The following is a 56,009-nucleotide window of genomic DNA, read 5'->3' on the forward strand; positions in this document are numbered from 1 at the left end:
GGCGGATGGCCATCATCGACGTCGTCCGGGGCGACATCACCCGGGAGCGCGTGGACGCGATCGTCACCGCGGCCAACGAGTCGCTGCTCGGCGGCGGTGGTGTGGACGGCGCCATCCACCGGGCGGCCGGCCCCCGGCTGGCCGAGGCGGGCGGGGCGATCGGCCCCTGTCCACCCGGCGAGGCGGTGGCGACCCCGGCGTTCGACCTCGACCCGCCGGTCCGGCACGTCATCCACACCGTCGGCCCGGTCTGGGAGGGCGGCGGGTACGGCGAGGCCGAGGTGCTGGCCTCCTGTTACCGCCGCTGTCTGGCGGTCGCCGACGAGGTGGGCGCGCGCAGCGTCGCGTTTCCGGCCATCGCCACCGGGGTCTACGGGTTTCCGGCCGACCGGGCGGCGCGGATAGCGGTCGACACGCTCCGGTCCACGCCGTCGGCGGTCGAGTCGATCCGGCTGGTCGCCTTCGACGAGCAGACCGGCACGCTGCTGCGGGCGGCCCTCGACGAGCCCAACCCGGCCACACCGACAACCGACTGACGGTCCCGCTCCGGACGTCGCGAGAACCGGAAACCGATCGTCGTCAACGGGTTCCAACGGCCCGTCGGTGCCGCCGGTCCGTTCCTCCGCGCGCCGGTCATCCGCGCCGTCCGGCCCCGCCGGCAGGCAACGATCGCCGCAGCCCTCGCCGGTGTACCGTCCGAAGTGGCGCCCCGGGGTAGGGCCTGGGGCGCCACCACCCCAGCCCCACCTGGGAGTTGATCGACATGGCCGACAGCATCGGCGCGCGCATTCGGTACTGGCGTCTCCGGCGCCACGGCATGACACAGTCCGTACTCGCCGGCCTGGCAGGAGTCTCGCAGTCGTACATCTCGCAGGTGGAAGCCGGTCACAAGGGCATCGACCGGAGGTCGACCCTGGTCGGGATCGCCGCCGCACTCCAAGTCACCGTCGCCGACCTGCTCGACCAGCCAGGCGACCCGACCGACCCAGCAAAGGCCGGCGCCGCCGACGCGGTCCCCGCGATCTGGACCGCGCTGATCGAGATCGAAGAAGGCGAGCGACGCACACCGACCCGCCCCGCCGACCAGCTCGCCGCCGCGATCGACCGCAGCGCCGCCATGCGCCTCAGAGCCGACTACGCCACCATGGCGCCGCTCCTACCGGGCCTGCTATTCGACGCCGCAGCGTACGGCGGCAGGAGCCTGGCGCAGGTCGGCTACCAGGCGTCGACCTGCCTCCGACACCTCGGCTACCGGCATCTGGCCCTCACCGCGGCAAAGGTGGCGTTGGCGGCGGCGGAGGATGCGGGCGACCCGGCCTGGATCGGCGCATCCCGGTTCGCGTGCACCCAGTCGATGCCGATCGAGGCGGCCGATATCACCGCCCGTGTCGCTGCCCGCGCTCTCGCTGACCTTCAGGCGGCGGCCGTCGCGCCGGACGCACGGCAGACTCTCGGACAGTTGCATCTCGCGGCGGCGTTCACCTGCGCGGTAGGCGGCCGCTTTGACGACAGCCAGGCGCACCTCGCCGAGGCGAGCCGGGAGGCGGACAGCCTCGGCGACCCCGAGGACGGGGCTGGCTTCAACGCCGGGTGCTTCGGCCCGACCAACGTGATGCTGTGGCGAATGTCGATCGCGGCAGAGTCGGGCGAGTACGGCCGGGTAATCGAGCTGGCCCGCACCGTGCGGCCGGAGCCGCTGGCAATGGCGAACCGGCACCAGTCGTACTGGATGGACCTCGGCCGGGCGTTGGCCCACTCTCGACGCGACCGGGAGGCCGAAGTGGCGTTCACCCGCGCGGAGCTGGCCGCGCCCGTGCCGTTCAGCCTGAATCCGCTGGCCAGGGACGCAGTGGTGACCATGGTGCACCGCAGTCGACGGAACGCCGTGTCCCCCAGCTTGCGAACCCTGGCCCGTAGATTCCGAATCGAGCACCTATAACCGCCGGTAATACCCGCATCAACCACTCCCCGTAGCGTCCCGATCACGGGCGCCTGCGATGCGCTGTACGGCGCATCACCCGTGCGGGCGTCCCGGTCGGTCGGGTCGGACCTCCCTGTGCTCGGCCCGACGCGGCGCGGCTCAGGTTGAGAGTGGCACTCCGTGATCGGTGATCCGGGGCGCCATGACCGGACGGGAGGGGGCGCGACGGTGACAGGCGCGGACACCCTGGCCCAGTGGTGGGTCGACATCCAGATCGAACGCCAGCACCGGGGCGGCGGCCGGTGCATCGAGTGCGCACCCCGGGGTGGATGCATGCGGCTGCTCGGCGCCGTGCGCCGCCGCGTCGACCGGATGGAGAGCACCGGTGGGATCCGGCACGGCCTCGGGCGGCTGATGTGATCCGGATGGTGCGGCGCTGGCTGACCGTCGAGTGGCCGGTGCCGGTCGAGTGCGCCTTCGCCCGCCTGGTCCTCGGCGTGCACGCGCTGCGGGAGTGCGGCCGATGCGGGCCGGACGGCTGCCCGCTCTGGGGCTGGGCGGTCGAGATCCATCGCCGGGAGCACGCCGTGCGGGTACTGCTCGGCGGGGCGCTGCCGGCGGCGGTCACGGCCGGCGACGTCCGTGCGGCGCTGGAGCGGGTCCGGTGAGCATGGTGCCGGAGAGCGCGCCCGGCCTGGCGGTGGACTGGGCGTGGGCGACGATCACCGCGCACGCCGAGGGGCGGCACTGCGGTGGCTGTCGGGGCACCTGGTGCCCGACCGCCGAGTGGGCGCTGTGGGTCGTGATCACCGACCGGATCGTGCCGGCGGACCGGCGGAAGCTCGTCACGGTGGTGGCGCGGCAGGTGATGACGGCGCACTGGCCGCGCGGGATCGATGGCTGTCGGCCGTGCGCTTTGCCGGACTGCGGCCGGATCCAGCTTGCCGGGACGTGGCTGGAGGTCGTCGGTGACGAGGCAGTGCCGGACTCGGTGAAGATCCTGCGGTCCACGCCGACGGCGGATGACCTACGCCGGATCACCGGCATGGGCGGGCCGCCTACCGAGCCCGGGGCATGATCGGGCGCCTGTCCGCCGGGGTAACGACACGGGCTGCGTGACCACCAGATGACGGACCGGCAGCCGCCGGTCCGTTCTTGATGTTGTTACGAAACGGCCACGAAATGTTCTGTCATGCAGAACCAAGAGAGGGGAGCGTTGCTACGAGCGGAATCGAATTGTAGCGTCCGGCTAAGCCTCGGGCCGGGGTTCCCGGCCGACGGGCGGATCCCGGACGGGTCGGGCGAGCACGTGACGACCCCATAGGGCAAGGGAGTCCAGGATGCTCAGCCGGCCTCGTCGATCGTCCGAAGGAACACCGCGATGCTCCGGGTGATCGGTGCCCGGCTGCTCCAGATGCTGGTCGTCGTCCTCTGCGTGACCGCGCTCGGCTTCGGCCTGGTCAACATCCTGCAGGGCAACGTCGTCTACGCGATCCTCGGCGACTTCTACACCCCGGAGGCCGCCGCCGAACTCACCGCGCAACTCCGGTTGGACGATCCGCTCTACGTGCGCTACCTGGACTGGCTCGCCGCCGCGGTGCAGGGCGACTTCGGTACCTCGGTCATCACCCACCAGCGGGTCGGCGAGGCAATCTGGCTGGCCCTGCCGCCGACCGTCGAGCTGCTGATCGGCGCGCAGCTCGTCGGGATCACGCTGGCCCTGCTCACCACGCTGCTCTCGCTGCGGTTCCGCTGGGCCGACCGGTTCGTGACCGTACTCGGGCTGATCGGCAACTCGGTGCCGGCCTTCGTGGTGGCCCTGATGCTGATCGTGGTCTTCGCGACCAGCCTGCGGATGGTCTCCTCGATCGGCTGGGTCGACCCGGCCACCGGCGGCTGGGGCGCCAACCTCAAGGCGATGATCATCCCGTCCGTCGCGCTGGGCGTGTCGGTCTTCCCCGAGTACATGCGGGTGCTGCGCAGCGAGATCTACGAACAATTGGAGAGCGAGGAGTACGTCACCCTCGCCCGGATGAAGGGCCTGTCCAACACCCGGGTCCTGGTGCTGCACGTGGCCCGCAACTCGGTCGGCGGGCTGATCACGCTGATCGCGCTCACCACCGGGTTCCTGCTCTCCGGCGTGGTCATCGTCGAGGAGGTCTTCTCGATCCCCGGCATCGGCCGGCTGGTGCTCGGTGCCATCAACAACCGCGACGCCACCCTGCTCCAGGGCGCGATCGTGCTGATCGCGGTGGGTGTGGTGGTGGCGAACCTGATCGGCGAACTGGTCCAGATGCGACTCGACCCCCGGGTACGCCCCGGTGCGCGCCGCCGTGCCCGGGCCGGCTGAGGCGATGGCCGGAGCAGCGGTGTACGGCGACAGCGCGCGGGCAGGCCGCGCGGAACAGGTGGCGACGAGGGCGAGGGAGAGGCGAATCCGATGACCGTTGACGTACCCCAGCGGCCCGTACCCGGGCCGGCGCCGGACGCGGCGGTCGCGCTCGCCGCCGACGACGAGGCGTGGATCGCGGCGCCGCGCCGGGACCGGCACCTCGCCCGGCTGGCGCAGCTCGGCCGGGCGCTCCGGGCCCCGGCGGTGGGCATCCCGGCGGCGGTCTTCCTGCTGGTGGTGCTGGCCTGCTTCGCCGGGCCGGCGCTGCTGGGCCTGCCGTCGCCGGTCACCGGCGACCTGGCCGACGCGATGGCCCCGATGGGCTCGCCCGGACACCTGCTCGGCACCAACGAACTCGGCAACGACGTGCTGTCCCGGCTGCTGCACGGCGGCCGGGTGTCGATCGTCGTCGGTCTCGGCGCCACCGCGATCAGCCTGGTCGCGGGCGCCCTGCTCGGGGTGACGGCCGGCTTCTTCGGCGGCTTCTACGAGACGTTCGTGATGCGGCTCTTCGACACCCTGCTCGCCTTTCCGGGGCTGATCCTGGCGCTGGTGATCGCCGACTACCTCGGCCCGAGCCTCACCAACACCACGCTGGCGATCAGCCTCTTCGGGGTCTCCCGGTTCGGCCGGCTGGCCTGGTCGCAGACCCTGACCGTGCGGCACCGGGACTTCGTCACCGCCCCGCGCAGCGACGGCGCCGCCGCGTACCGGGTGATCTTCGGACACATCCTGCCGAACGTCCTGCCCCCGCTGCTGGGCTTCGCCCTCTTCACCATCGGCACCGCGATGATGATCGAGGCCGGGCTGAGCTACCTCGGACTCGGCGTACCGGAGCCGGAGCCCACCTGGGGCAACCTGATCGCCTCCGGCGACGCGTACCTGAGCAGCGATCCCCGGCTGGTCGTGCTGCCCAGCATGGCGCTGTTCGTCACCGTCCTGTCCCTGAACCTGGTCGCGGACGGGCTCCGCGGTCGGCTGACCGAGGAGCGCTGATGACGGAGAACGGCGCCGTCCGAGCCCCGGCGGCCACCCCGGTGGTCGAGGTCGAGGACCTCACCGTACGGGTGCGGCGCGGCTCGACCCTGCTGACCCTGGTCGACGGGCTCTCCTACCGGGTGGCTCCGGCCCGGTCACTGGCGATCGTCGGCGAGTCCGGTGCGGGCAAGTCGATCGGCATCCGGGCGGTGCTCGGGCTGCTGGACCCGCGCCGCTTCGAGGTCACCGGCACCGTACGCCTGGACGGCGTCGACCTGGCCACCGTGCCCAAGGCGCGGCGGCGGAGCTTCGTCACCGGCGTCGCGTCCCTGGTGTTCCAGGACCCGACCCGGTCGCTGAACCCGACGATGCGGGTCGGACCGCAGATCGCCGAGGCGATGCTCGCCGGGTCGGGCCGACCGGACGAGGCGGCCGGTGAGCCGCCGCTGGGTCGGGCGGAGGCGCGCCGCCGCAGTGTCGAGCTGATGCGCGACGTCGGGATCGCCGCACCGGAGGAGCGGTACTTCGGCTATCCGCACGAACTCTCCGGCGGCATGCGGCAGCGCATCGTGATCGCGATCGCGCTGGCCTGCCGGCCGAAGGTGATCTTCTGTGACGAGCCCACCTCGTCGCTGGACGTCACCACCCAGGCGGCCATCATGGACCTGCTGGACGGGCTGCGCGAGTCCCGGTCGATCGGCACCGTCGTGGTCACCCACGATCTCGCGCTGGCCGCCTCCCGGGCCGAACAGGTGCTGGTGATGTACGGCGGGCAGGCGGTCGAGACCCTGCCCGCCCGGGGCATCGCCCGGGCGTCCCGGATGCCGTACACCCAGGCGCTGGTCCGGGCGGTGCCGGACGTCGGTACCCCGGGCCGCCCGCCCCGGCCCATCGAGGGCCTGCCGCCGGATCCGCGTACGCCGCTGCCGGGCTGCGCCTTCGCGCCCCGCTGCGACCAGGCACGGGACGACTGTGCGCAGGAGCGCCCGCCACTGGTCGAGCTGTCGGCCGGGCATTCCGTCCGCTGCTGGCACCCCGGAGCGGCAATCGAGCAGGGGCCGGCAGCCGCAGCGGCCACCCCGCGACCGGAGGTGACCCGATGACCACTGAGCCGACCGAGCCGACGGTGCTGGACTGCGTCGACGTGGTGCAGGAGTTCAAGGTGAAGGGGCGCCGGCCGTTCCGCCGGGCCACCGTCTCGGCGGTCGCCGGGGTGAGCTTCACGATCGCCCGGGGCGAGACGTTCGCCCTGGTCGGCGAGACCGGCTCCGGCAAGTCCACGCTGGCCCGTACGGTGATCGGCGCACCCGGCCCGGTCAGCGGCCGGGTCACCGTCAGCGGCCGTACGGTGGGCCGGCGGCGCCGGCCGGAGCGGGACGGCCGGCGTACCGGCGGCGTGCAGATGGTGTTCCAGGATCCGTTCTCGGCGCTCGATCCACGCTGGACGGTGGAGCGGAGCGTGACCGAGCCGCTGGTCACCGCCGGGGTCCGCTCAGTGCCGGAACGCCGTCGCCGGGTCGCCGAGATCCTGCACCTGGTCGGGTTGGGCGCCAGTCGGTTCGCCGGCCGGCGGCCCCGGGAACTCTCCGGCGGCCAGGCTCAGCGGGTGGCGATCGCCCGGGCCCTGGTCTCCCGGCCGGACCTGGTGATCCTGGACGAGCCGGTGACCGCGCTCGACGTGTCGGTGCAGGCCCAGGTGCTCAACCTGCTCTTCGAGCTGAAGCGGCGGCTGTCGCTGACCTGCCTGCTGATCGCCCACGACCTGGCCGTGGTGCGTACCCTCGCGGACCGGACCGGGATCATGTATCTCGGCCGGCTCTGTGAGACCGCACCGACCGACGAGCTGTTCGCCAACCCGGCGCATCCGTACACCGCCGCGCTGCTCTCGGCGATCCCACCGGCGCTGGACGCCGAGACGGTCCGGGAGCGGATCCCGGTGGTCGGCGAGCAGCCCTCGCCGCTGAGTCCACCGTCCGGCTGCCGGTACCGCACCCGCTGCGTCTACGCCCAGCCGACCTGTGCCGAGTCGGTGCCGGAGCTACGCGAGATCGCCCCGGGGCACCGGGTCGCCTGTCACTTCCCCCTCACCGGCGCCCCGTCGGCCGGCGCCCCGTCAGCCGCCGCCCCGGCCGGCTCCGCGTCGCCGGCCGGCTCCGCACCGGCGGTCCCCGCCGGTCAGGGCTCCGTACCCACTCACCGAACCGTTGCCGGAGAACAAGGGTGATCTCTGTGGAATCCGTGAAGATATATTTCGACCCCCGGTGTCCGTGGTGCTATCTCACCAGCAAGTGGGCCTGGCGACTGGCCGAGCTGGGCGAGATCGAACTGGACTGGGGCCTGTGCTGCCTGGAGATCCTGAATCTCCCGGAGGGCGCCGACCCGCTCGAACTGGAGGCGATCTCCGGTCCGGCGCTGCGCTGCGCGGTGGCGATCCGGGAGAAGGCCGGCTCGAAGGCGATCGGTCCGTTCTACAAAGCGCTGGCCCGGCGTACCTGGGAATCCCGGCCGCCCGCACCGGACCTGGTGGTGGCGGTCCGGGAGTCGGTGGTCGAGGCCGGCTTCGAGGCCGAACTCTTCGACGCCGCGCTGGCCGACCCGCAGACCTGGGCGGCGGTGGTCGCCGAACACCGGGCGCTGATCGACCGGGCCCGCAGCATCGGGGTACCCACCATCGCACTGGACGGCGGCGACGGCCCGATGATCTTCGGCCCGGTACTCAACCGGATGCCGAGCGACGCCGAAGCGGTCGAACTGTGGCGGCACGTCTCCTGGCTGGTGCGCTACGACAACTTCTCCGAACTCAAGCGCGGCCGGCTCGGCCCGCCCACGCTGCCGGCGGTCTTCTTCGACGACGGCGTCCGGACCCCGTGGTGGCCGTGGGGCCAGCGCCCCTGGGCCGCCCCCGAACCCGACCCTGACCCGGCGAAGCAGCCACAGCCGGAAACAACGACGACGGAGACGGCGGGGACCGGAGAGAACGGAGCGGGAAGATGAGACGGCGGAACGTACTCCTCCGACTGGCCCTGGTCGGATGCGTCGGCCTGGCCACGGCGGCCTGCGGCGGCTCCGGTGACGACGGTGCCACCGGTGCCGGCGGGGCGAACGGCCGGATCACGGTCGGCGGCTACAACTACAAGACCCTGGACCCGGGCGGCACCGGTTACATCAGCAAGTCGGTGCCGATCTCGCTGGACATCTACGGCTCGCTCTTCGACCCGCCGACGTCCCCCGACGGCGACTTCGTGCCGGACCTGGCCACCGGCTACAAGTACAGCGACGACCTGAAGACGCTCACCATCGAGCTGCGCCAGGGGGTGACCTTCGCCGACGGTACGCCGTTCGACGCCGAGGCGGTGGTCTACAACTTCGAGCGGTACAAGCAGGCGGAATCGCCGAACGCGCAGTACTTCAGGCAGATGTCCTCGGTCACCGCGACCGGCGCGCACCAGGTGACGATGACCTTCACCGAGCCGACCGCGACGATGATCGCCTTCCTGACCTACACCCCGGCGACGCTGATCGGCTCGCCGACCGCGCACCGGAAGGCGGGCCAGCAGCAGTTCGGGCTGAAGCCGGTCGGGGCCGGGCCGTTCGAGGTCGTCAGCCACAAGCCCGGCGAGGAGCTGGTGCTCAAGCCGTTCGAGAAGTACTGGGACCGGGCCAACGTGCACCTGGCCGAGGTCAAGTTCATCAACACCAGCCCGGAGGCGCAGGTCTCCTACCAGCACGTCGCCTCCGGCTCGATCGACAGCGTGCAGGTCAGCGGGGTCTCCACCCCACCGAACGTGCTGGACGACGCCAAGGCGAACCAGAAGATCGCCACCATCGCGGGCGAGAACACGCTCTACGCCTTCCTGCCGATCAACACCTACAAGCCGCCGTTCAACCGGCCCGAGGCGCGGCAGGCGATCAACTACTGCACCGACCGGGACTCGATCGCCAAGAACGTGCAGCGCGGCTGGGTCACCCCGGCGTACGTGCTGGCCGGCGCGGACAGCCTCTACTACCCGGATGGCGGGGTGGACGGCGCGAAGGCGCAGTTCCCGTACCCGTACGACCCGGTCAAGGGCAAGTCGCTGGTCGACCAGCTCGGCGGGCTGGAGTTCACCCTGCTCAACATCGGCGGCCACTCGCAGGTGATCTCGAACGCGCTGGCCCAGCAGTGGCAGCAGTGCGGGATCAGGGCGCAGGTCAAGGCGGTGCAGGGCCCACAGCTCAGCGAGGCGTACTCGGACGGCACCTACCAGATGGCGTACGCGTTCAGCGGCGGCATCAACGACCCGCAGTTCTACACCTCGTTCCAGTCGCCGAACACCCCGCAGGGCAAGCACGGCTTCGCCCGGGAGCACCCGGAGGTCCCCGAGCTGATCCAGTCGGCGAACCGGACCGTCGACCTCCAGGTCCGCAAGACCACCTGGCGCAAGGTCTGGACCTCGATGAACGACCTGGCCGTGGACATCCCGATCATCAGCGGGCCGAACTACACCTTCCAGAACAAGTGCCTGGCCGACGTGGACTTCGCGGCGGTCGGCGCGCAGTTCAAGAGCGCCCGACTGACCTGTTAGGAGACTGCGTGATGGAACTGCGCGACGAGCTGGACAAGGCTCTGGAGACGTTCGGCAAGCGGCTGGCGGCGGTCGGCCCGGACCAGTGGACGGCGGGCACCCCGTGCACCGAGTGGGACGTGTCGGCACTGGTCCGGCACGTCGTCGAGGGGAACGCGCACTGCGGCCAGCTACTGCGCGGCGAGGAGGTGGACCGGAGCCCGGTCACCGGCGACCTGACCGAAGCCTGGTCGGCCAGCGTCGAGGTGATCCGGTCCGCGTTCCGCGAGCCGGGCGCGATGACCGCCGAGGTACGGCTGCCGAAGCGCACGGTCAGCGGCGAGGAGTTCCTGATCATGCGGATCAGCGGGCTGGTCGTACACAGTTGGGACCTGGCCCGGGCGATCGGGGCCGCCGAGGAGATGGACGAGGGCCTGGTCCGGCTCGCGTACGGGTTCTTCGCCCCGGCGGCGGCCGAGGGGAGCCTGCCGGCGGACCGGTTCGGGGCGCCGCTGCCGGCGGCCGAGCCCGAGGCCGACCTGCTGACCCGGCTGCTGCTGGCCTGCGGGCGCAACCCGTGACACCACCGGCCCAGATGTGTTAGGAATTCTCGTGGACGAAACGTGGATGGGTCTCGTTTCTGCTCTCCAAAACTCGGGCCGGAGTGATCGGGGCCGATGCCCCGGTCGCGCCCGGAATGTGCGGTGATCGATGTCTGACACCCTCACCCGGTCACCGGGCTGGCCACCCCGGACGCCACCGCGCCCGGGCCGGTTGCCGGGCCTGCTCAACCGGCCGGCGCGGCTGCTCGGCCGCTCGCCCGCGGTACGCGTCGCGATCAAGCGGGTACTCCAGGCCATCCCGGTGGTCTGGGGCGCCACCTTCATCACGTTCTGCCTGATGAACCTGCTGCCGGGCAACGCCGCCGTCGCGCTGCTCGGCGACGACGCCACCCCGGAGCAGGTGGCGGCGCTGTCGGCACGGCTCAACCTGGACGAGCCGTTCCTGATCCGCTACCTCCAGTGGCTGGGCAACGCGCTCACCGGCGACCTCGGCAACTCCTTGCAGAACAACGAGCCGGTCACCACGATCCTGGGCCGGGCCCTGCCGGTCTCGCTGGAACTGGTGGTGCTGGCCTTCGCGCTGGCGCTGCTGGTCGCGGTGCCGACCGCGGTGGTCGCGGCGAAGCGCCCGGGCGGGTTCGCCGACCGGATCGGGATGCAGATCAGCATGTTCGGGCTCTCGGTGCCGAACTTCGTCTTCGCCCTGGTACTGGTGCTGATCTTCGCGGTCGGCCTGCGGGTACTGCCCGCCGTCGGGTACGTCCCCCTCGGGCAGGGCCTCGGCCCGAACCTGCGGGCGATGGTGCTGCCGGCCACCGCGATCGCGTTCGCGCTGTTCTGCGAGTACACCCGGGTACTCCGGGCCGACATCGTCGACCAGATGCTCCGGGAGGACTACATCACCACCGCCCGGGCCAAGGGGGTCGGGAGCTGGCAGGTGCTGATCCGGCACGCGCTGCGCAACTCGGTGTTCAGCCTGCTGACCATCGTCGGGCTCCAGTTCGGGGCGCTGATCGGCAGCACCGTGATCATCGAGCAGATGTTCGGCCTGCCCGGCATGGGGCAGGGGCTGCTCCAGGCGATCAACAACCGGGACGTCCCGGTCGTCCAGGCGTACGTGGTGGTGATGGCCTGCTTCGTGGTCGGCGCCAACCTCGTCACCGACCTGCTCTACGCCGTCCTCGACCCAAGGATCCGCCATGGCCGTCCAGCCGCCTGACCTCGCCACCGTCCGCCCCGGTGCCGATCCGGCCGCCGACCCGCTCGGCGCCGCCGCGACGGGCCCCGCCCGGGCGAGCCGGCGCCGGCGTACCGCCAAGGGCCTCTGGATTCCCGGCACCATCCTCGGGCTGATCGTGCTGGCCTGCTTCGTCTGGCCGCTGGTCTACCGCGACCTGCCGTCCCCGACGGCCGGCTCGCTGCTGGCGGCCAACCTGCCGCCGTTCTCGCCCGGACACCTGCTCGGCACCGACCCGCTCGGCAACGACATCGTCTCCCGGCTGCTGCACGGCGGGCGGGTGTCGCTGGAGGTGGGAGTCACCTCCAACGCCATCGGACTGCTGCTCGGCGGCTCGGTCGGGATGTTCGCCGCGTTCCGGGGCGGCTGGCTGGAGACGGTCACCATGCGGCTGCTGGACATGCTGATCGCGTTCCCCTCCCTGGTGCTGGTGCTGGTCGTCTCGACATACCTGACGCCGAGCAAGCTGAACGTGATCTGGGCGATCTCGTTCTTCTCCATCCCGACCTTCGCCCGGCTGGCCCGGGCCGCCACGCTCCGGCTGCGCGAGCAGGTGTACGTCGTCGCCGCCCGGCTCGCCGGGCAGCGGGACAGCGCCATCCTGTTCCGGCACATCGCCCCGAACGTGCTGCCGCAACTGCTGACCTACAGCCTGCTCTGGGTCGCCGCCGCGATCGCCATCGAGGCGTCGCTGAGCTTCCTCGGCTTCGGCGTACCGGCCTCGGAGCCGAGCTGGGGGATGATGATCTCGCGCGGTCAGGCGTACATCTCCAGCAATCCGGAACTGGTGCTGATCCCGAGCGCCTGCCTCTTCCTCACCATCGTCTGCCTCAACACCCTCGGCGACGCCCTGCGAGCCCGGACCGGTACGCCATGACGATCCAGAGCCAGCCGGACACCGCGACCCGGACCGCCGACCCGGACGAGCCGCTGCTGACCATCGAGAACCTGGAGGTCACCTTCCGGACCCGGGACGCGGCGGTGCACGCCGTGCGCGGGGTCGATCTCACCGTGCACGCCGGCCAGACGCTGGCGGTGATCGGCGAGTCCGGCTCCGGCAAGACCGTCACCTCCCGGGCGGTGCTGGGGCTGCTGCCCCGGACCGCCACGGTGCGCGGCTCGATCCGGCTCGGCGAGCGGCAGATGGTCGGGCTCGGCGAGAAGGAATTGCGGCGCTGCCTGGGCCGGGAGGTCGGGATGATCTTCCAGGACCCGGCCCGGTCGCTGAACCCGACCATGCGGATCGGCAACCAGCTCACCGAGGCGATCCGGGTGCACCTGCCGATGAGTCGCCGCCAGGCCCGGGAGCGCGCGGTCGAGCTGCTGGCGATGGTACGGCTGCCCGCGCCGGCCCGGCGGTTCCACGAGTACCCGCACCAGCTCTCCGGCGGGATGCGCCAACGGGTGATGATCGCGATCGCCCTGGCCTGCCAGCCGAGGCTGCTGATCGCCGACGAGGCGACCACCGCGCTGGACGTCACCACCCAGGCGCAGATCATGGACCTGCTGCTCGACCTGCAACAGCGGTTCGCGATGGGGCTCGTCCTGATCAGCCACGACATGGGGCTGGCCGCCTCCTACGCCGACCAGATCGCGGTGATGTACGCCGGCCGGGTGGTCGAACGTGCCCCGACCCGCCAGATGATCGCGCACGTCCGGATGCCGTACACCCGGGCCCTGCTGGACGCGACCCCGAGGCTGGAACGCCCGCCGCACGCCACGCTGCCGGTGATCTCCGGCCGCCCGCCGGACCTGCGGGTCGTCGACCCCGGCTGCGCGTTCGCCCCGCGCTGCTCCCGGTCCCAGGACCGGTGCCGGCAGGAGCGGCCGGTACTGGCCGAGCGGGAACCCCGGCACGAGTGGGCCTGCTTCTTCCCCTGCGGGGACGAGCTGCCCGGTGAGGACGAGAGATGACGGCGGGAAACGGGACCGGTCGGCCACTGCTGGAGGTCCGCAACCTGGTACAGGAGTTCGTCGTACGCGGCCACGGCGGGGTACGCGGCGGCGTGGTGCACGCCGTCTCCGACGTCTCCTTCGAGGTACGCCCGGGGGAGACCCTGGGGGTGGTCGGCGAGACCGGCTCCGGCAAGTCGACGATGGTCCGCTCGGTCCTCCAGGCGCCGCCGCCGAAGTCCGGCGAGGTGTGGTTCCAGGGCGTCGACCTGGCCAGGGCGCGCAAGCGGCGGGACCTGGTCGCGGCCCGCCGGCAGATGCAGGCGGTCTTCCAGGACCCGTACGGCTCGCTGGATCCGAAGTGGACGGTCTTCTCGATCGTGGAGGAGCCGCTGGCCGCGTACCGGACGGGGGACCGGCGGCAGCGGCGGACCCGGGTCGAGGAGGTGCTCGACCTGGTCGGGCTGGACCCGGCGGTCTTCGGTGACCGGAAGCCGGGGCAGCTCTCCGGCGGCCAGTGCCAGCGGGTGGCGATCGCCCGGGCGCTGACCCTGGCCCCGGCACTGATCGTCTGCGACGAGGCGGTCTCCTCGCTGGACGTGCTGAGCCAGGCCCAGGTGCTCAACCTCTTCGAGCGGCTGCGCGCCGAACTCGGGCTCTCCTATCTCTTCATCGCGCACGACCTGGCCCTGGTCAAGCAGGTCAGCGACCGGGTCGCGGTGATGTACCTGGGTACGCTCTGCGAGGTCGGCCCGGCCGAGGAGATGTACCGCAACCCGCTGCACCCGTACACCAGGGCGCTGCTCGACTCGATCCCCAGCCCGGACCCGGAGCGGCCCCGGCCGAGGGTGCCGGACGAACTCGCCGGTGAACCGCCGTCCCCGCTCGACCCGCCGAGCGGCTGCCGGTTCCGCACCCGCTGCCCCCGGGCGGCCGAGATCTGCGCCGTCGAGGCGCCGCCGGTCCGGGCGGCCCGGCCGGACCACACCGTGGCCTGTCACTTCCCGCTCTCCCCGGCGGCCCCGCCCCCTTCGCCCGTTGCCGTGACGGGTGACCGGGGCGTCGGCGGCGCGGCCCACTAGAGACGAGGTACCCGGATGGAAAAGATCACCTTCCTCTTCGACCCGCGCAGCCCGTGGTGCTACCAGACCTCCCGCTGGGCCCGCCGGCTGGAGGCGCTCGGGGAGATCGAACTCGACTGGGGGCTGCTCTCCCTGGAGGTGGTCAACCTGGCCGCCGACGAGGACCCGGCCGCGCTCGACGCCGAGTACGGCGCCGCGCTGCGTACCGCGATCCTGCTCCGGGACCGGCACGGCCGGGCGGAGATGGGGCGGTTCTACTCGGCGCTCGGCGCGCTGATGTGGGAGCAGGCGCCGCCGGCCGCCGGCCCGGACGGGCCGGCCCCGGCACCGTCGGTCGCGGAGAGTTCCCGGGCGGCGCTGACCGCGCTCGGCCACGACCCGGGCCTGGTGGACGCGGCCACCGCCGACCCGGCCATCTGGACCGCCGTACTCGCCGAGCACCGGGACTGGATCGACCGGGTACGCGCGTTCGGCGTGCCGACCCTGGTCTTCGACGGCGGTGCCGGGCCGGCGGTCTTCGGGCCGGTCATCCGGGAGTTGCCGGACGACGAGACCTGTGTCGAGCTGTGGCGACACTTCTCCGGACTGGCCCGTTACGACTATCTCTTCGAGGTGAAGCGCCGCAAGGAGCTGACCCTGCGGGCCGAGTTGCCGGCCGCGGTGTGGCGGGCCGACCTGCGGGTCCAGGCGATGCGCGCCGCCCGGGAGGCGCAGCGCCCGGGCGGCCCGTACGAGGGAGCGAGCCTGGAGTGGGCGATGGCCGGCCTCCGCCGCGCCGGCACCTCCTGACTCAGTACGCCTCCAGTTCCGCCGGGGTGACCAGCTCGGCGTCCGGGGAGTCGACCAGGGCCAGGCTGCTGTCGTAGCGGGGGCGGTGCCGGGGTGCCGGGCCCGGGCGGCCGGAGACACGGGTACCGAGCTGCCGGGCGACCTCGGCCAGCACGATCGCCGCCACCAGCCGGTAGCGGTACGGCACGTCCGCGGCCGGCACCTCCAGCCGGGCGAACTCCACCCGTGGGCCGAGCCGGCGCCAGTCCTCGGCCGGCCCGGTCGCCTCCTCGTCCGGGATCACCAGCAGGGTCTCCGGGCCGCCGGTCAGGTCAACCCGGTGCAGCGGCGGACCGGTGACCCGCAGGCCGGCGACCACCACCCGCCGGGCCGGCATCGGCCGCTCCGCCGGCACGGGTACCACCCGGAGCGGATTGCGGGAGCTGCGTGCGGCGGCCCGGGCCTCGGTACGTACCGGCCGGGGCGTGCCCCACCACACCTTCGCCCGGTCGTCCAGCCCCACCGTCTGCCAGCCGAAGGCGGCGGCCGAGCGCAGCGTGCTGCCCGCCTCGACGTGGTCACCGGGCCCGAGCAGCAGTACGGCCGGTCGTCGCGACCCGGGACGGGCGCCCCGGACGGTACGCCGGCCGGACGCCGCCACCAGGTAGTGCAGGGCCACCGCGGCGGCCGAGGCGACGTTCAGGGTGTTCACCCCGCGTCCCGCCATCGGGATCTGTACGCACCGCGCGGCCGACCGCAGCACGTCCGGCCGTACGCCGAGACGTTCGTTGCCGACCACCACGGACGGCCGTCCAGGCGGGAGGGCGGTACCGAACACGGATGTCGCGCCGGGTGCGTTCTCGACCGCGACGATCGGGGTCGACGGGTCCAGCAGCTCCGGGCTGCCGATCATGTCCAGCGGCCCGCCGGCCCGTTCGGCGGACCAGTGCCCGGCCAGCCCCCGGCCGTCCCGGAACAGGCACGGCACCCCGAACATGGCGGCGGCGTCCCGCAGCGCGTACGCGTTCGCCGGGTTCTCCAGGCCGTCGCCGACCAGCCGGGCGCGGCTAGCCACGAGCCGCCGCCGTACCGGTCGGATTCCGAGCCGCCCCGGAAGCGGTGGCGACTGCCCAGCGCCGCCGGCAGCGGGCCGCGAACTCGTCCGCGCACCGCTCGTGGTCGGCGGTCCGGCGTACCCGGACGGTCCGCTTGCCGGTGCCGTGCTGCACCAGGTGGTGGCCGATCTCGTGCAGCAGGCCGTCGAAGAGCACGAAGTCGCGCAGTGTCGTACCGGGCCAGTCGATCCTGGTCAGCGTCGCGGCGGACTCGACCCGGGCACCGGCCCGGACCAGCCGGGCCCGGGACCGCGGCAGCAGCCGGCCGGGAACGGTCCACGGCGGTCGCGGCTGCTCGTGCAGGATCACCACCCCCGGCACCAGCAGCGTCGCGAGGAGCGGCCCGGGCCGGTCGGCGCCGACGGCGTGCCGCAGTTCGACGGCCCGCAGCCCGTACCGCAGCTCGGGGCCGAAGAAGTCCAGCAGCCGGGCGATGTCGCGGGCGGTTGCCGGATGCAGGAACCCCGGCCGGGCCGGAGACTCCCGGATCGGGAGCCGGGGCGGGGAGTACGGGATCGGGAGCCCGGTCTCCGGCTCGGGCCCCGGCCGGCGGGCGCGGCGGCGCCGCACCCTCGGCTCGGCCGCGCGCCGGCCCCGCGGCGCGTCGAGTCGGCGGGCGGCACGGATCGGGTACGGGTCGGTGTGCAGGCTACGACTCACGCGGTACGGGATCTCGGTGTCGGCACCCGCTCTTGGTACCAGGGTCCGGGTGGGCGGTTCCACCGGATTTCGCGCCGCTCCGGCGACATTGACCAGCCTCGCTACCCTTCGGTCATGTCACTCGGCGTGGTCCGGGCCGCCGCCATGGCGCTCGGCATCGTTGCCTTCCTGAGCCGGTTCGTGGTGGCCCGGTGGGTGGAACCGGTGACCGACCGGATCGAACCCTCCGGCCTGGGCCTGCTGGTCCAGTTGCTGGCGCTGGTCGTCGCCGTGGGGATGCCGCTCGTCGTCTTCACCCGGGTCGTCGCGCCGCTGCGGCTGCGTCCCGCCACCTTCCAGGTCGACACTGCGGCCCGCCGGTTCGTCGTCGGGGCGTTCCCCCGCTTTCAGGGGATCCTGACGATCATGACGCTCTGGGGAGCAGCAGGGTTCGTCGTGGTCGAGCGCGGACCGGAGCGGGTAGGGCTCGGCTTCAACGAATGGCCGTCCCAGACGTACCACCTGGTCCTGTTCGCCGTCGTCGTCGGATGTGCGCTGGCCATGCCGTTCGTCCAGCGGGCGGGTCTCGTGCTGGACCCGACCGGGATCTCCGTGCGCGGGGCCCGGGGCGACACCACCATCGACTGGGACGAGCTGGCGCCCGGCGGACCACCGCGACCGGCGCCGGTCAGCCCCCACATCACGCTCTACCGCCGGGGCTGGCATCCGTGGTCGGGCCGCCCACCGCGTACCGAGGAACTGCCGGTCGGGCAGTTGAACGTGCAACCCGACTTCCTCGCCTCGGTGATCCGGGAGTACGTCGCACATCCGTCGTTCCGCGCCGGGATCGGCACCGCGACCGAACTGGCCCGGCTGCACGCCGACCTTCCCACCCGACCCGCCGACCTTCCCACCCGACCCGACGGCCGGTCCGGAGCCAGCGACACCCCGCCCGGTCGGCTCAACTGATGCCGAGGCCGGCCAGGCTCACGGCGGTGGCGGCGGCGATGTCGGCGATCCGGCGGTAGTCGAGGGTATCGGGGGTGTCGCTGGGCTGGTGGTAGTACGGGTTGCGGAAGTCGGCGGTGTCGGTGATCTGGATCGCCGGTACGCCGATGTCCCAGAACGGCTGGTGGTCGCTGCGCGCGAAGTGCTCGGTGCTCGGCAGGTACCGGCGCAGCAGCGGGCCGGCGAGGCGCAGGTCGAGCGCGTCCCGGGCCAGTAGCGCCGTACCGGGTCCGGCCAGCTGGGTCAGGCACTCGGCGAAGAGCCGGGCCAGCCGCCCCGCCGACTGCCGGTACGCCACCAGCGTCCAGTCGCCGCGCCAGCCGCGCTGCCGGATCCGGCGGCGCTGTCCCGGGTAGACCAGCCCGGCACCGGACGGCAGCACCTGGCTGCCGGGCAGGGCCGAGTAGAACCCGATGCACTCGAAGACCACGACCGCGGCGGGGCGGCCGAGCGTACCCAACTCGCCGGCAAGCGCCCGCGAGCCGTGCAGCCCGGTCTCCTCCTCGTCGAAGACGGCCAGCCGGACGTGCCGGGCCAGCCCGAGTTCCGGCAGTATCCGGGCGAGTTCCAGCAGGCAGGCCACCCCGGAGGCGTTGTCGTCGGCACCGGGACTGCCCGGCACGGTGTCCAGGTGCGCGCCGATCAGCACCGTCGGCCGGCGCGGGTGTGTGCCCTCCTCGGTCGGTGGCTCGGCGAGCAGGTTGACCCCGGCGAGCGAGTCGCCCGGCACGGTGAACTCCCGCCGGTCGACCCGCCAGCCGGCCCGCTCCAGCTCCCCGGCCACGTACGACTCGGCCCTGGTCATCGCCGGTGCCGCGTGGTAGCGACCGCGTGGCGCGTCCAGCCGCTCCACGTGCCGGCGCAGCCGCGCCTCGTCGACGCCGGTTCGTACCGTGGCCAGCCGCTCGGCCGTCGCGGGTGGCAGCGGGCGCAGTCGTGGCTGGGCGGTGAGGAGCATCCATGCCTCCGTAGGCAACGTCGCCGGTACCGTCCCCTGCGATCATGGCTGCCCGCCGCAACCCGCGATCGATGCCGGCACGGCACCGCAGCTCGGCGGCGCGGAACGGATGACCGGTCGGTGTCGGTGGCCCCTGTTAGGTTGCCGGCGTCGGTCGTCGCCTGGTCGGCGGGGCGCGGCGGGTCGCGCCACGGCGACCGGGGAGACGGAGGGGCCGGCATGGGGATCGTCGCGCTGCGGCCGGTGCGGGACGCGGACCTCGACGCGCTCTTCGCGCAGTCACGTGACCCGGTGTCGGTCCGGATGGCGGCCTTCACCAGTGAGGACCCCGACGACCGGGCGGCCTTCGACGCGCGGCTGGCCCGGCTGCGCGGCTCCGCCGACGTGGTGCTGTTGGCGGTCACCTGGAACGACGCGCTGGTCGGCAGCGTCGGCAGCTTCGTCGTCGACGGCGACACCGAGATCACCTACTGGATCGACCGGAGGGTCTGGGGGCGCGGCATCGCGAGCGCGGCGCTGGCGCTCCTCCTCGACCTGGTCACCGTCCGGCCGCTGCACGCCCGGGTCGCCAGCGACAACGCCGGCTCCCTTCGGGTACTCCGCAAGGCCGGCTTCGAGGTCGTCGGAGTCGAGACCTCCTTCGCCAACGCACGGCAGGCCGAGATCGAGGAGACCCTGCTGCGCCTGGACCAGTGCCCCGTCTTTGACGGTTGACCCGACCTCGCCGATCGGTCGATCCGAACGGCACCTCGTGCGCCGTCTCGGCAACCCCGGCTTTCCGTGCCCCGCCTGTGCACCCAGCTCGACAGTCCACGCACCGACCGCCTACTCCCCGGTCGGCCGTCGGGTCGGTCATCCCCATTGGCCGGCCGCACCGGCCGGGAGTCGGCGGATCTCGTCCTTTCTGGCATTGAATTGCATCGGTCGGAGGGCTTGGTTTGTCGTCCGTGTCTCAGTGACGGCGACACGGACTGCGGTGAATAGCTGAGGGTTAACTGCCCGGCGTCGCATAGTGACCGAACGATCCGGTGCTGCGGACGGGATGCTGTGGCAATCTCTCGGGCGTGCTCGTTCCGGTCACGCCAGATTCAGTACGGAGACAGTGATGACCTCTCCCGATCACCCCGGCCAACAGTCGCATTCTCAGCCAACCGATCCATACGCCTCGTACGCATCCGGTCCTCCGACCACGCCATTCGGGTCGGCGTCGCCGCAGCCCGGCCCTCCGCAACCGCCGTTCGGATATCCAGGGCCCCCGCAACGGAGATCCAGCGGCAGACGTTGGCTGATTCCGAGCCTGATCGGCGGCGGTATCGCGCTCGTGCTGTGCTGCGGTGGTGCAATGATCGCGGCGGGCTCGGATCCGCAGCAGACCAGTGAGGTGGGCAAGGCATCCGGCTCCGACCCAACGCCAACCGGCTCCGCTGGGTCGACCGCCGAGCCGACGCCGGCTGCGCCCACGTCGCGGGCGGCCGCAGCCGAGCCGGAGCCCGAGGCGACGGTGAAGGTCTACCGGACTGGCCAGCGAGTGCGTGGTGGGGACTTCGAGTTCATCGTGCACAGCGTCAAGTGCGGTATATCGCAGGTCGGCGACTCGTTCCTCAAGAAGAAGGCGCAGGGTACGTTCTGTCGTGTCGTCGTCTCCGCAAAGAACGTCACCAAGAAGGCGCACATGTTCCACGCCGACGGCACGGTGACCGCGCGCGACAGTCGCGGCCGGGAATACGAGGCGGACGGCGAAGCGAATATCTACGGCAATCCAGGTGGCGCCGGATTCCTCGACGAGATCAACCCCGGAAACTCTGTCCGAGCCTCCGTCTATTTCGACGTGCCGAAGGGTACGAAACTTTCGAAGATCGTCTTTGACGCGGGACTGTTCACCCTGGCTGAGGACGCCGTCGTCTCGCTGTGAAAGAGGCGAGCCTTCGGCGTACCGGGCGGTCAGCCGAACAGTGCCGGGCGGGTCAGCCGAACAGTGCCGTCGCCTCGGCGACCGAGGCGCCGGACCGGACCGCCGAACGCAGCTTCGGCAGTGTCTCCGGCATCCCGAAGGCCAGTGCGGCGCTGAGTCGGCCGCCGGTGTGGCGTACGGCGACGAACCGTTCGCCGTCCGGGGCCCGGTGCAGCACACTGCTCTCGTCGTCCGGTCCGGCCAGCCCGACGAGCTGCACCTTCAGCCCGTAGTGGTCGGTCCAGACGTACGGCGTAGCGGCGGTGACCCGGCGCGCGGCGGGCGGCCGGACCAGGTTGTACGCCACGATCCCGGCCTGCTCGACCGCGCTGGTCCAGTGCTCGACCCGGCGTGGTTCGGTGTGCCCGGCGACCGGCCACCGGGCCACGTCGCCGACCGCCCAGATCGCCGGGTTGCCGGTGGAGACGCCGGTACCGTGGCAGCGGATCCCGTCGGTCAGTTCCAGCGAACTTCCGGGTAGCCAGCCGGTGTTCGGCAGTACGCCGATCCCGACCACCACCAGGTCGGCGTCGAGCAGCGTGCCGTCGTCGAGTTCGACCGCCCTGACCCGGTCACCCCCGTGCACGGCCCGGACGGCGTGTCCGGTGTGGAACCGGACGCCGTGCCGGCGGTGCAGGTCGAGCAGGGCGGTGCCGGCGAGCGTACCGAGTTGGGCGGCGAGCGGGTCGGGGCGGGGCTCGACCACGGTGACCGGCAGCCCGCGCCGGGCGGCGGCCGAGGCGAGTTCGGTGCCGATGAAACCCGCCCCGACCACCACGACCCGGGGAGCGGTGTCGAAGGCGTCCCGGATCGCCACCGCGTCGTCGAGCCGGCGCAGGTCGTGCACGCCGGTGGTCGGGGTCGGGAACGGCCAGGGCCGGGGTGTCGCCCCGGTCGCCACCACCAGGGCGTCGTAACCGATCCGCGTACCGGAGCCGAGCACGACTGTCCGCGCGTCTTCGTCGAGGGCCACGGCCGGGTCGCCGAGCAACACCTCGATGCCCCGCCCGGCGAGCTGCTCGGAGCTGGCCAGCCGGGTCCGGTCCGGGGCCCAGTCGCCGAGCAGCACCTGCTTGGACAGCGGTGGCCGGTCGTACGGCAGCCAGGGCTCGGCACCGACCAGGGTGACGCCGCCGGTGAAGCCGGCCCGGCGCAGGCCCAGCGCGGTCCGGACCCCGGCCAGCGACGCGCCGACCACCACGACCCGGTCCGGTTGCTGGTCGACCCCGGCCTGTCCGGCGGTCACGCCGGGCCGACCTCGATGGCCTGGGCCGGGCAGAGGAACTGGGCGTCCGCCAGGTCGTCGGCGAGGTCGTCGCCGGCTTCGGGCAGGTGGTCGAGGTCGCCGCCGTCGGTGAACCGGAACACCGACGGGACCCGTTCGACGCACTGGCCGTGCAGCTCGCAGTGCGTCCGGTCCACCGCCACCCGCAGGGTCACGACGGCTCCCCGGTTGGCCGGAACACCAGCCGGGCCGGCAGCGAGGTCGGGCCGTGGTTGATGAAGCTGGCCAGGTACGGCACCTCGTCCCGAGGGGTGAGCAGGGTGATCCCGGCGACCCGGTCGAGCAGCGTCTCGACCACCACGACTCCCTCCAGCCGGGCCAGCGAGGAGCCGATGCAGGCGTGCGGGCCCTTGCCGAAGGCCAGGTGCGCCGAGGCGTTGGGCCGGTCGAGCTTGAGGTGCGGGCACTGCTCCCAGGCGGCGGGGTCCCGGTTGGCGGCCTGGTAGAGCACCAGCAGCCGGGAGCCGGCCGGGATCTCGGTGCCGCCGACCACCGAGTCTTGCAACGCGAGCCGGTAGAAGCCCTGGATCGGCGATTCGAGCCGCAGCGACTCCTCGACGAACCGGGGGATCAGCGCCGGTTCGGCCCGGAGCCGGTCGGCGAGCCCGTCAATCTCGGCGAGCAGCTTCATGCTGCTGGCCAGGTGGTGGGTGGTGGTGATGTTGCCGGCGATCAGCAGCTCGATGGTGAAGCTGACGGCCTCGCGGCGGGTCAGTTCGCCGGCCCGGTCCGCCGCGACGATGGTGGAGAGGACGTCGTCGCCGGCCCGGCCGTCGTGCCGGTTCATCAGCTCGTCCATGTAGCCGGTGAACTCCCGCTGCACCCGGTCCCGCTTCTCCGGGTCGGCGGCGTGCCCGCCGAGCGACCCGGTGATCTCCTCGGACCAGGCCCGGAACTTGTCCACGTCGTCGGCGGGTACTCCGAGCAGCGCGCTGATCACCCGTACCGGCAGCGGAGCGGCGATCCGTTCGACCAGGTCGACGGTGTCGGCGTCGCGCAGCGCGTCGACGTGCTGTTCGGCGATCCGCCGCACCACCGGCTCCCAGCTACGCACCTGGGACGGGGTGAAGGCGCGGTTGACGATGGAGCGCCGGGTGGCGTGCACCGGGTCGTCGGAGAGCAGCAGCAGCGGGCGGAGCCGGTTGGGGTCGTCGGTCGGTGACGGTGGCGGATTTCCGACAGTGATGGTCGAGGAGAACCGCTTGGCGTCCCGGAGTACCCGGCTGACGTCGTCGTGACCGGCGACCACGTACGCGTTCACCTCGGGGGCGAAATGCACGCCTTTCGCCCGTAGCTCGTCGTAGACGGAACCCGGGTCCCGGAGCGCGTCCGGGGCGAGTCCTACCAGGTCGGCCAGTGACATGGAACAATCTCCCATCGACCAACGGCGCGATCTGCTCGGAATCTGCGCCGGAGTTGCGGAGCACCCCCGGTGCTGGCGCTCGAACGCGTCGCGACGCCGGGTCGTGGGTAGCGCGGGTGGCCGGTGCTCTCCGGCAGAAACCTACGTCGCGAGTCTGCACAGTAGCAAGACCCTGGCTATTATTCCGCCATGAAGAATGAGCCGGCCGTTCCGCCGTATCACATCGCCTCGGTCGACCACGCCCTGCGGCTCCTGCTGCTGCTGAAGACCAAGCCGAGCATCCGGGTCGCCGAGGCGGCCGACGAGCTGAACGTCGCCCGCTCCACCGCGCACCGGCTGCTGGCCATGCTCGTCTACCGTGGTTTCGCGGCGCAGAACCCGACCACCCGGGCGTACCACCCGGGGCCGGTGCTGATCGAGGTCGGGATGGGCGCGCTGTCCAAGCTCGACGTCCGGCGCAAGGCCCGGCCGTACCTGGAGCGCCTGGTGGCGACGACCGGCGAGACCGCCAGCCTGCAGATCCTGGAGGGCAACCACGTCCGGTTCGTGGACTCGGTCGAGTCGGCGAACGCCGTCCGGGTCGCCTCCCGGGCCGGGGTCAGCCTGCCGGCGCACGCCTCGTCCGGCGGCAAGGTGCTGCTCGCCGGCATGTCGCTGGAGGCGGTGCAGCGGCTCTATCCGCACGAGAAGCTGGAGCAGGTGACCGAGGCGACCAACACCGACCGGGCCACCCTGTTCGAGGAGTTGGCCGAGGCCAGGGCGCAGGGTTACTCGGTCAACCACGGGGAGAGCGAGCCGGGGCTGGTGGCGGTGGGCGTACCGTTGCCGGATCGCAGCGGCATCCCGGTCGCCTCGCTGACCATCGCCGGACCGACCGCCCGGATGGGGCCGGAAGGGGTGAACCGGGCCGTCGAGGCGCTCCGGGAGGCGGCGAAGGAGCTGAGCGAGAGCCTCTACCGCTGAGTGGGAGCGCCTCTACCGCTGACCGGGAGTGCCGCCGCCGCTGACCGGGAGCGCCATTGCCGCTGAGCTGGACTGTTCCGCTGATCAGAATAATCATCCCTGCTATTCCCTGGAGCGATGCATCGGGGCTAGCGTGTGAGCACTGCGTGGTCGCACCCGGCGTCGTCGCCGCCGTGCCCGGGCCTGCACCCGGGCGCGCTGCCGGCGGCGCCGACGGCGACCGGCAGGCCACCGCGGTTCCCACCACCCCGGGGAGAGGCACATGTTCATCGACGTCCACGGCCACGTCAGCGCGCCGAGCGAGCTGTACGCGTACAAGGCAGGCCTGCTGTCGCACCGCGGCGCGCACGGCCGGGGCGGCGCGGGGATCAGCGACGACCGGCTCCGGGCCGCGCTGCACGAGCCGAACCCGAGCTTCGGCGGCGAATCCCACCTGGCGCACCTGGCCGCCGCCGGGATCGACATCCAGCTCATCTCGCCCCGGCCGTACCAGTCGATGCACAGCGAGTCGCCGGCCTTCCTGGTCGACTGGTTCACCGCCGAGACCAACGACGTCATCCACCGGGTCTGCCAACTGGAACCCGGGCTGTTCCGGGGCGTCGCCGGGCTGCCGCAGAGCATGGAGACCGACCCCGCCGCCTGGACCCGCGAGCTGCGCCGCTGCGTCCAGGAACTCGGCTTCGTCGGCGCGATGCTCAACCCCGACCCGTACGAGGGGACCCGCCAGCCGCCCGGGCTCGGCGACCGGTTCTGGTACCCGGTCTGGGAGGCGCTCTGCGAACTCGACGTACCAGCGCTGATCCACTCGGCCGGCTGCCGCGCGCCGGCCCGGGAGAGCTACTCGCTGCACTTCATCCAGGAGGAGACGCTCGCCGTCATCGGCCTGGTGCAGTCCAGCGTCTTCACCGACTTCCCCGACCTGAAGATCATCGTCTCGCACGGCGGCGGCGCCATCCCCTACCAGCGGGGCCGGTTCGCCCCGGGCGCGCTGCGTAAGGGCCAGCGCTTCGAGGACAACCTGCGCAGGCTCTGGTACGACACCTGCCTCTACACCCGCGACTCCATCGAGCTGCTGCTCAAGGCGGTCGGGGTGGACCGGTGCCTGTTCGGCACCGAGAAGCCGGGCACCGGTTCGATGCGCGACCCGGAGACCGGACGCTGGATCGACGACATCCACCTGTTGATCAACGACATCGAGTGGCTGGACGACAAGCAGCGGACCCAGCTCTTCGAGACCAACGCCCGCGAGCTGTTCCGGCTGTAGCCGGGACGCCGCACGCGGAGAGGAGCAGCCATGGCAGAGATCGTGGTGGGGATCGGCACCTCGCACGGGCCGCTGCTGAACACCCCGCCGGACCAGTGGGAGCAGCGGGCCGCCGCCGACCGGCGCAACCCGGCGCTGGCGTTCCGGGGCGAGGACTACACCTTCGCGCAGCTCGCCGAGGTGCGCGAGGACTTCACCGCCGAGAACACCCCGGAGGAGCGCCGGGCGCGGCACAAGCGCTGCCGGGAGGCGATCGACGCGCTCGGCGACGTGGTCCGGGCCGCCGAGCCGGACGTACTGGTGGTGGTCAGCAGCGACCACAAGGAGACCTTCACCGACGAACTGTTGCCGCAGTTCGCCTTCTACTACGGCGCCACCATGCGGCACGAGCCGTTCAAGCCGGAGCACCTGGCGGCGATGCCACCCGGCCTGGCCATCGCCGAGGTGGCGAACGTGCCGGCCGAGAGCACCATCCGGCGCTGCCACCCCGAGCTGGCCCTGCACCTGATCCGCTCGACCAGCGAGCAGGGCTTCGACCCGAGCGCGTCCAAGGAACTGCCGGCCGGCAAGTACGGCGACCACGGCATCCCGCACGGCTGGGGTTTCGTCTACCAGAACATCCTGGGCGGCTCCGGCGACATCCCGTTCGTGCCGCTCTTCGTCAACACGTTCTGGGAGCCGAACCCGCCGAGCGCGGCCCGGTGCTGGCAGTTCGGCCTGGCGCTGGGCCGGGCGATCGCGTCCTTCCCCGGCGACCTCCGGGTCGGGCTGGCCGCCTCCGGCGGGCTGAGCCACTTCGTGGTGGACGAGGAACTGGACCGGGCCTTCCTCGACGCGCTGCTCCGGGACGACGGCGAATATCTCGGTGCACTGCCGGCGTCGCTGCTCCGGTCCGGCACCTCCGAGCTGCGCAACTGGATCGTGGTCGCCGGCGCGCTGCGGGGCAGCGGGTTGACTCCCCGGGTGGTCGACTACCAGCCCTGCTACCGCTCGTCGGCCGGCACCGGCAACGCGATGGGCTTCGTGGCCTGGGAGTCCGGCGTCCCGGCCGGTGCGGCATGACCGGCGCCACCGTGGGTACGACCGACGCGCTCCGGGACCGGATCGCCCGGCTGGACAGTTGCGCGCTCTCCGACGCACTGGACACCCTCGGGCTGGCCGGGGCGACCACCGGAATCCATCCACTCTGGCCGGTCCGGGAGGCGGTGGTGGGTACGGTCCGCACCGTACGGGCCGGACCCCGCCGGGACGGTCAGCCGGCCGCGCACATCGCGGCGGCGGCGGTCGACTCCGCCGGCCCCGGCCAGATACTCGTGATCGCCAACGACGGCCGGCTCGACGTCTCCTGCTGGGGCGGAATCCTGGCCCTGGCCGCCACCCGGCGCGGCATCGGCGGCGTGGTGATCGACGGTGCCTGCCGGGACATCGGCGAGAGCGAGGAACTCGACCTCCCGGTCTTCGGCCGGGCGGTGGTGCCGGTCAGCGCCCGGGGCCGGATCGTGCAGCTCGGCATGGACGAGCGGATCGACGTGGCGGGCGTACCGGTGCAGACCGGGGACTGGGTCGTCGCGGACCGCAACGGGGTGGTCTTCGTGCCTGCCGCCGGGGCGGACCGGGTCGTCGCGCTCGCCGAGCGCATCGTCCGGCGCGAGGAGGGCATGGCCGAGGCGGTCCGGGCCGGTAAGCCCGTCGACCAGGTGATGCACGACAGCAGGTTCCCCTCGGTGGAGGAGTGACGGTGGCGCGGGACAGATCGACTCGGGCGGGACGTCCCGGGCACCGGGCAGCGAAGCGGAGTGCCGGCATGAGCGAGCGTAGCGAGCGAATCAGCCAGCTCAGTGCGGATGTGCCTCATGACGGCACGCAGCGAAGCGGAGTGCTGGCATGAGCCACCCCCTGGCGGCGTACTCGACCGCGACCGTCTCCGACGCGCTCGACCGGCTCGGCCGCCCCGGCAGCCTGCTCGGCATCGCACCGCTCGCCGACGGTGCCCGGCTCTGTGGACGCGCCTTCACCGTCCGGTACGTCACCGCCGGTCACCCGGCCGGCAGCGTCGGCGACTATCTCGATGACGTGGCGCCCGGACAGGTGGTGGTGCTGGACAACGGCGGGCGTACCGACTGCACGGTCTGGGGAGACATCCTCACCGCGATGGCACACCACCGGGGCGTGGCCGGCACGGTGATCGATGGGGTCTGCCGGGACGTCGCCCGGGCGTTCGAGGTGGGCTACCCGATCTACTCCCGGGGTCGGTTCATGCGGACCGGCAAGGACCGGGTCGAGGTCTCCGACGTCGGCCGGCCGGTGACGGTCGGTGGGGTGCAGGTGGCCGCCGGGCAACTGCTGCTCGGCGACGCCGACGGCGTACTGGCGGTGCCGCCGGACGTCGAGGACGAGGTGCTGGCGCTGGCCGGTCGGATCCACGCCACCGAGGAGGCGATCGTGGCCGAGATCCTGGCCGGGACCAGCCTGGCCGAGGCCCGCCGCCGGCACGGCTACCACCAGCTACAACGCCGGGTGGAGGCCTGATGTCGACGCCGGCCGGGCCGACGACAGGCACCGGGCAGGCCGTCTCCGACGAGGTGGCGGCGGAACTGCTCGGGCTCGGCACCGCCACCGTCTACGAGGCGTCGCGGCTCGACTGCTTCCTGCCGTACACCCTGCGGCCGGCCTGGCCCGGGGCCCGGCTGGCCGGTCCGGCGCTGCCGGTGCGGACCGCGGCGGCCGACAACCTGCCGCTGCACATCGCCGTCGAGGCCGCCCGGCCCGGCCAGGTGCTGGTGGTGGCCGCCCAGGGCGAGCCGTGCGGCTACTGGGGCGAGGTGCTCACCGTCGCCGCGCAGCAGCGCGGCATCGGAGGGCTGGTGATCGACGGCGGGGTCCGGGACACCGCCGCGCTCGCCGCCCGCGACTTCCCGACGTTCAGCAGTTCGGTCGCGGTGCGCGGCACGGTCAAGGCCGATCCGGGTACGGTCGGCGCCCCGATCGTGCTCGGCGGGGTCACCGTGTACGACGGCGACCTGGTCCTCGCCGACTCCGACGGTGTACTCGTGCTCCCCGCCGACCGGGTCGACGCGGTGCTCGACGCCGCCCGGCAGCGCCAGGCCGACGAGCTGCGCTATCTCGACCGGATCCGGCGGGGCGAACTGACCCTGGACATCTACCGGCTGCGCGACCGGTACGCCGCCGACTGACCGCACCCGCGTACCTCCACCCGGTCGGCCATGGGCCGTCCGGGCGGTGCCGGTTCGGCCGGACCGAGCACAGTGGCCGGCGGCGCTCGGCACCTGGTCAGGGCAAGTGTTCCGGGTTGCAGAATCTCTACTCCATCTCTTCCGGTAATTAGAATCGTGGCTACGATGACAGGCATGTCCATGACGATTCCGACCGACGTCGCGGCGCCGGTGCTCGTCGTCGGGGCCGGTCCGGTCGGCGTGACCGCCGCCGCGGAGTTGGTGCGGCACGGTGTGCCGGTCGTGCTGATCGAGGCCGAACCCGAGCCGAAGACCGACTGGCGGGCGTCGACCTTCCACCCGCCGACCCTGGAACTCCTCGGCGAACTCGGCATCGTCGACCAGATGATCGCCGAGGGCCTGGTGGTGCCCCGGTTCCAGCACCGGGACCGGGACGCCGGCCTGGTCGCCGAGTTCGACTTCGGCCTGCTCCGCGACGAGACCGCCCATCCGTACCGGTTGCAGCTCAACCAGCAGCACCTGGTCCGGATGCTGGTCGGGCGGCTGCGGGCGGCGGAATCGGCCCGGCTCGTCTTCGGCGCCCGGGTGCTCGGCGTACGCGAGGTCGACGGCGGGGTGGCGGTCACGGTCCGGACCGGCGAGGGCGAGACCGAGATCCGCGGATCACACCTGATCGGCGCGGACGGCGCGAACAGCACCGTCCGGCAGACCCTCGGCATCGGCTTCGAGGGGCACACCTATCCCGAGCGGTTCCTGATCGTCAGCACCTCGGTCGACCTGCGCGAACTGATCCCCGGGCTGGCCGACGTGAACTACGTGGCGGACCCCCGGGAGTGGCTGTTCCTGTTGCACACCAGGGAATCCTGGCGGGCGGTCTATCCGGTGCCGGTCGACCAGCCGCGCGAGGTGGCGCTCGACCCGGCCACCCTCCAGACGCAGCTCCAGAAGATCGCGCCCCGGGCCGAGGACTATCCGATCGTCGACCGGCAGATTTACAACGTGCACCAGCGGGTGGCCGACACCTTCCGGCTGGGCAACGTGGTGATCGTCGGCGACGCCGCGCACATCAACAGCCCGGTCGGCGGGGTCGGCCTGAACAGCGGCATCCACGACGCGATGGACGTGGTGCGCCGGCTGGTCCGGATCAGGGCCGGCGCGGACGCCGAGGCGGAGCTGACCGCGTTCGCGACGGTGCGCCGGAGGGTCGCGCTCGACTACGTCCAGGCGGACACGCACCGCAACACCGAGCGGCTCAAGGAGACCGATCCGGCACGTCGCCGGGCCAACCAGGACGAGCTGCGGGCCATCACCGCCGACCCGGACCGGCACCGGAGCTGGGTCCGCCGGGCGTCGCTGCTGGAGAGCGTACGGCGGTTCGGCATCGCCCGCCTCCCGGAGGCGACGTCCGGTTCCCCGGAGACGTTCGCCGGTTCCCCGGAGACGCTCGCCGGCTCCCCGGAGGCGACCGCGACCGACCGTCCCGAACCGGCCAGCGCCGCATGACGCACATCGACCACACCGACTCCGGTGCCGTTCGGAAGTCCCCGGGGAAGGGGACGAGGGGGCCATCATGATCTCTGACAACTCCGCTGGCGTGCAGGACGCCACCGGCGAGGAGCTGGAGCGGCTCTACCGCGACCTCGACGCGCTCGACCTGCATCCACTCTGGAACATCACCGGTGAGCTGCTGACCGAGACGCCGCGCCCGAAGGCGGTGCCGTGGCTCTGGAACGGTGCCCAGCTCCGGGCGCTCGGCGAGCGGGCGATCGATCTGGTACCGGTCGAGCGCGGCGGCGAGCGCCGGGTGCTCAGTCTCGGCAACCCGGGCCTGGGCGGCCGGCCGTACGCGGTCGGCACGCTCTGGGGAGCGATCCAGTGCCTCGGCCCGCACGAGACCGCCCCCGCGCACCGGCACTCGCCCGGCGCGATCCGGTTCGTCCTCGCCGGCAGCGGGGTCTGGACCACTGTGGACGGCGACGCCTGCGACATGCACCCCGGCGACCTGATCCTCACCCCGAGCATGCACTGGCACGACCACACCAACGGCGGTACCGAGTCGATGGTCTGGTTCGACGGGCTCGACCTGCCGATGATCGAGGCGCTGGACGGGGTTTTCTTCGAGGAGTACCCGGAGTTCGCCCAGCCGCAGCCGGCCGTGCGCAACGCCTCCGAGGCCTCGCACACCGGGCATCCGGGCCGGTTCCGGGCCGGCGCGGTCACCGACGAGCTGGACCCCCGGTCGTCCCGGCTGCTGGTCTACCGCTGGACGGAGACCGACGCCGAGCTGACCCGGCTGGCCGCCGAGGCGGACCAGGCGCCGGTGAGCGTCGAGTTCACCAACCCGGATTCCGGGGCGAGCGTGCTGCCGACGCTGAGTTGCAGCATGCACCGGCTGCCGGCGGGCCGGCCGACCCGGGCCCGGCAGCAGACCGGCAACGCGATCTGGGTGGTCTTCCGGGGCGAGGGGCACAGCGTGATCGGCGGCCAGCGTTTCGACTGGGCGCCCGGCGACATGTTCGTGGTGCCGTCCTGGGTGCCGGTCGAGCACCACGCGGCCACCCCGGCCGACCTGTTCCGGCTGACCGACGCGCCGGTACTGCGGGCGCTCGGCATCTACCGGGAACGCGCGCTGGACGACCCGCAGCCGGTCACCGGCACCTTCACCGCCCGGACCGTCGCCGGCCCGGTGCCCGCGACCACCTCCGGGGAGCTGCTGTGAGGCTCTGTCTCTTCGACGACCACCGGATCGGTGCGGTCCGGCACGGTGGCCTGGTCGACCTGACCGGCGCGCTGCCCTGGCCGCACGATCCCGATCCGGAGACGGCGGGCGGCTGGCGCCGGCTCTGCCGGGACTACGCCGAGCTGGCGGACGGCCTGGCCGAGGCGGCCGAGACCGGCCCGGTCCTCCCGGCCGACCGGGTACGGCTGCGCGCGCCCGCACTGAACCCCTCGAAAATCATCGCCGCGGCCAGCAACTACGCCGAGCACGTGCACGAGATGCACGCGGTGCAGGAGCGCACCCTCGGCAAGGTCGAGGAGTGGATGATGTCGTTCGACGTCTTCCTCAAGGCGCCCTCCTCGCTGGCCGGTCCCGGTGAGCCGATCGTGCTGCCGGCCGAGATCCTCGCCGCCGGTCACGAGGTGCACCACGAGTCGGAGTTGGTGGTGGTGATCGGCCGGGGCGGCCGGAACATCCCGGCCGACCGGGCGCTGGAGCATGTCGTCGGCTACAGCATCGGGCTCGACATCACGGTACGCAGCCCGGGCGACCGGTCGCGGCGCAAGAGCTACGACACGTTCAGCCCGCTCGGCCCGTGGCTGACCACCGCCGACGAGGCCGGCCCGCCCGGTGAGTTCGAGATCGAGCTGTTGGTCGGCGGCGAGCGGCGGCAGCGGGTGAACACCGCCGACATGCTGGTGGCGGTGCCGGCGATCGTCGAGCACGCCTCCCGGGTGATGACGCTGCGCCCCGGTGACCTGATCTTCACCGGGGCGCCGCCCGGAGTGGGCCCGATCGAGCCCGGCGACGAGCTGGTGGCCACCATCAGCGGCCTCGGCGAGCTGCGGACCAGTGTGATCGCCGGAAGCGACCCGCGATGACCAGCCTCGATCGCGTGGTCGAGCCGGGGCTCGACGAGCTGGCGGAGGCGCCGGTCGGGCCGGTCCCGTCGGGAGAGCGCGCGGCGGGGGAGCGCTCGCTGCTGGACGTACTGCTGCATCCGGAGAGCCTGGCGATCATCGGGGCCTCGGACAATCCGGTGAGCCTGGGCGGCCGGCCGCTCGGCCTGCTCGCCGCCGCCGGCTACGCCGGTCGGGTCTATCCGGTCAACCCGACCCGGACCACCGTGCAGGGGCACCCGGCGTACCCGTCGGTGCGGGAGCTGCCCGAGCCGGTCGAGGTCGCCATGGTGATGGTCAAGGCCAAGCTGGTCCCGGCGGTACTGCGGGACTGCGCCGCCGCCGGGGTACGGGTGGCGATCGTGCTCAGCTCCGGCTTCGGCGAGGGCACCGGGCACGGCGCCGAACTGCGCGACGAGATCGCCGCGATCGTGCCGACCACCTCGATGCGGATCCTCGGCCCGAACTGCGAGGGCCTGGCCAGCCTGCCGGCCTCGGCACCGCTCACCTTCAGCCCGGTGCTCGACGCGGCCCGTACCGGCCAGGTGGTGCTGCCCGGCCGGGTGGCGGTGCTGTCGCACAGCGGCGGGCTCGGCTTCGCCGTGGCACAGTGGGGTTCCCGGGCCGGGATCGGCTTCAACTACCTGATCAGCACCGGCAACGAGGGCGATCTCGACGTACTGGAGCTGGCCGACCGGCTGCTGGTCGAGACCGACACCGCGCTCGCGGTACTGGTGCTGGAAGGGGTGGCCGAGCCGGAGCGGCTCACCGCGCTGGCCCGGCAGGCCCGGCAACTCGGCAAGCGGCTGCTGGTGGCCCGGCTCGGCCGCTCCGACGCGGGTGCCCGGGGCAGCCTGGCGCACACCCGGCACGACGCGACCAGCCTGGACGGGCTGACCGCGCTCTGCGCCACCGAGGGGATCGTGCAGGCCGGCGGCGAGCGGGAGCTGATCGACGTACTCCAGGCGCTGGACAAGGTGCCGACGCTGGCCGGGCGCCGGATCGGCATCCTGGCCACCTCCGGCGGTGCCGGGGTGTGGCTGGCCGACGCCTGCCGGGACGCCGGGCTGGCGGTACCGGAACTCTCGCCGGAGCTGCAACAACGGCTCGCCGGCTTCATGCCGGAGTACGGCTCACCGGTGAACCCGGTCGACCTGACCGCGCAGTTCATCGCCACCGGCTCGTTCGCACCGGCGATCGAGGCGCTGGCCGGCTCCGGCGAGGTCGACGCGGTGGTACTGGCCACCTCGCTGGCCTCGGCCGGTCGGCTGGAGCAGGACCGGGAGGCGCTGGCCGAACTGCTCCGCCGCGACCTGCCACCGCTGGTCGTCTACACCTACACCCACCCGGCCGAGTCCTGCGTACGCATCCTCGAAGGGCTCGGCCTGGCCTGGTACACCAGCTCGACGGGGGTGGCCCGGGGCCTGGCCGCCGTCGCCCCGGCCCCGGCCACCCCGGCGGGGTGAGGCCGATGCCCATCCGGCGGGAGGAACGTTGACCACGGCAATCGGTGATGTGATCACCTCAAGGATCTCCGACCGGAGCCTGCTGCGCACCGACGCGTACGTCGGCGGCGAGTGGGTCGGTGCGGACAGCGGTGCCCGGTTTCCGGTGCACGACCCGGGCACCGGCGAACTGCTCGCCGAGGTACCCCGGTTCGGCCGGGCGGAGACGGCCCAGGCGATCGAGGCGGCCCGGCGGGCGCTGCCGGAGTGGCGGCGGCGGACCGCGATCGACCGGTCGGGCATCCTGCGCCGCTGGGCCGAGCTGATCCGGTCCCACGTGGACGACGTCGCCACGGTGCTCACCGCCGAGCAGGGCAAGCCGTTCCCGGAGGCGCGCGGCGAGGTGCTCTACAGCGCCGCGTTCCTGGACTGGTTCGCCGAGGAGGGGCGGCGGGTCTACGGCGACGTGATCCCGTCGCACTCGCCGACCGAGCGGATCCTGGTCTGGAAGCAGTCGGTCGGGGTGGTCGCCGGGATCACCCCGTGGAACCTGCCGGCCGCGATGATCACCCGGAAGGCGGCGCCCGCGCTGGCCGCCGGCTGCGCGCTGGTGCTCAAGCCGGCCGAGCAGACCCCGCTGACCGCGCTCGTCCTGGCCGAGCTGGGCCGGCGGGCCGGGGTGCCGCCGGGGGTACTGAACATCGTCACCGGGGCGGCGCAGGACGCGCCGGAGATCGGCCGCGAGCTGACCGGCAACCCGGTGGTCCGCAAGCTCAGCTTCACCGGCTCGACCGAGGTGGGCCGGCTGCTGATGCGGCAGTGCGCGGACGGGATCAAGAAGGTCTCCCTGGAACTCGGTGGGAACGCGGCGTTCGTGGTCTTCGACGACGCCGACCCGGAGCTGGCGGTCGAGGGGATCTTCTCGGCCAAGTACCGCAACGCCGGGCAGATCTGCACGGCGGCGAACCGGATCCTGGTGCAGGAGGGGATCCGGGAGCGGTTCACCGAGGCGCTGCTGCGGCGTACCGAGGCGGTGCGGGTCGGCACCGGCTTTACCGAGGGCGTGGAGATGGGCCCGCTGATCGACGTGCAGGGCCTGGCGAAGGTGCGGCGGCACGTCGCCGACCTGGTGGACCGGGGCGGTCGGGTGCTCACCGGCGGCCAGCCGCACGAGCTGGGCGGCACCTTCTTCCAGCCGACCGTGGTCGACGGGCTCTCCGCGGCGGCGCTGGCCTGGCGGGAGGAGACCTTCGGCCCGGTCGCGGCGATCCGCGGCTTCACGACCGAGGACGAGGCGGTCGCGCTGGCCAACGACTCCGAGTACGGGCTGGTCGCCTATCTCTACGGGCACAACCTCGGGCAGATCTGGCGGACGGCGGAGGCGATCGAGACCGGCATGGTGGCGGTGAACACCGGCCGGGTCTCCGGCGAGCAGGCGCCGTTCGGCGGGATCAAGCAGTCCGGCAACGGCCGGGAGGGTTCGAAGTACGGCCTCGACGAGTGGCTGGAACTCAAGTACGTCAACCTGGCCGGGCTGGACCGGTGAGTACCGCCCGGGACCGGCCGGTGAACCTGCTGGCCGGGGCGGCCGAACTGACCGGCCGGGTCGCCATCGTCACCGGCGGGGCGATCGGGATCGGCCGGGCCATCGCCGAGGACCTGGGTTGTGCCGGTGCCCGGGTGGTGGTCGCCGATCGGGCCGGCGCGGCGGAGACCGCCGCCGAACTCCGGGACGCCGGGATCGACGCGCTCGGGTTGCCGGTGGACGTCTCGTCGGAGGCGGCGACCCGGGAGCTGGCCGTCGAGGTGGTCCGGGCGTACGGCGGGATCGACATCCTGGTCAACAACGCCGGCATCTTCACCACGCTCCGGCCGGGGCCGCTGGAGGAGATCGACGTCGCCGAGTGGCAGCGGGTGATGGACGTCAACGTGCTCGGGTCGTACCTCTGCATCCGGGCCGTGGTCGGGCCGATGCGGGACCGCGGCGGCGGCCGGATCGTCAACATCGCCTCCACCACCGCGTTCAAGGGCGTCTCGCACCTGCTGCACTACGTCGCCAGCAAGGGTGCGGTGATCGCGATGACCCGGGCGACCGCCCGGGAGCTGGGTGAGGACAACATCCTGGTCAACGCCGTGGCACCGGGCTTCACGGTCAGCGACGGCATCCTGGACGGTGGCGCCGACCTGGCCGGGTTGCGCCGGGCCGCGCCCGGCAAGCGGGTGCTGGCCCGCGAGCAGCGTCCCCGGGACGTGGTCGGGGCGGTGCGCTTCCTGGCCGGCCCGATGTCGAGTTTCATCACCGGCCAGACCGTCGTGGTCGACGGCGGCGCGTTCTTCCACTGAAACCCGGGGTCCGGGCCTGCCCGGGCAGCCGCAGAATCCGCAATGGTTCTGCAATACAGAACTATACGAGCAGATCTAGCGCCACGAGAAATCCGTTCGTAATGTACGAGCAACTGAGAGGGAAAGATCCTCTCCCGATACCCATCCTATGACCCGGTACCGCCCGCAACGTTTCCGCAGCTAGACGGCTTGGTCGACCGGCCCGCCCGCTGCGCGGCGGCGGCGGAGATGGAACAGGAAGAAGACCGAACTCATGGATCTGGGCCTGGCGGACAAGAGAGCCATCGTCACCGGCGGCAGTGCGGGCATCGGCAAGGCGATCGCCCGGGCCCTGGTGGCCGAGGGCGTGCACTGCGCCGTCTCCAGCCGCAGCCTCGACCGGGCCTGCGCCGCCACGGCGGAGTTGTCCGGCCCCGGCCGGACCCTTCCGGTACAGGCCGAACTGCGGGACGCCGACTCGGTCGAGGCCATGGTCCGGCAGGTCACCGAGGAGTTCGGCGGGGTCGACATCCTGGTCAACAACGGCGCGGTGGTCAGCGGCAACCAGGCCGAGGACTTCGACCACGTCAGCGACGAGCTGATCCTGACCTCGTTCGAGGAGAAGTTCCTCGGCACGATGCGCTGCTGCCGGGCGGTGGTGCCGGGGATGCGGGCCCGGGGCTTCGGCCGGATCATCAACATCGCCGGGCACAAGGCCCGGGAGGGCGGCGCCATCTCGGCCGGCGCCCGTAACGCCGCGATCGTGCACCTGACCCGGTCGCTCGCCCTGGAGCTGGGCCGGGACGGCATCACGGTCAACGCCGTACACCCGTTCACCACGGTCACCGAGACGTTGGAGTCCCGGATGGCCGAGGTGGCGAAGCGCCGCGGGGTGACCCTGGCGGAGCACCTGGCGCACGTCGCCGGGCGTACCGCGCTGGGCCGGCTGGTCACCGCCGAGGAGATCGCCGCGTTCGTCGCCTTCCTCGCCTCGCCGCTGTCGGTGGCGATGACCGGCGAGGTGGTCGCGCTGACCGGTGGCGTGGATCGAGCCGTCCATGGCTGAGCCGCACACCCCTGCCCCGGTACTGGTGGCGGTGGACGGGCCGATCGCCACGGTCACCCTCAACCGCCCGGCGGTACGCAACGCGATCGACGACGCCACCCGGGCCGCGCTGGTCGAGGCGCTGGCCGAGGTCGGCCGGGACACCGAGGTCCGGGTGGTGATCCTGACCGGTGCCGGTACGGCGTTCTGCGCCGGTGGCGACATCCGGGCCATGGAGCAACGGCTGGCCGCCCCGCCCGGTGAGGTGGCGATCCGGGGCTGGCAGCGCCAGCACGGCACGTACGCGCTGACCGCCGGGCTGCACCGGCTGGACCAGGTGACCATCGCGGCGGTGAACGGGCCGGCCGCCGGGCTCGGCATGGACCTCGCGCTGGCCTGCGACTTCATCGTCGCCGACCCGGCGGCGTCGTTCGTGGCCAGCTTCGTGCTGCGCGGCCTGATCCCGGACGGCGGCAGCATGTACCACCTGCCCCGCCGGGTCGGCCCGCAGCGGGCCAAGGAGCTGCTGCTCTCCGGCCGCCGGGTGCAGGCCGCCGAGGCGCTGGAGATCGGCCTGGTGGACCTGCTCTCCGCGCCGGGTGCCGTGCTCGGGCACGCCGTCGAGTACGCGGGCCGGTTCACCGCCCGCTCCCGGCCGGCCCTGATGCTGGCCAAGTCGATCATCAACCGCAGCTTCGAGTCCTCGCTCGACCAGATCGCCAGCCTCGGCAGCCAGGCCCAGGCCATCTGTTACACCACGGATGAACATCGGAACTCTGTGCGCTCCTTCCTCGACCAGCGGGGCGGGGCGGCTGCCGGCGGGGCCCCGACGGGCTCGACACATCCACCGCCAGTACCACCCAGAGAATGAGGAACACCATGAACAGGCGAAGGAAAGGCGTCGTCGCCGCGCTTGTCGCCACTCTGGCGCTGGCCTCGGCCGCCTGTGGCTCGGGCGGCGCGCCCGGTGCCGCCGCGACCGGCGCACCGAAGCGGGGCGGCGAGCTGACCGTCCTGGTGTCGGAGGGCGGGCTCGCCCGCTGGCCGACGCTCGACCCGGTCGCCTCCGGCGTCGCCAACCACGAGTACCGGAACGCCATCTTCGGCCAGCTCTTCACACAGGGGCCGGACAACAAGATCGAACCTTCCCTGGCCACCGGCTACACCTTCGCCTCCGACCAGCTCTCGGTGACCATCACCCTCCGCGAGGGCGTCAGGTTCTCCGACGGTACGCCGTTCAACGCCGCCGCCGTGAAGGCCAACCTCGACCGCTCGCTCGACCCGAAGAACGCCTGCCGCTGCGTACCGTTGTTCAAGCCGGTGCAGTCGGTGGAGACCGACGGCGACAGCAAGGTCGTCCTCAGGTTCTCCCGGCCGTTCCCGCTGGTGATCGCGTCGTTCGTGAACGAGGCCCCGAACTGGGTACCCTCGCCGGCCGCGTTGCAGTCGATGGGCGCGGACGCGTTCGGGCAGAAGCCGGTCGGGGCCGGTCCGTTCGCGGTGGTCAGCAACGTGGCCAACCAGGAACTCGTGCTCAAGCGCAACGAGAACTACTACGACACGTCAGCGCCGTACCTGGACAAGCTCACCTTCAAGACCATCGGCTCCGACCAGACGGCGTACGCGGCGTTGCAGTCCGGCTCGGCGGACGTGCTGGAGGGGATCACCACCGTACCGCTGCTGACCCAGGCGAAGCAGCAGTTCACCCTGGCGCCGGTGGCGGCGGTCTCGGTGTGGCAGTTGCAGTACAACACCCTGAAGGCGCCGCTGAACGACCAGCGGGCCCGGGAGGCGTTGTCGTACGCCACCGACGCCGACACCATCAACAAGGTGCTGTTCGGCGGGCTGAACGAGAAGGCGGAGACGCCGACCGCGCCGGGTGGGCTCTTCTACCAGGCCGGCGTCGACGGCTACCGGGGCTACGACCAGGCCAGGGCGAAGGAGCTGGTGCAGCAGCTCGGCGGCCTGGAGGTCGAGATCATGCTCGGCGGTGCCCAGGAGGAGATGCAGGTCGCCGAGGCGATCAAGACGATGTGGGCCGAGGCGGGGATCACCGTCAAGGCGATCAACCAGGAGCCGTTGCAGACCCGCAACGACAACTTCGCCTCGAACAACTGGGTGCTGGACTTCGCCTTCGTCGGCAACTACGACCCGGCACTGGGGCTCAGCATCGACCGGTACTTCGGCTCGGACGGGCTGAACAGCGGGGTCAAGGACCCGGCGCTGGACGCCGTACTGGAGCGGGGCCGGCAGGGGAAGGACGAGGCGGCGCGGGCCGCGGCGTACCAGGAAGCGTTCAAGATCATTAACGACAAGGCGTACAACAAGATCCTCTTCACCCGGCAGACGTTCAACGTGGCGGCGAAGACGGTCCAGGGGCTCGACCAGGGCGTGCCCTGGGTGGCCTGGGAGAAGGTCTCCCGCAGCAGCTAGCGGCGCGCGGTCGCGCCGGACCGACCAGGTCCGGCGCGACCGTCCACGGAGGAGAAGAAGCCAGATGGAGAAGGTCACGTTCTACTTCGACCCGCGCTGCCCCTGGTGCTACCAGGCCAGCCGGTGGGCCCGCCGGCTGGAAGCGCTCGGCGAGATCGAACTCGACTGGGCGCTGTACTGCCTGGAGGTGGCGAACCTCGCCGAGGGGGCCGACCCGGTGCCGCTGGGCGAGACCGCCCGATCCGCGACCGCGCTGCGGGCCGCCGCCGCGATCGGCCGGAAGGAGAACTCGAAGGCGATCGGGCGGTTCTACCAGGCCCTCGGCAACCGGGTCTGGGAGACCAGCGAGCCGGCCAAGGATCGGGACCTCGCGGTGGCCGAGTCGGTCGAGGAGGCCGGCTTCGACCGGTCGCTCTTCACCGAGGCGCTCGCCGACCCGGCCACCTGGCTGGACGTACTCGACCAGCACCGGCACCTGGTCACGGAGAAGGGCGGGATCGGCCTGCCCACCCTGGTACTGGACGGCGGCGCCGGCCCGGCCATCTTCGGACCGGTACTCAGCCAACTGCCGGACGACGAGGACGCGGTCAAGATCTGGCAACATCTCCGCTGGCTCGCCCGGTACGACAACTTCTTCGAACTGAAGCGGCACCGCACCGAACAGCCGAACCTGCCGGGCTGGCGGGTACAGCCGTCCAAACTCACCTTCGGGTCGAGGCCGTGGCTGCCACCCGTACCCGATCGGCCGGCACCCTCGGACGAGTCGGCACCGGCCCCGGCTCCGGCGGGCTCCGTGACCCCGCTCTGACCCACCCGCCCGGCGGCTCGGCGGGCCGCTGAACGCGATCACCCCGAACTGTCGGTGGTCGATCGGGGCCGGGAATTTCGACAACTGTCGCAATCATGGCCGGTCATGTCTCTGGTTGAATGTTAGCGATCACATCGACACCGACCTGCCGAGAGGTGACGAGGCGTCACCGAACGCCCCGGGACGTCAGGTGCCGCAACGGATCGGAAGTCAGCCAGCACGTCGGTGCCTGCCGCGCCGCGATCGGCGGGACGGGCGCCGGAGACACCAGAGCCACCACCGAGGAGGTTGACAGTGGTCGCAGACCAGCACCCACTTGACCGTCGCCGTTTCCTGCGGACCGTCGGCGCGGTGACCGCCGGCACCGTCGCCGCGACCCAACTGCCGGTCGGAGCGGCTTCGGCCGCACCCGCCGAGGTGGCGCCGGCCCGCGCCGCCGTACCGGACGGGGCCGCGGTGACCGCCGCGACGCTGTCCCAGGGAGACTTCTACGACCGCAACCCGCGCTGGGTGGTGAAGCCGTTCGGACTGGACCAGGTCGAGTTGCTCGACGGTACGCTCTTCGCCGAGAAGCGGGACCGGGTGCTGAACCTGCTCCGGGGGTACCCGGCCGACCGGGTGCTGCACAACTTCCGGGTCACCGCCGGGTTGCCGCTGCCGGAGGGGTCGAGCCCGCCGGGCGGCTGGGACGACGCCACCGGCAACCTGCGCGGTCACTACAGCGGGCACCTGATCACCGCCTTCGCCCAGGCGTACGCCTCCACCGGCGACTCGCTCTTCGGAGACAAGGTGGACTACATCGTCGCCGAACTGGCTGCCTGCCAGGCAGCGATGGCGGCGAGCGGGAAGTACAGCCACCCCGGCTTCCTGGCCGCTTATCCGGAGGACCAGTTCGTCCGGCTGGAGTCCTTCGCCACGTACCCGACGATCTGGGCGCCGTACTACACCTGTCACAAGATCATGCGGGGCTTGCTCGACGCGTACCTGCTGGCCGGCAACGCCCAGGCGCTCGCCGTGGTCACCGCGATGGGCGACTGGGTGCACAGCCGGCTCTCGGTGCTGCCCCGGGAGACCCTGAACCGGATGTGGGCCATCTACATCGCCGGCGAGTACGGCGGGATGAACGAGGTGATGGCGGACCTGCACGCCCTCACCGGGGACCCGAAGTATCTGGCCACGGCGAAGTGCTTCGACAACCGGCAGTCCCTCTTCGACGCTTGCGTGGAGGACCGGGACATCATCACCCGGCTGCACGCGAACACCCACGTGCCGCAGTTCGTCGGCTACCTGCGGGTCTTCGACCAGGGGGCCGAGGAGACGTACCACGCGGCGACCGAGAACTTCTGGCACATGGTGGTGCCGCACCGGATGTACGCGCACGGCGGCACCAGCGGCACCTGGCCGGCGACCCCGGACCTGCCGGCGAACACCAACGCCGAACTGTTCCAGCCGAGGGGGAACATCGCCAACTCGATCGCCGGGAACGGCGCCGAGACGTGTACGTCGTACAACCTGCTCAAGGTGGCCCGGAACCTGTTCTTCCACGACCCGGACCCGACCTACATGGAGTACTACGAGCGCACCCTGCTCAACCACATCCTCGGGTCCAAGCGGGACACCGAGAGCGCCACCACCCCGAACGTCACCTACTTCCTGCCGCTGACCCCGGGCAGCACCCGGGGCTACGGCAACACCGGCACCTGCTGCGGCGGGTCGGGCCTGGAGAACCACACCAAATATCAGGAGTCCGTCTACTTCCGGTCCGCCGACAACTCGACGCTCTACGTCAACCTCTACGTCGCGTCGGTGCTGACCTGGGAGGCGAACGGGTTCATCATCCGGCAGGAGACCGACTATCCGCGCAGCGAGCAGGCCAAGCTGACGGTGCAGGGCCGGGGCCGGCTGGACATCCGGCTCCGGGTACCGGGCTGGGCGAAGGACTTCTCGGTCAAGATCAATGGGGTGACCCGGAAGGGCAAGGTCACCCCGGGCAGCTACCTGAGCATCCAGCGGAACTGGAAGCCCGGCGACACCATCGAGGTGATCATCCCGTTCGTACTCCGGCTGGAGAAGGCGCTGGACGACCCGGACGTCCAGGCGGTCTTCAACGGTCCGGTGCTGCTGCCGGCGCTGGGCACCGGAAACACCTTCAAGGAGTTCTCGCTCTACCGGCACTTCACCCTGGCCGGTGACCTGTCCCGGGCGGTCGTACCGGCCGGCGACGGCACCTTCGCCACCAACGAGCACACGCTGCGGCCGCTCTACGTCGGCGACACCCAGGCGCACCACGTCTATTTCCGGCGTTCCGAGCCGGCGATCGTGTTCGGCTCGCACGACTCCGGTGTGCCGAACCGGGAGCGCCCGGACGGTACGTCGTTCCTCGACGAGGTCTGGGCGGCGGCGCCGTTCAAGAACCACAGCCAGTTCATGACCAGGGTCTCCCGGATCTCCACCGAGTGGGTGCAGGCCGGGCTGATCACCCGGGACGAGCGCTGGGACATCGTCACCGCCGCCGGCAACGCCGAGGACGAACTGAAGTCCTGAGACGGTTACCCGACGACCTGGCGCCACGCCCCCGGCGTGGCGCCAGGTTCAACCGCGTGGCGCCAGGTTCAACCGCGTGGCGCCAGGTTCAACCGCGTGGCGCCAGGTTCAACCGCGTGGCGCCAGGTTCAACCGCGTGGCGCCAGGTTCAACCGCGTGGCGCCAGGTTCAACCGCGTGGCGTCGGGGTCTAACCGTTCGGGCGCGACTCGATCGCCTGCAACGACCAGCGGTTGCCGTCCGGATCGCGGAAGTAGACGAAATTGCCCCATGCCTGCGCGTCGACCTCGCTCGCCTCGACGCCCGCTTCGCGCAACTGCCGGCGCGCCGCCTCGGCGTCGGCCACCACGACCTGGATCTCCTGCGTGCCGGGAGTCTTGTCGGTGATGCCGTCGCCGATCACGATCGAGCAGGCCGAGCCGGGCGGGGTCAACTGCACGAACCGCAGGCCCTCGTGCACCCTGTGGTCGTGGTCGGCGTTGAACCCCACCTTCTCGTAGAAGGCCTTGGCCCGGTCGACGTCGGTCACCGGAACGGGGATGAGTTCGATCTTCCAGTCCATCGGGCCAGCGTAGGGCGCGGGTACGACATTCGCGGCTCCGTGCCTGGTCGCGCGTAAGGGCGGCAATGCCGTGTCCGTTGCCTGTTATCCTCTCATGACATGCAGGCAGGGGACCGGATCGACCGCGGCTCGCCGCTGCCGATGTATTACCAGCTCAAGCAACTGATCGTCCGGGACATCGAACGGAGTCGCCGCCAACCGGGCGACCGCCTGCTCGGCGACCACGAGCTGTGCGCCAAGTACGACGTCTCCCGTACGGTCGTCCGGCAGGCCCTGACCGACCTGGAGAACGAGGGCGTCATCGAGCGGGTGAAGGGCCGGGGCACCTTCGTCGCGCATCCGAAGACCGCCGAAGGGCTGGTGCAGTCCCTCACCGGGCTCTTCGAGGACGTCGCCGCCCGGGGCGGCCACCTGCGCAGCGAGGTACGCCGGGCCGAGGTGCTGCCGGCGGACGCCGCCGTCGCCGCCGACCTGGAGATCGCGCCCGGCGATCCGGTGATCCACCTGGAACGGCTGCGTCTCGTCGACGACGAGCCGTGGGTCTGGACCGTGACCCACCTGCCGGCCGGTCTCGCCCCGGGACTCGTCGACGAGGACCTCACCGACCGGTCGCTCTACCAGGTGCTCGAATCGTCGTACGGGGTGCGGCTGGTCCGGGGGGTGCGCTCGGTCGAGGCGGCGGTGGCCAGCGCCGCCCAGGCGAGGCTGCTCGGCATCCGGCGCGGTGATCCGGTGCTCGCGCTGCGCAGCATCAGCATCGGGGAGTCCGGCCGACCGGTGGAGAGTTTCCTCGCGCTGCACCGGGGCGACCGGAGCCGGTTCCAGGTCGAGCTGACCCGGACCACGGCCAGCGGCCGACCCGGCAGTCCGCTGGTACTCGTCAAGTCCTGACCTGGTAGTCCGGTCGGCCGGTTGTGCGGCACGGCCCCCGCCGACGTCGTCGAGCGCGCGCCCGGCGTCGGGGAACGCCCGGCCGCCGCCGCGTTCGCCCCCGCCGCCCCCGCCGCCGCCGCGTTCGTCCCCGTCCCCGCCGCTGCCGCGTTCGTCCCCGTCCCCGCCGCCGCCCCCGCCGCTGCCGCGTTCGTCCCCGTCCCCGCCGCCGCCCCCGCCGCGTTCGCCGCCGCCCCCCGCCGCGTTCGCCGCCGCCCCCGCCGCGTTCGCCGCCGCCCCCGCCGCGTCCGCCCCCCGCCGCCGCGTTCGTCCCCGCCGCGTCCGCCGCCGGCCGTGCCCGTCCCTCCGCCGGTGCCGCGTCGCACGACGGTGCCGACTGCCGGACCAAGATTCTTGGCGATTTGTGGTTCGTCACGAGCCCTAATTCGACAAGAATCTTGGCCCTCCCACCAGCGCCACCGGCGGCGGGGGAGCGAGAAGCGGCTTCGATAGAAGCCTTGACATCCTGTAATGACAGGACGACAGTGTTTCGAAACACGACGGAACGGGAGACGACGTGACTACCAGCGCGACCCCGCCGATCCAGCCCTTCGCGATCAGCTTCGGTGCCGACAACGCCACGCTGGAGCCGCAGGGCCAGGTCCTGACCCGGCGGATGTCGGACCTCGAAGGGCTGTTCGCCGACGGTGACGCCTGGGCGCGGGCGGTCGCCGACGGTGATCCAGTGGTCTACACCGTCGTCTCCTCACCCGTCCCCGAGGTGCCCCGGGAACTGCCGCAGTCGATCACCACGATCTATCCGGGCGAAACCGGTGGCGAGTTCTGGATGACCAAGGGACACCAGCATCCCGACCCGCAGGGCGAGATCTACCTCGGCCTGTCCGGCCACGGCGGCTTGCTGCTCTTCGACGGCGAGCGGGCCGAGTGGCTGGAGATGAGCCCGGGGACCATCGGCTACATCCCGCCGGGCTGGGCGCACCGCAGCGTCAACGTCGGCGACGAGCCGTACCGGTTCCTCGCCGTCTATCCGGGCAGCGCCGGACACGACTACGGCTGGGTGGTCGAGCACGGCATGGGTCTGCGGGCCCGCCGGGTCGACAACGGTCTGCGGGCCCGGCGAGCCGACAACGGTCTGCAGGCCCGGCGAGCCGACAACGGTCTGCAGGCCCGGCCGGTCGACGACGGTCTGCAGGCCCGGCCGGTCGACGACGGTCTGCAGGCCCGGCGGGCCGACAACGGTCTGTGGGCCTGCCGGGTCGACAACGCCGCTCGGCCCGCCGCCGCCCGGGTCGACCTCGTCCCGTTCGGCGCCCCGGCCGGCAAGCCCCGGACCGGCAAGCCCTGACCCACCGCCAGCTTCCACGGATAGGAGACCCCATGGCAACGAAGAGCGTCTCACTCGGCGCGGCCGGGCTCGCCGCGGTCGTCACCCTGGCCGTCGGCGTCGTCGCCGGCCGGGCCTTCGGCGGCGGCTCGGACGACGGCGGCGGCGGGAACGCCGGTACGGCGGCAATCGCCGGTACGAAGATCGACGTCATCGTCAAGGCCACCGAGTCCGAGTTCTGGCAGTCGATGCTGGCCGGCGCCAAGAAGGCCGGCAGCGACCTCGGCGTCGAACTCGACCTGTTCGGCCCCACCTCGGAGGCCGACATCGAACCGCAGGTACGCCTGGTCGAGGATGCCATCTCGCGCGGCGCCAAGGCGATCGTGCTGGCGCCGAACTCCTCCACCGCGCTGAACGGGGTGATCGACCGGGCCCGGTCCAGCGGGATCAAGGTCGTCATCGTCGACAACGCGGTGCAGACCAAGAGCGACGGCTTCATCGGCACCGACAACGTCAAGGCCGGCGCCCAGGCCGGGCAGCGGCTCTGTGAGCTGATCACCCAGGCCGGCAAGCCGAACGGCAAGGTGCTGCACGAGTCCGCCGTCTCCGGCGTACAGGTGCTGATCGACCGGTTCGAGGGGTTCAAGCAGGGACTCGCCGAGAAGTGCCCGCAGGCGACGATCGTGCAGACCCTGGTCAACGACAACGACCTGAACAAGGCCGTCGGCCAGGTCAACGACGCGCTGACCCGGGTACCTGACCTGGCCGGGATCTTCGCCGACAACAACACCTCCGGGGTCGGCACCGCAAAGGCGGTGCAGGAGAAGGGTGCCGCCGACCGGGTCGCGGTGGTGGCGTTCGACTCCGACCCGGCCGAGGTGGAGGCGGTACGGTCCGGCGGGATCGACGCGATCGTCGTACAGAACCCGTTCTTCTTCGGCTATCAGGGCGTGGTCGAGGCGGCGATGGCGGTGGCCGGCAGCAACGCGCCGCAGCGGCTCGACCCGGGCGCCGTACTCGTGGACAAGTCAAACGTGGACGCCGAGGAACTCCAGGCGCTGCTGAACCCGCCGAAGACCAAGGGCTGACCCGGACCTCGGGAGGTGTGATGAGCGACGAGCCGGTGGTGCGGCTGCGCGGGGTCACCAAGACGTACGGGCCGGTGACGGCGCTCGGCGACGTCGACCTGGACCTGCTCCCCGGCGAGGTGCACTGCCTCGCCGGGGAGAACGGGGCCGGCAAGTCGACTCTGATCAAGGTGCTGACCGGCGCGGTGGCCCGGGACCGGGGCGAGTATTCGGTCGCCGGGGTGCCGCTCGGGCCGCGCCCGTCCCCGGTGCAGACCCGGGACGCCGGGATCGGCGTCGTCTACCAGGAGCTGAGCCTGCTGCCCGATCTCAGCGTGCTGGACAACCTGACCATGGGGCGGTTTCCGCGCCGGCTCCTCGGCATCGTGGACCGGGCCGCGCAGCGGCGCACCGCGCTGGACCACCTGGACCGGGTCGGCCTGGCCGACCTCGACCTGGACCAGCCGGTACGCGCCCTGCCGACCGCCACCCGCCAGCTCGTCGAGATCGCGCGGGTCCTCGGCACCCGGGCCAAACTGGTGATCTTCGACGAGCCGACCACCGCGCTCTCGGAACGGGAGGCGGCGGCCCTGCTGGACCGGGTCACCGCGCTGCGCGACGCCGGGCACACCGTGCTCTACGTGACCCACCGGCTCGAAGAGATGTTCGAGGTCGGGGACCGGGTCACCGTGCTCCGGGACGGCCGGGTGGTGGCGACCCGGCCGATCGCCGAGTACGACCACGACTCGCTGATCCAGGCGATGGTCGGCCGCCCGGTGCAGAACCTCTATCCGGGGGAGCGGCACGAGATCGGCCCGCCCCGGCTGGAGGTACGCGACCTGCGGATCCCCGGTTTCGCCGCACCGGTCGAGCTGACCGTGCACCGGGGCGAGATCGTCGGCCTGGCCGGGCTGCTCGGCGCCGGCCGCTCGGAGATCGTCCGGGCGGTCTTCGGCGCCGATCCCGTTGACGGCGGCGAGGTCCGGGTCGACGGGGCACCGATCCCCGCCGGCTCGCCCCGGGCGGCGGCCCGGCACGGCGTCGCGCTGCTCACCGAGGACCGCAAGGAGTCCGGGCTGCTGCTGGAACTCTCCATCGAGGCGAACGTCTCGATCGCCAGCCTCGGCCGGGTCGCCAGCGGACCGGTGCTGCGCGCCGGCCGGGAGCGCCGGCACGTCCGGCAGGCCGTCGAGGGGCTGCGCCTCAAGTACGGCTCCTTCGACGACCCGGTCACCTCGCTCTCCGGTGGCAACCAGCAGAAGGTGCTGTTGGCCCGCTGGCTCGGCACCGGCGCGAAGGTGCTGCTGCTGGACGAGCCCACCAAGGGCGTCGACGTCGGCGCCAAGGCCGACATCTACCAGGCGATCGCCGAAATGGCTCGGACCGGCATCGCCGTACTGGTGGTCTCGTCGTACCTGCCGGAGCTGCTCGGGCTCTGCGACAGGATCGTCGTGGTACGCGAGCGCCGGATCGTCGGCGAGCTGCCGGCGGCCGAGGCGACCGAGGAGGGAATCCTCCGACTCACCAGCCCGGCGACCTCCGCCGCCGACCTGTCGGCCCCGATGTCCCCGCCAGCCCCTCTGGAGCCCCGATCCCCGCTGGAGTCCCGATGACCCGCGACAGCAACGCGACCCAGGCCGCCGGACCGCCCTCCCCGACCGGGACGGAACCGGCGGCGGAGCAGAGCAGCACCGACCAACCGACACCCACCGGGAAGGGGGCCGCGCCCGAGCCGGAGGTACTCGGGCTGGGCAGCCTGCTCGGCCGGGGCTTCGGCGGCCTGCCGGTACTCGTACTCCTGGTCCTGGGGTTGAGCCTGGCCACCGACACCTTCCTGACCGGCACCAACCTGGACAACCTCGGACGTCAGGTCTCGATCTACGCGATCATCGCCATCGGGCAGCTCCTGGTGATCCTCACCGCCGGCGTCGACCTCTCGGTCGGCTCGGTGGTCGGCCTCTCCGGAGTGATCGCCGCGAAGGCGGTCTTCGACACCGCCGGCAGCGGGTCGGTGCTGCTCGCCGTCGTGCTGGCGCTGCTCGCCGGGGCGGCGATCGGGCTGGTCAACGGGATACTGGTGGCGATCCTGAAGATGCCGCCGTTCATCGTCACCCTCGGCACCCTGGGTATGGCCCGGGGGCTCACCCTGCTCTACACCGACGGCCGGACCATCCAGCCGCTGCCGCGCTCGTTCACCTCGATCGCCGGAGGCGAGTTCCTCGGCGTCGCCAACCTGATCTGGCTGACCGTACTGATCGCGCTGCTGGTCGGCTTCGGGCTGCGCAGGACGGTCTGGGGCCGCTACGTCTACGCGGTCGGCTCCAACCCGGAGTCTGCCCGGCTGACCGGGGTACCGGTCCGGGCGGTGCTGCTCAGCGTCTACGCGCTGGCCGGGACGCTGGCCGCGCTCGGCGGCCTGCTGCTGGCCTCCCGGCTCGGCAACGGGGTGCCGACCGCCGGCACCGGCTACGAACTCCAGGCCATCGCCGCCTGCGTGATCGGCGGGGCGAGCCTCTTCGGCGCCCGGGGCTCCGCGCTCGGTGCCCTGGTCGGGGCGTTGATCGTCGGACTGCTCAACAACGGCGGCACGCTGCTCGGCGTCGACCCGTTCTGGTTGCAGGTGGCGATCGGAGCACTGATCCTGGTAGCGGTGGGGGTCGACCAGTTGCAGGGGCGCCGGCGGGTCCGGCGGGGGGCCTGAGCGATGCTGATCGCGCACGATCTCGGCACCACCGGCGACAAGGCGTCGCTGCACACCGACACCGGCGCGCTGGTCGGCGCGGTCACCGTGAGCTATCCGACCCGGTACGCCCCGCTTGGGATCGTCGAACAGGATCCGGCGCACTGGTGGACGGCGCTGACCGACGCGACCCGGCAACTGCTGGACCGGCACGAGGTGGATCCCGCCGACGTACGGGGGCTGGCGATCTCGGGCCAGATGATGGGCGCGGTGCTGCTCGACGCGGCGTACCAGCCGGTGCGGCCGTCGATCATCTGGGCGGACACCCGCAGCGGTGCCCAGTGTGCCGAACTGGTGACGCGGATCGGGGCGGAGCGGGCGTACCGGCTGCTCGGGCACCGGCTGAACCCGACGTACTCGATAACCAAGGTGATGTGGGTCCGCGACCACGAGCCGGAGACGTTTGCCCGGGTCCGGCACGTCTGCCTGGCCAAGGACTACGCGGTGTACCGGCTCACCGGGAGGCTCGCCACCGACCCGTCCGACGCCTCCTCCACGAACGCGTACGACCAGGAGCGGGGGACCTGGTCGGACGTGGTGCTCGGGGCGGCCGGGCTCGATCCGGCGCTGCTGCCGGAGATCGTCCCCGCCACCGCCGTGGTCGGCACGGTGACCACGGCGGCGGCGGAGGCGACCGGGCTGCGGGCCGGCACTCCGGTGCTGATGGGCGGCGGGGACGGCCCGCTGGCGGCGGTCGGCGCCGGGGTCGTCTCGCCGGCCGACGGCGCGTACTGCTATCTCGGCTCGTCGTCCTGGGTGTCGCTGGCCGCGCCGCGCCCGCTGCACGACCCGGCGATGCGGACGATGACCTTCGACCACGTGGTACCCGGGCACTACGTGCCGACCGCCACCATGCAGGCGGGCGGGGCATCCCTGGAGTGGATCGCCGACCTGCTGGAGCCGGCCGGCGGCGGGGACCGGTTCGACCGGCTGGTCGAGGCGGCCGACACCGCCACGGCGGCCGGGGACGGGCTCTACTTCCTGCCACACCTGCTCGGCGAGCGGTCGCCGTACTGGGATCCGGACGCGGCCGGGGCGTTCGTCGGGCTCCGCCGGCACCACGACCGGGCACACCTGGTCCGGGCCGTGCTGGAAGGGGTGGCGTTCAACCTGCTCACCTGCGTCGACGCGTTCCGCGAGCACGGTGTGCCGGTGGACCGGGTGGACGCGATCGGCGGCGGTGCGGCCAGCGACGCCTGGCTGCGGATCCTCGCGGACGTCTGGGGCGCCACGGTCCGCCGACGTTCCATAGTGGAGGAGGCGAACAGCCTCGGCGCGGCGGTCACCGCGGCGGTCGGGCTCGGCCTGGTCGACGACTTCGGCGCCGCCCGGAATCTCTCCGAGGTCACCGCCGAGTTCACCCCTGATCCGGCCCGGCACGCCGACTACCGGCGACGGCACGCGATCTTCCTCGACGCGTACCGGCGGTTGGAGCCGTGGAACGCGGCTCGTGGCGGCGAGTCAGCGGGCGGCGGGTTGGCGGGCGGCGGGTCGGTGGGCGGCGGGTCGGTGGGCGGCGGGTCGGCGGGCGGCGAGTCGGCGGGCGGCGGGTTGGCGGGCGGCGGGTCGGCATGAGCGGGCGGAACGTGCTGGTCACCTCGCGGTCGTTCTCGTCCGGCTCCCGGGACCTGCTCGGCGAGCTGCGCGCCGCCGGCCTGACGGTGGTACGCGGCCCGACCGACCACCGGCTCGACGAGCTGCGTCCACTGCTTGCCGGAGCCGTCGGCTGGATCGCCGGCACCGCGCCGGTGACCGAGGCGCACCTTGCCGCCGCCCCGCAGCTCGCGGTGCTGGCCCGGCACGGCGTCGGGGTCGACGCGGTGGATCTGACCTCGGCGGCGGCACTCGGCGTCGTGGTGACCAACACCCCGGGGGCGAACACCGAGGCGGTCGCCGACCTGACCGTCGGGCTGCTGCTCGCCGTACTGCGCGGCATCCCGGCCGGGGACCGCCGGGTCCGGGCGGGGGAGTGGAGCGTGTCCCGGGGCCGGGAACTCGGCGCGTCGATCGTCGGGCTCGTCGGGTACGGCCGGATCGGTCGGGCGGTGGGGGAGCGGCTGCGCGGGTTCGGTGCCACGCTGCTCGCGTACGACCCGATGTTGGACGCGGCGGCGATCCGGGCGGCGGGTGCCGAACCGGCGGACCTGGCCGACCTGCCCAGCCGCTGTACGGCAGTATCCCTGCACGCCCCCGGCGGCGGCCGGCCGCTGGTCGACGCCGAGTGGCTGGCCGGGGCCCGGGACGGGCTGCTCCTGGTCAACACCGCCCGCGCCGACCTGGTCGACGAGCCGGCCCTCGCCGAGGCGCTGCGCACCGGCCGGCTCGCCGGGTACGCCGCCGACACCCTCGACACGGAGTCGACCGGTGCCGGTTCGCCGCTGCTCGCCGAGGATTTGGCCGACCGGATTGTAGTGACCCCGCACATCGGGGCGCAGACCGTGGAGGCGATCGACCGGATGGGCTCGCTCGCCGTGGCCGACCTGTTGGCGGTGCTCGGCGGCGCTCCTCCGAAGCATCCCGTCCGGACGGCCGGCGGGCCAGGCTCGGGCTCAGGGTGAGCGGCCGGCGGCGGTGACCAGGCGCAGGCGCGGGCGCAGGCGAGGGCAGGAGGGGGATCAGCGGTGGACGCGAGGGTTGACGGGGCTGGACGTACCGGATCGGTCGACCGGGGGTCGGACGGCGCCGGCTACATGGGTTTCGTCGGGGTGACCACCGGCGGCTCGTCGATCAACCGGGTCTTTCCGAGGTGGGCGGAGATCCTCGGCCTGCCGACCGACCGGCTGGTCGGGCACGATCTGCCGTTGGACGCCGACGACGCGCAATATCGGGATCTGGTCAAGCGGATCCGGGACGACCCCGCGCACCGGGGAGCGCTGGTGACTACCCACAAGCTCCGGCTCTACCAGGCGGCGCACGACCTCTTCGACGAGGTGGACGACTTCGCCCAGCTCTGCGGCGAGATCTCCAGCATCGCGAAGCGGGACGGCCGGCTGGTCGGCGGCGCCAAGGACCCGCTGACCGCCGGCCTCGCCGTGCAGGACTTCCTGCCGGACGATCATTTCGCGGCGACCGGCGCCGAGGTGGTCTGCCTGGGCGCGGGCGGCGCCGGGACGGCGCTGGTCTGGTACCTCGGCCAGCGGGCCGACCGGCCGCGCCGGATCGTCTGCACCGACACCGACCCGAGTCGGCTCGCCCACCTGCGCGAGGTTGTCGAGCGGGGCGGCCTGCCGGCGGACCTCGTCGGGTACCTGCCGGTCACCGATCCCGGCGAGATCGTGGCGCTGCTCGACGCGGCGCCGGACGGCAGCCTGGTGGTCAACGCGACCGGCCTTGGCAAAGATCGGCCTGGGACGCCGCTGCCGCCCGGGGCCCGGCTGCCCCGGAACGGCTACGCCTGGGACTTCAACTACCGGGGCAGCCTGGAGTTCCTGCACCAGGCCATTACGCAACGGGACGAGCGCGGGCTGACCGTGGTCGACGGCTGGCGGTACTTCGTCCACGGCTGGAGCCAGGCGATCGCCGAGATCTTCGACGTACCCGTGGATCCGCCGACGGTGCGGCGGCTGTCGGCGGCGGCCGAGGCGGTGCGGTGACCGGGGTGACGTGGTGAGCTTCGTCCGGACCGTGCTCGGCGACGTGCCGCCGGAGCTGCTCGGGCCGACCGACTACCACGAGCACCTGTTCCAGGTCACTCCTCTGCTGCCCGGCGACGAGCTGGACGACGAGCCGGCCAGCCAAACTGAGACCGGGCTGCTGTTCGCCGCCGGCATCACCGCGATGGTCGAGGCGACCCCGGTCGGGCTGGGCCGCGACCCGGCGGCGGTGGCCAGGATCAGTGCCGCCACCGGGATACGGGTGGTGGCGACGACGGGCGCGCACCGGGAGGCGCACTACGGTCCGGACCATCCGCTGGTCACCGCTTCGGAGGTAGATCTCGCCGCCCGGTTCCGGGCGGATCTGGTCGACGGCTGCCCGGTCCGCGACATCGGATCAAAATCTGGGGGTATGGCGAGCGCGTCGGACGCTTCCGGCGGTGCGGGTGTGGCGCTGGACCCGGAAGGGCGGCCGGTGCGGGCCGGGCTGCTCAAGGCGGGGATCGGGTACTGGTCGATCAGTCCGTTCGAGCGGCGGGTGCTGGGGGCGGTGGCTGCCGTGCATCGGTCGACGGGTGCTGCGGTGATGGTGCATCTGGAGCATGGGAGTGCTGGTCACGAGGTGCTTGACCTGCTGCACGCTGATGGCGTCGAGCCGGGGCGGGTGGTGTTGGCGCACGCGGATCGGAATCCGGACCCGGGGCTGCACGTGGAACTCGCCCAGCGGGGTGCGTACCTCGGCTACGACGGGATGGCCCGGCACCGGGAGCGGCCGGACAGCGCGCTGATCGAGTTGATCGCGGCGGTGTGCGGGGAGGGGATGGCCGGACACCTGCTGCTCGGCGGTGACGTCGCCCGCCGCAGCCGATACGTCGGGTACGGCGGGATGCCGGGACTGGCGTACCTGCCGAATCGGTTCCTGCCCCGGCTGCGAGCGCGACTCGGCCCGGAGGTCGTACGGCAGATCATGGTCGACGCGCCAGCCCGGGTACTCGTCTGGAGCACCACCGCCGACACGGCTCACGCAGGTCGTGGTGGAAAGAATCCGCATCTTCCTGAGGTCCGATTACCGGTGAAGTGAATTACTGCCGATTCATCTGACGGCTTGCCCGGTGGGCCGTCATTTTCCAGGATGATGGCCTGTCCGTCGAAGCTGGACGTACAGGGCTGCCCGGATGGCGGCGAAGGACACGCCTGGCGCAGCCGGGCTGAGGAAACAGACCCGGTGACCGGTTCCAGTAGTCACAGGGGCGCCTCGGCAGGGGCGGACACTAGAGATTCTCAGGCAGCCGACGGCCGACTGCGGTCGGTCTGCCGGTCCGACGAAAGGACTCAGCGAGCAGGCGGAGTGCAAGTACGGTGATCCAGGTCCAGTCGACGGCGATCATCAGGCGTTGGATCAGGCCGCTCGACGGATGGTCGGTTTCCCACGCCGTACCGAAGGTGACGAACAGCGCCATGCCGGCGAGTCCGGTCAGGAGGTCGTACCCGAACCAGGCGCGACCGGTCGGGCGGCCGGCGGAGCGGCGGGCCAGTACGAAGCAGGCGACCGGCACCGACACGAACACCACGATGCCGAGATTGTCGTGCAATACGCCCGGCAAGCTCGTGGCGATCCCGTCCAGCGGCGCACCGGGCGGATAGCCATGGGCCGGATCCATCACGAAGACGCCGGAGAGCAGCAGCCCGAGCCCGAACACGCCCACCGCCAGCGGCCCCCAGAGGTCGGCACGTCCCGGACGCAGCGTGCGGCGCAACCCGACGGCGAAGCCGATCAGCAGCACCCCGGTCAGTACGAAATTGGTGATCTGGATCCACCCGCGCGGGCCGAGACTCAGCGCGCTCACCGGGTGGTACGTCGGGTCGTAGCCGGCCCGGGTGGCGCCGTCCACCAGGAACACCAGGATGAACAGCGGCGGTCCGACCACTCCACACCAGAGCAGCACGCGAGTCAGCCGACGCGGTGACATGTTTCCTCCAGGAGTGATACATCCGGCGTCGAGGCCGGTACGGACAACCGCTCGACGGGCACATCGGCGATCAGCGGGGCGAGCAGGCCCGGTACCACCTGCTCGGCGAAGGCGACCACCGTCCCCGCAGGCATGTCCACCGCCGCGTACTGGCCGTGGCCGGCTGCGGTGGTCGCGGTCAGGGTGGCGAGGCCGAGGCGTCGTTGCAGCACCGACTGGCGCAGCCGCCAGCCGATCACCGCCGGTCGGGACAGCGCCGCCGTACTCCGGCTGACCAACCCGGACCGGACCACCAGGTACTCGCCGACGATCCCATGCCCGAGCGCCCGATACGCCACCACCGCCGCCCCCAGCGCCACCGGCAGCAGCCCCACCCCGACCACCCACAGCCAGGACGGCAGCGCGTCAACGATCCCGCCCAGCCAGGCCAGCAGCCCGGTGACAGCGAGCGTGACCAGCACCGCCCAGCCGAACCGGCGGCGCAGCGCGGCCGGCGGATGCCGACGCGGCGGTACGGCGAACGGGCTGGC

General features: G+C 72.2%; 55 protein-coding genes (1 of these 55 cut by a window edge). 46 read left to right on the forward strand and 9 right to left on the reverse strand.

From position 1 onward, the window contains the following. The first annotated feature begins 5 nt into the window (after positions 1–5). The 17 genes from ACQEVC_RS16845 (at position 6) to ACQEVC_RS16925 (ending at position 15,399) form a co-directional block, all read left to right on the forward strand. Positions 6–536, forward strand: a complete 531-nt coding sequence (locus ACQEVC_RS16845; RefSeq protein WP_432878260.1) for an O-acetyl-ADP-ribose deacetylase — start codon at positions 6–8, stop codon at positions 534–536. 227 nt (positions 537–763) lie between these two features. Continuing rightward, positions 764–1,939, forward strand: coding sequence for a helix-turn-helix domain-containing protein (locus tag ACQEVC_RS16850; RefSeq protein WP_432878262.1), 1,176 nt, complete (start codon positions 764–766; stop codon positions 1,937–1,939). A 210-nt stretch (positions 1,940–2,149) separates the two neighbouring features. Further along, positions 2,150–2,341 (forward strand): hypothetical protein, encoded by a 192-nt coding sequence (locus ACQEVC_RS16855; protein ID WP_432878265.1) that lies wholly within the window; start codon positions 2,150–2,152, stop codon positions 2,339–2,341. A 5-nt stretch (positions 2,342–2,346) separates the two neighbouring features. After that, the gene (locus tag ACQEVC_RS16860; RefSeq protein ID WP_432878268.1) at positions 2,347–2,589 is read left to right on the forward strand and encodes a hypothetical protein; all 243 of its coding nucleotides are present in this window, start codon (positions 2,347–2,349) and stop codon (positions 2,587–2,589) included. Then, on the forward strand, positions 2,586–2,999 hold the full coding sequence (locus tag ACQEVC_RS16865) for a hypothetical protein (protein ID WP_432878270.1): 414 nt from the start codon (positions 2,586–2,588) through the stop codon (positions 2,997–2,999). The genes ACQEVC_RS16860 and ACQEVC_RS16865 overlap by 4 nt, the downstream gene beginning before the upstream one ends. Positions 3,000–3,302: 303 nt before the next feature. Then, positions 3,303–4,271 (forward strand): ABC transporter permease, encoded by a 969-nt coding sequence (locus ACQEVC_RS16870; protein WP_432878273.1) that lies wholly within the window; start codon positions 3,303–3,305, stop codon positions 4,269–4,271. 90 nt (positions 4,272–4,361) lie between these two features. Next, positions 4,362–5,309: an ABC transporter permease gene (locus ACQEVC_RS16875; RefSeq protein ID WP_432878276.1), complete on the forward strand. Its 948-nt coding sequence runs from the start codon at positions 4,362–4,364 to the stop codon at positions 5,307–5,309. After that, positions 5,309–6,394: an ABC transporter ATP-binding protein gene (locus ACQEVC_RS16880; RefSeq protein WP_432878278.1), complete on the forward strand. Its 1,086-nt coding sequence runs from the start codon at positions 5,309–5,311 to the stop codon at positions 6,392–6,394. The genes ACQEVC_RS16875 and ACQEVC_RS16880 overlap by 1 nt, the downstream gene beginning before the upstream one ends. Further along, complete coding sequence (locus ACQEVC_RS16885; protein ID WP_432878281.1) at positions 6,391–7,515, forward strand: ABC transporter ATP-binding protein; 1,125 nt, start codon at positions 6,391–6,393, stop codon at positions 7,513–7,515. The genes ACQEVC_RS16880 and ACQEVC_RS16885 overlap by 4 nt, the downstream gene beginning before the upstream one ends. A 5-nt stretch (positions 7,516–7,520) precedes the next feature. Then, positions 7,521–8,285 carry a mycothiol-dependent nitroreductase Rv2466c family protein gene (locus tag ACQEVC_RS16890; protein ID WP_432878284.1) on the forward strand — a complete coding sequence of 255 codons (765 nt, stop codon included), beginning with the start codon at positions 7,521–7,523 and terminating at the stop codon, positions 8,283–8,285. Next, a complete protein-coding gene (locus tag ACQEVC_RS16895; protein WP_432878286.1) occupies positions 8,282–9,856 on the forward strand; it encodes an ABC transporter substrate-binding protein in 1,575 nt (524 codons plus the stop codon). The genes ACQEVC_RS16890 and ACQEVC_RS16895 overlap by 4 nt, the downstream gene beginning before the upstream one ends. An 11-nt stretch (positions 9,857–9,867) precedes the next feature. Continuing rightward, positions 9,868–10,416, forward strand: coding sequence for a TIGR03086 family metal-binding protein (locus ACQEVC_RS16900; protein WP_432878288.1), 549 nt, complete (start codon positions 9,868–9,870; stop codon positions 10,414–10,416). A 130-nt stretch (positions 10,417–10,546) separates the two neighbouring features. Further along, positions 10,547–11,617, forward strand: coding sequence for an ABC transporter permease (locus ACQEVC_RS16905; RefSeq protein WP_432878291.1), 1,071 nt, complete (start codon positions 10,547–10,549; stop codon positions 11,615–11,617). Continuing rightward, a complete protein-coding gene (locus tag ACQEVC_RS16910) occupies positions 11,598–12,512 on the forward strand; it encodes an ABC transporter permease (protein ID WP_432878293.1) in 915 nt (304 codons plus the stop codon). The genes ACQEVC_RS16905 and ACQEVC_RS16910 overlap by 20 nt, the downstream gene beginning before the upstream one ends. Then, complete coding sequence (locus tag ACQEVC_RS16915; protein WP_432878295.1) at positions 12,509–13,549, forward strand: ABC transporter ATP-binding protein; 1,041 nt, start codon at positions 12,509–12,511, stop codon at positions 13,547–13,549. Before ACQEVC_RS16910 ends, ACQEVC_RS16915 begins: the two co-directional genes overlap by 4 nt. After that, entirely contained in the window at positions 13,546–14,610 is a 1,065-nt protein-coding gene (locus tag ACQEVC_RS16920; RefSeq protein ID WP_432878298.1) for an ABC transporter ATP-binding protein, read from the forward strand. The genes ACQEVC_RS16915 and ACQEVC_RS16920 overlap by 4 nt, the downstream gene beginning before the upstream one ends. 15 nt (positions 14,611–14,625) lie before the next feature. Beyond that, positions 14,626–15,399, forward strand: coding sequence for a mycothiol-dependent nitroreductase Rv2466c family protein (locus tag ACQEVC_RS16925; protein WP_432878300.1), 774 nt, complete (start codon positions 14,626–14,628; stop codon positions 15,397–15,399). A 1-nt stretch (position 15,400) separates the two neighbouring features. Here the strand turns inward: ACQEVC_RS16925 and ACQEVC_RS16930 are convergent, their stop codons facing one another. Both ACQEVC_RS16930 and ACQEVC_RS16935 read right to left on the reverse strand, forming a co-directional pair. After that, positions 15,401–16,453, reverse strand: a complete 1,053-nt coding sequence (locus tag ACQEVC_RS16930; protein WP_432878303.1) for a TrmH family RNA methyltransferase — start codon at positions 16,451–16,453, stop codon at positions 15,401–15,403. Next, positions 16,446–17,153: a hypothetical protein gene (locus ACQEVC_RS16935; protein WP_432878306.1), complete on the reverse strand. Its 708-nt coding sequence runs from the start codon at positions 17,151–17,153 to the stop codon at positions 16,446–16,448. Before ACQEVC_RS16935 ends, ACQEVC_RS16930 begins: the two co-directional genes overlap by 8 nt. A 114-nt stretch (positions 17,154–17,267) precedes the next feature. Between ACQEVC_RS16935 and ACQEVC_RS16940 the strand changes: the two genes are divergently transcribed. Further along, a complete protein-coding gene (locus ACQEVC_RS16940; protein WP_432878308.1) occupies positions 17,268–18,101 on the forward strand; it encodes a hypothetical protein in 834 nt (277 codons plus the stop codon). Here ACQEVC_RS16940 and ACQEVC_RS16945 read toward each other — a convergent pair. Further along, on the reverse strand, positions 18,094–19,098 hold the full coding sequence (locus ACQEVC_RS16945; protein WP_432878311.1) for a M20/M25/M40 family metallo-hydrolase: 1,005 nt from the start codon (positions 19,096–19,098) through the stop codon (positions 18,094–18,096). The genes ACQEVC_RS16940 and ACQEVC_RS16945 overlap by 8 nt on opposite strands. A gap of 219 nt (positions 19,099–19,317) precedes the next feature. On the opposite strand from ACQEVC_RS16945, the gene ACQEVC_RS16950 reads away from it, so the two are divergent. Both ACQEVC_RS16950 and ACQEVC_RS16955 read left to right on the forward strand, forming a co-directional pair. Continuing rightward, positions 19,318–19,812 carry a GNAT family N-acetyltransferase gene (locus ACQEVC_RS16950; protein WP_432878313.1) on the forward strand — a complete coding sequence of 165 codons (495 nt, stop codon included), beginning with the start codon at positions 19,318–19,320 and terminating at the stop codon, positions 19,810–19,812. A gap of 628 nt (positions 19,813–20,440) precedes the next feature. Further along, on the forward strand, positions 20,441–21,010 hold the full coding sequence (locus ACQEVC_RS16955) for a DUF4352 domain-containing protein (protein WP_432878316.1): 570 nt from the start codon (positions 20,441–20,443) through the stop codon (positions 21,008–21,010). Positions 21,011–21,062: 52 nt separating this feature from the next. Here the strand turns inward: ACQEVC_RS16955 and ACQEVC_RS16960 are convergent, their stop codons facing one another. Genes ACQEVC_RS16960 through ACQEVC_RS16970 form a run of 3 tightly spaced genes read right to left on the reverse strand, consistent with a single transcriptional unit; the run spans position 21,063 to position 23,697 of the window. Next, complete coding sequence (locus ACQEVC_RS16960; protein WP_432878318.1) at positions 21,063–22,295, reverse strand: NAD(P)/FAD-dependent oxidoreductase; 1,233 nt, start codon at positions 22,293–22,295, stop codon at positions 21,063–21,065. Beyond that, positions 22,292–22,489, reverse strand: coding sequence for a ferredoxin (locus ACQEVC_RS16965; protein WP_432878320.1), 198 nt, complete (start codon positions 22,487–22,489; stop codon positions 22,292–22,294). The genes ACQEVC_RS16960 and ACQEVC_RS16965 overlap by 4 nt, the downstream gene beginning before the upstream one ends. Further along, a complete protein-coding gene (locus tag ACQEVC_RS16970; RefSeq protein ID WP_432878322.1) occupies positions 22,486–23,697 on the reverse strand; it encodes a cytochrome P450 in 1,212 nt (403 codons plus the stop codon). The genes ACQEVC_RS16965 and ACQEVC_RS16970 overlap by 4 nt, the downstream gene beginning before the upstream one ends. A gap of 189 nt (positions 23,698–23,886) precedes the next feature. Between ACQEVC_RS16970 and ACQEVC_RS16975 the strand changes: the two genes are divergently transcribed. From ACQEVC_RS16975 to ACQEVC_RS17055, 17 genes are all read left to right on the forward strand, one after another. Continuing rightward, positions 23,887–24,660 carry an IclR family transcriptional regulator gene (locus tag ACQEVC_RS16975; protein ID WP_432878324.1) on the forward strand — a complete coding sequence of 258 codons (774 nt, stop codon included), beginning with the start codon at positions 23,887–23,889 and terminating at the stop codon, positions 24,658–24,660. Between the two features lie 262 nt (positions 24,661–24,922). Continuing rightward, positions 24,923–25,924, forward strand: a complete 1,002-nt coding sequence (locus ACQEVC_RS16980) for an amidohydrolase family protein (RefSeq protein WP_432878327.1) — start codon at positions 24,923–24,925, stop codon at positions 25,922–25,924. A 30-nt stretch (positions 25,925–25,954) separates the two neighbouring features. Further along, a complete protein-coding gene (locus ACQEVC_RS16985; RefSeq protein ID WP_432878330.1) occupies positions 25,955–26,986 on the forward strand; it encodes a hypothetical protein in 1,032 nt (343 codons plus the stop codon). Then, entirely contained in the window at positions 26,983–27,660 is a 678-nt protein-coding gene (locus ACQEVC_RS16990) for an RraA family protein (protein ID WP_432878333.1), read from the forward strand. The genes ACQEVC_RS16985 and ACQEVC_RS16990 overlap by 4 nt, the downstream gene beginning before the upstream one ends. A 148-nt stretch (positions 27,661–27,808) precedes the next feature. After that, entirely contained in the window at positions 27,809–28,453 is a 645-nt protein-coding gene (locus ACQEVC_RS16995; RefSeq protein WP_432878336.1) for an RraA family protein, read from the forward strand. After that, positions 28,453–29,118 carry a 4-carboxy-4-hydroxy-2-oxoadipate aldolase/oxaloacetate decarboxylase gene (locus tag ACQEVC_RS17000; RefSeq protein ID WP_432878339.1) on the forward strand — a complete coding sequence of 222 codons (666 nt, stop codon included), beginning with the start codon at positions 28,453–28,455 and terminating at the stop codon, positions 29,116–29,118. The genes ACQEVC_RS16995 and ACQEVC_RS17000 overlap by 1 nt, the downstream gene beginning before the upstream one ends. Positions 29,119–29,292: 174 nt before the next feature. Then, positions 29,293–30,621 carry an FAD-dependent oxidoreductase gene (locus ACQEVC_RS17005; protein ID WP_432878342.1) on the forward strand — a complete coding sequence of 443 codons (1,329 nt, stop codon included), beginning with the start codon at positions 29,293–29,295 and terminating at the stop codon, positions 30,619–30,621. A 67-nt stretch (positions 30,622–30,688) separates the two neighbouring features. Further along, a complete protein-coding gene (locus tag ACQEVC_RS17010) occupies positions 30,689–31,837 on the forward strand; it encodes a cupin domain-containing protein (RefSeq protein ID WP_432878345.1) in 1,149 nt (382 codons plus the stop codon). Beyond that, positions 31,834–32,718 carry a fumarylacetoacetate hydrolase family protein gene (locus tag ACQEVC_RS17015; protein ID WP_432878347.1) on the forward strand — a complete coding sequence of 295 codons (885 nt, stop codon included), beginning with the start codon at positions 31,834–31,836 and terminating at the stop codon, positions 32,716–32,718. Before ACQEVC_RS17010 ends, ACQEVC_RS17015 begins: the two co-directional genes overlap by 4 nt. Beyond that, positions 32,715–34,202: a CoA-binding protein gene (locus tag ACQEVC_RS17020; RefSeq protein ID WP_432878349.1), complete on the forward strand. Its 1,488-nt coding sequence runs from the start codon at positions 32,715–32,717 to the stop codon at positions 34,200–34,202. The genes ACQEVC_RS17015 and ACQEVC_RS17020 overlap by 4 nt, the downstream gene beginning before the upstream one ends. A 28-nt stretch (positions 34,203–34,230) precedes the next feature. Beyond that, a complete protein-coding gene (locus ACQEVC_RS17025; RefSeq protein WP_432878352.1) occupies positions 34,231–35,727 on the forward strand; it encodes an NAD-dependent succinate-semialdehyde dehydrogenase in 1,497 nt (498 codons plus the stop codon). Next, complete coding sequence (locus tag ACQEVC_RS17030; RefSeq protein ID WP_432878355.1) at positions 35,724–36,524, forward strand: SDR family NAD(P)-dependent oxidoreductase; 801 nt, start codon at positions 35,724–35,726, stop codon at positions 36,522–36,524. Before ACQEVC_RS17025 ends, ACQEVC_RS17030 begins: the two co-directional genes overlap by 4 nt. A gap of 253 nt (positions 36,525–36,777) precedes the next feature. Then, positions 36,778–37,569, forward strand: a complete 792-nt coding sequence (locus tag ACQEVC_RS17035; protein ID WP_432878358.1) for an SDR family NAD(P)-dependent oxidoreductase — start codon at positions 36,778–36,780, stop codon at positions 37,567–37,569. Next, entirely contained in the window at positions 37,562–38,419 is an 858-nt protein-coding gene (locus ACQEVC_RS17040; RefSeq protein WP_432878360.1) for an enoyl-CoA hydratase/isomerase family protein, read from the forward strand. The genes ACQEVC_RS17035 and ACQEVC_RS17040 overlap by 8 nt, the downstream gene beginning before the upstream one ends. Before the next feature lie 8 nt (positions 38,420–38,427). After that, entirely contained in the window at positions 38,428–39,981 is a 1,554-nt protein-coding gene (locus tag ACQEVC_RS17045) for an ABC transporter substrate-binding protein (RefSeq protein ID WP_432878362.1), read from the forward strand. Between the two features lie 64 nt (positions 39,982–40,045). Continuing rightward, the gene (locus ACQEVC_RS17050) at positions 40,046–40,789 is read left to right on the forward strand and encodes a mycothiol-dependent nitroreductase Rv2466c family protein (protein WP_432878364.1); all 744 of its coding nucleotides are present in this window, start codon (positions 40,046–40,048) and stop codon (positions 40,787–40,789) included. A 294-nt stretch (positions 40,790–41,083) separates the two neighbouring features. Next, a complete protein-coding gene (locus tag ACQEVC_RS17055; protein ID WP_432878367.1) occupies positions 41,084–43,333 on the forward strand; it encodes a glycoside hydrolase family 127 protein in 2,250 nt (749 codons plus the stop codon). Positions 43,334–43,522: 189 nt separating this feature from the next. Here the strand turns inward: ACQEVC_RS17055 and ACQEVC_RS17060 are convergent, their stop codons facing one another. Continuing rightward, on the reverse strand, positions 43,523–43,894 hold the full coding sequence (locus ACQEVC_RS17060) for a VOC family protein (RefSeq protein WP_432878370.1): 372 nt from the start codon (positions 43,892–43,894) through the stop codon (positions 43,523–43,525). A gap of 99 nt (positions 43,895–43,993) precedes the next feature. Here ACQEVC_RS17060 and ACQEVC_RS17065 point away from each other — a divergent pair, with 99 nt between their 5' ends. The 9 genes from ACQEVC_RS17065 (at position 43,994) to ACQEVC_RS17105 (ending at position 54,590) form a co-directional block, all read left to right on the forward strand. After that, positions 43,994–44,785 (forward strand): GntR family transcriptional regulator, encoded by a 792-nt coding sequence (locus tag ACQEVC_RS17065; protein WP_432878373.1) that lies wholly within the window; start codon positions 43,994–43,996, stop codon positions 44,783–44,785. A gap of 556 nt (positions 44,786–45,341) precedes the next feature. Continuing rightward, a complete protein-coding gene (locus ACQEVC_RS17070) occupies positions 45,342–46,130 on the forward strand; it encodes a glucose-6-phosphate isomerase family protein (RefSeq protein WP_432878376.1) in 789 nt (262 codons plus the stop codon). Between the two features lie 32 nt (positions 46,131–46,162). Continuing rightward, a complete protein-coding gene (locus ACQEVC_RS17075; RefSeq protein WP_432878378.1) occupies positions 46,163–47,197 on the forward strand; it encodes an ABC transporter substrate-binding protein in 1,035 nt (344 codons plus the stop codon). 20 nt (positions 47,198–47,217) lie between these two features. Beyond that, complete coding sequence (locus ACQEVC_RS17080) at positions 47,218–48,789, forward strand: sugar ABC transporter ATP-binding protein (protein ID WP_432878381.1); 1,572 nt, start codon at positions 47,218–47,220, stop codon at positions 48,787–48,789. Beyond that, positions 48,786–49,877 (forward strand): ABC transporter permease, encoded by a 1,092-nt coding sequence (locus ACQEVC_RS17085; protein WP_432878384.1) that lies wholly within the window; start codon positions 48,786–48,788, stop codon positions 49,875–49,877. The genes ACQEVC_RS17080 and ACQEVC_RS17085 overlap by 4 nt, the downstream gene beginning before the upstream one ends. A gap of 3 nt (positions 49,878–49,880) precedes the next feature. Next, on the forward strand, positions 49,881–51,491 hold the full coding sequence (gene xylB, locus ACQEVC_RS17090) for a xylulokinase (RefSeq protein WP_432878388.1): 1,611 nt from the start codon (positions 49,881–49,883) through the stop codon (positions 51,489–51,491). After that, entirely contained in the window at positions 51,488–52,474 is a 987-nt protein-coding gene (locus ACQEVC_RS17095) for a phosphoglycerate dehydrogenase (RefSeq protein ID WP_432878390.1), read from the forward strand. Before xylB ends, ACQEVC_RS17095 begins: the two co-directional genes overlap by 4 nt. Positions 52,475–52,537: 63 nt before the next feature. After that, the gene (locus ACQEVC_RS17100; RefSeq protein WP_432878393.1) at positions 52,538–53,509 is read left to right on the forward strand and encodes a shikimate dehydrogenase family protein; all 972 of its coding nucleotides are present in this window, start codon (positions 52,538–52,540) and stop codon (positions 53,507–53,509) included. Positions 53,510–53,522: 13 nt separating this feature from the next. Beyond that, entirely contained in the window at positions 53,523–54,590 is a 1,068-nt protein-coding gene (locus ACQEVC_RS17105) for a phosphotriesterase family protein (RefSeq protein WP_432878396.1), read from the forward strand. 190 nt (positions 54,591–54,780) lie between these two features. Here ACQEVC_RS17105 and ACQEVC_RS17110 read toward each other — a convergent pair whose 3' ends face one another. Both ACQEVC_RS17110 and ACQEVC_RS17115 read right to left on the reverse strand, forming a co-directional pair. Beyond that, on the reverse strand, positions 54,781–55,479 hold the full coding sequence (locus ACQEVC_RS17110; RefSeq protein WP_432878398.1) for a DUF998 domain-containing protein: 699 nt from the start codon (positions 55,477–55,479) through the stop codon (positions 54,781–54,783). Further along, on the reverse strand, positions 55,461–56,009 hold the 3' end of the coding sequence (locus tag ACQEVC_RS17115; protein WP_432878401.1) for a PH domain-containing protein. 1,161 nt of this gene lie beyond the right edge of the window; the window shows 549 of its 1,710 coding nt (coding positions 1,162–1,710); its start codon lies off the right edge, out of view — the gene reads right to left on this strand; its stop codon occupies positions 55,461–55,463. The genes ACQEVC_RS17110 and ACQEVC_RS17115 overlap by 19 nt, the downstream gene beginning before the upstream one ends.

Source organism: Plantactinospora sp. CA-294935 (assembly GCF_050936445.1).
Lineage (GTDB): Bacteria > Actinomycetota > Actinomycetes > Mycobacteriales > Micromonosporaceae > Plantactinospora.

What these genes read in the sequence shown, in the direction of transcription:
- ACQEVC_RS16900 (WP_432878288.1), top strand. Translation starts at nt 9,868, where the DNA reads ATGGAACTGCGCGACGAGCTGGACAAGGCTCTGGAGACGTTCGGCAAG.
- ACQEVC_RS16870 (WP_432878273.1), top strand. Translation starts at nt 3,303, where the DNA reads ATGCTCCGGGTGATCGGTGCCCGGCTGCTCCAGATGCTGGTCGTCGTC.
- ACQEVC_RS16920 (WP_432878298.1), top strand. Translation starts at nt 13,546, where the DNA reads ATGACGGCGGGAAACGGGACCGGTCGGCCACTGCTGGAGGTCCGCAAC.
- ACQEVC_RS17045 (WP_432878362.1), top strand. Translation starts at nt 38,428, where the DNA reads ATGAACAGGCGAAGGAAAGGCGTCGTCGCCGCGCTTGTCGCCACTCTG.
- xylB (WP_432878388.1), top strand. Translation starts at nt 49,881, where the DNA reads ATGCTGATCGCGCACGATCTCGGCACCACCGGCGACAAGGCGTCGCTG.
- ACQEVC_RS16945 (WP_432878311.1), bottom strand. Translation starts at nt 19,098, where the DNA reads ATGCTCCTCACCGCCCAGCCACGACTGCGCCCGCTGCCACCCGCGACG.
- ACQEVC_RS17005 (WP_432878342.1), top strand. Translation starts at nt 29,293, where the DNA reads ATGTCCATGACGATTCCGACCGACGTCGCGGCGCCGGTGCTCGTCGTC.
- ACQEVC_RS16880 (WP_432878278.1), top strand. Translation starts at nt 5,309, where the DNA reads ATGACGGAGAACGGCGCCGTCCGAGCCCCGGCGGCCACCCCGGTGGTC.
- ACQEVC_RS17040 (WP_432878360.1), top strand. Translation starts at nt 37,562, where the DNA reads ATGGCTGAGCCGCACACCCCTGCCCCGGTACTGGTGGCGGTGGACGGG.
- ACQEVC_RS17110 (WP_432878398.1), bottom strand. Translation starts at nt 55,479, where the DNA reads ATGTCACCGCGTCGGCTGACTCGCGTGCTGCTCTGGTGTGGAGTGGTC.
- ACQEVC_RS17035 (WP_432878358.1), top strand. Translation starts at nt 36,778, where the DNA reads ATGGATCTGGGCCTGGCGGACAAGAGAGCCATCGTCACCGGCGGCAGT.
- ACQEVC_RS16975 (WP_432878324.1), top strand. Translation starts at nt 23,887, where the DNA reads ATGAAGAATGAGCCGGCCGTTCCGCCGTATCACATCGCCTCGGTCGAC.
- ACQEVC_RS17050 (WP_432878364.1), top strand. Translation starts at nt 40,046, where the DNA reads ATGGAGAAGGTCACGTTCTACTTCGACCCGCGCTGCCCCTGGTGCTAC.
- ACQEVC_RS17060 (WP_432878370.1), bottom strand. Translation starts at nt 43,894, where the DNA reads ATGGACTGGAAGATCGAACTCATCCCCGTTCCGGTGACCGACGTCGAC.
- ACQEVC_RS16895 (WP_432878286.1), top strand. Translation starts at nt 8,282, where the DNA reads ATGAGACGGCGGAACGTACTCCTCCGACTGGCCCTGGTCGGATGCGTC.
- ACQEVC_RS16970 (WP_432878322.1), bottom strand. Translation starts at nt 23,697, where the DNA reads ATGTCACTGGCCGACCTGGTAGGACTCGCCCCGGACGCGCTCCGGGAC.
- ACQEVC_RS17080 (WP_432878381.1), top strand. Translation starts at nt 47,218, where the DNA reads ATGAGCGACGAGCCGGTGGTGCGGCTGCGCGGGGTCACCAAGACGTAC.
- ACQEVC_RS17085 (WP_432878384.1), top strand. Translation starts at nt 48,786, where the DNA reads ATGACCCGCGACAGCAACGCGACCCAGGCCGCCGGACCGCCCTCCCCG.
- ACQEVC_RS16905 (WP_432878291.1), top strand. Translation starts at nt 10,547, where the DNA reads ATGTCTGACACCCTCACCCGGTCACCGGGCTGGCCACCCCGGACGCCA.
- ACQEVC_RS16980 (WP_432878327.1), top strand. Translation starts at nt 24,923, where the DNA reads ATGTTCATCGACGTCCACGGCCACGTCAGCGCGCCGAGCGAGCTGTAC.
- ACQEVC_RS16995 (WP_432878336.1), top strand. Translation starts at nt 27,809, where the DNA reads ATGAGCCACCCCCTGGCGGCGTACTCGACCGCGACCGTCTCCGACGCG.
- ACQEVC_RS16885 (WP_432878281.1), top strand. Translation starts at nt 6,391, where the DNA reads ATGACCACTGAGCCGACCGAGCCGACGGTGCTGGACTGCGTCGACGTG.
- ACQEVC_RS16915 (WP_432878295.1), top strand. Translation starts at nt 12,509, where the DNA reads ATGACGATCCAGAGCCAGCCGGACACCGCGACCCGGACCGCCGACCCG.
- ACQEVC_RS16860 (WP_432878268.1), top strand. Translation starts at nt 2,347, where the DNA reads ATGGTGCGGCGCTGGCTGACCGTCGAGTGGCCGGTGCCGGTCGAGTGC.
- ACQEVC_RS17095 (WP_432878390.1), top strand. Translation starts at nt 51,488, where the DNA reads ATGAGCGGGCGGAACGTGCTGGTCACCTCGCGGTCGTTCTCGTCCGGC.
- ACQEVC_RS17000 (WP_432878339.1), top strand. Translation starts at nt 28,453, where the DNA reads ATGTCGACGCCGGCCGGGCCGACGACAGGCACCGGGCAGGCCGTCTCC.
- ACQEVC_RS16990 (WP_432878333.1), top strand. Translation starts at nt 26,983, where the DNA reads ATGACCGGCGCCACCGTGGGTACGACCGACGCGCTCCGGGACCGGATC.
- ACQEVC_RS16950 (WP_432878313.1), top strand. Translation starts at nt 19,318, where the DNA reads ATGGGGATCGTCGCGCTGCGGCCGGTGCGGGACGCGGACCTCGACGCG.
- ACQEVC_RS16955 (WP_432878316.1), top strand. Translation starts at nt 20,441, where the DNA reads ATGATCGCGGCGGGCTCGGATCCGCAGCAGACCAGTGAGGTGGGCAAG.
- ACQEVC_RS16940 (WP_432878308.1), top strand. Translation starts at nt 17,268, where the DNA reads ATGTCACTCGGCGTGGTCCGGGCCGCCGCCATGGCGCTCGGCATCGTT.
- ACQEVC_RS17020 (WP_432878349.1), top strand. Translation starts at nt 32,715, where the DNA reads ATGACCAGCCTCGATCGCGTGGTCGAGCCGGGGCTCGACGAGCTGGCG.
- ACQEVC_RS16985 (WP_432878330.1), top strand. Translation starts at nt 25,955, where the DNA reads ATGGCAGAGATCGTGGTGGGGATCGGCACCTCGCACGGGCCGCTGCTG.
- ACQEVC_RS16875 (WP_432878276.1), top strand. Translation starts at nt 4,362, where the DNA reads ATGACCGTTGACGTACCCCAGCGGCCCGTACCCGGGCCGGCGCCGGAC.
- ACQEVC_RS16850 (WP_432878262.1), top strand. Translation starts at nt 764, where the DNA reads ATGGCCGACAGCATCGGCGCGCGCATTCGGTACTGGCGTCTCCGGCGC.
- ACQEVC_RS16925 (WP_432878300.1), top strand. Translation starts at nt 14,626, where the DNA reads ATGGAAAAGATCACCTTCCTCTTCGACCCGCGCAGCCCGTGGTGCTAC.
- ACQEVC_RS16910 (WP_432878293.1), top strand. Translation starts at nt 11,598, where the DNA reads ATGGCCGTCCAGCCGCCTGACCTCGCCACCGTCCGCCCCGGTGCCGAT.
- ACQEVC_RS16845 (WP_432878260.1), top strand. Translation starts at nt 6, where the DNA reads ATGGCCATCATCGACGTCGTCCGGGGCGACATCACCCGGGAGCGCGTG.
- ACQEVC_RS17065 (WP_432878373.1), top strand. Translation starts at nt 43,994, where the DNA reads ATGCAGGCAGGGGACCGGATCGACCGCGGCTCGCCGCTGCCGATGTAT.
- ACQEVC_RS17010 (WP_432878345.1), top strand. Translation starts at nt 30,689, where the DNA reads ATGATCTCTGACAACTCCGCTGGCGTGCAGGACGCCACCGGCGAGGAG.
- ACQEVC_RS17075 (WP_432878378.1), top strand. Translation starts at nt 46,163, where the DNA reads ATGGCAACGAAGAGCGTCTCACTCGGCGCGGCCGGGCTCGCCGCGGTC.